The organism is Natronosalvus halobius, from assembly GCF_024138145.1.
Classification (GTDB): Archaea; Halobacteriota; Halobacteria; order Halobacteriales; family Natrialbaceae; genus Natronosalvus; species Natronosalvus halobius.
The window spans coordinates 1,472,381-1,525,789 of the sequence record NZ_CP099997.1 but is presented as its reverse complement, the minus strand read 5'-3'; the positions used below and the strand labels follow the sequence as shown (position 1 = coordinate 1,525,789).

Here is a 53,409-nt window from a genome sequence, read left to right as displayed (position 1 = left end):
TCTCGACGCCCCCGGCCACGCCCCGGACCATCTCGCGTTCGTCGAGCGGGAAACGGGGGCGGTAATAGTCGGCGACTGCGCCGTCGCCGAGGGGAGCGTCGCCGTCGGCGCCCCCGAGGGCGATATGCGCGCGTATCTGAGTACGCTTCGACGGCTCTACGCTCGAGCCCCATCGCGACTCTATCCAGGACACGGTCCTCCCGTAGCGAACCCGCGCGAACGACTGGCGGACCTCCTGGAACACCGGAAACAGCGCGAGCGACGCGTCCTCGCGGCCGTCGATGGAGGCGCTCGGACTGTCGACGTGATTCTCGAGGCGGCCTACGACAAACCGCTCGACGGTGTCCAGGATCTCGCTCGCGCGACGGTCGAGGCCCACCTCGAGAAACTCGCCGTCGAGGGGGCGGTGACCTGGGAGGGGATGCGGGCCGGTGTGGCGAACGGGGCTGGTGGAGGAGGGGAAAGAAGCGGGCGCGCCCGTGACGAGTGACTTATCCCCCGCTGGCGCCATCGACGACACGTATCCGTGAGCACCGAATCACCGTCGGCGTCGCTCGAGGACGAACTCGAACGCGCCCGTGCGCTGTCGGTCGACGACCTGGCGACGGCTATCGAGTCCATCGGTTTCGAGTGCACCCGCTGTGGCGCGTGCTGCCGGGGGCACGGGAAGGACGAGCACACCGCGACGGTGTTTCCTGACGAGGTGCGCGAGCTCGGCGGAGCGAGCGAGGCGGGCGATGAGGCAGTGGGCGAGGCGGGCGATAAGGCAGTGGGCGAGGCGGACGACGTGTCCCGAGACGCCTCGAGCGACGATAACAGCGACGACTCGAGCGAAGGCACCAGCTACGACTGGCGCGACGTCGCCCGCCCGATGCCCTACGGCCTCACCGAGGGCCCGAACGGACTCGAAGGCGAAACCTTCGAGTGGGCGCTCCAGACCGACGACTGCGGGGACTGCACGTTCTACACCGAAGACGGCGGCGTCGGCGCCTGTACCGTTCACGAGGATCGCCCGTTGATCTGTCGAACCTACCCGTTCAGCGTCGTCCTCACAGGCGAAGCGAGCGAGGGCTCGTCGGGGGAATCCGACGGTGCGCTCTCGGGAACCAGCCAACCGATGGGCGACGTCGTCGACGAGGCCGGTGTCGTCCGCGCCCACGAGTGCGAGGGGCTCGGTCGTGAAATTTCCAGGGGTGAGGCCGAGGATCTCGCTCGTGCGCTGAAAACGCGGGCCGTTCGCGAACTCGAGGAGGCGATTGCGGTCGTCGAGAACTACGTGCCTGCGGCCGGGGCTGGGGCCGGGGCCAGGGCCGCCGACCAGGCGGTCGTCGTTCACGATTCGGAAGGGGCGAAGCGGCCGGACGGGAGCCGACTCGAGGACGAGTAACCGGACCCGTGGTAGGACGTGCGTCGCTCGGTGCCGGGTGCAATCCGTCGACGGCAGGTCCTCGGCAATCGCTCGTCGATAGGTGTCGATTTCTATTGACTGATAGCTGGTAGTTGGTAACCGATCTTTGATAACTGATGGCTGATAGCCGATAGCTGGTACTGATAGCCGATAGCTAGTCGCCGCCGGAAACTACAGGGGCGGGATCTCGACAAAAGCGGTCAGAAAGTCTCTTCGATAATCTCGCCGACGGCGAAATTCGACTTGACTTCGCTGACCTCGATCTTCACGCGGTCACCAACGTCTGCACCGGGGACGATGATGACGTACCCGCGTTCGACGCGAGCGATCCCGTCACCTTGCTTGCCGATGTCTTCGATCTCGACGTAGCGGGTTTCGCCGACGTCGACCGGCGGTTGCGGTTCCGACGGCGATGTCGTCCGCGACGACGCCGTTCCCGAGCCGGTGGCTTCGGTTCCGGTCCCGCTCGCGCCGCTCGCGGTTCCAGCGTCGGTGTCGACGCTCGAGGCCGCACGTTCGCGCGAGATGAGCGCGACACGGAACACCTCCCCGGGTTCGACGTCCCCCGTTTCGATTTCCTGACGCGGTATTTCGATGACGTAGCGGTCGTCCTCTTCCGACACTTCTGTGCTAAACAGACACAGGAGTTTTTCAGATATTTCCACAGGTAGACCCTCGATTTCAGTCTGCATCGCATGTGTAATAGTACTACCGACCGATATTGCCCAATTACGGACTCGACCGGCCCGAAATGCCCCCCGATTCGGGCCGACCGTCAGTCCATCGCCGAGGGCTGAGAGAGGGTCGCGAACACCGAGACGTCGACCGCCGACTCGAGGTCGGGCATCGATTCGTGCGGTCGATCGACGATGATGTCGCCCGCGGTGCGGTCGCCGACGCCGGGGATCGCCGTCAGTTCGTCCATCGACGCCGCGTTGAGGTCGAGCGGGTACGGGACGCCCGTGACCGATCGGTAGCCGTGATCGACGACGGCCACGTCGATCGTCGAACCCAGCGGGCGTTCGCCGGGAACCCCGACCAGGAGGGGATAGGTTCCGAGCTGGCGACCGAACGTATGGCCGTCCTGGTGGTACTCGAGGTGGACGTCCGACAGCACGGTACCGGTCGGCGCGACGCGGTCGAGCATCGGGTTGTCGACGGTCTCGCGGACCTCACGCTTGTAGTGCTTGAACAGCTTCTTGTGCTCCCGGGCGATCGAAGCCCCCGTGTCGGACATCTCGGTGCCGTCGAACGCCATCACCTGCCTGATGTTCACGCGCCGGAGCAGCAGCCCCTCGTCGTAGACCCGTCTGAGGAACTCGAGGTTGTGCTCGTAGGTCTCCTCGCGTTCCTCGAGCAGGCCGTGGAGCAGGTTGATGCCGGGGAGGAGTTTCGGGAGGCGGGGCGGCTCGACGTCGAAGTCGGCCGGCAGCGAGGGACCGCTCCCCGGCTGCTCGCCGGGTCGCCAGCCGCCTTCCTCGTTGACGATGCGAACCGCCTCGAGACACTCCTCGGCAGTGACGTTGAGGTTGTTCGCCTCCTGGACCACCGGGTCCGCGGACTCGAGGCCGAACGCGGCCGTGTCGCCGGGCGTGTTGTGCTCGGCGATGATCCGGATCCCCTCCCTCGAGGCCTCGGGCCAGTTCGCGATGGTGATCGGGTTCATGTTGTCGAGGTGGAGGGTCTCGAGGTCCGGGGCCACCTCGCGGATGCCGCCGTAGAGCTCCCGGAGGGCGTCGGGGTTCGGAGCTTCCCCGTCGCCGCCGTAAGCGAGGATGTCAGCCTGGCGGCCGAGTCGGAAGTGCTTCACGCCGTAGTCGGAGAGTGCGTCGACCTCGTCGATCACGGACTCGGGCGGCCGGAACGAGGGGTTGCCGTACAGCGGTTCCGTGCAGAACGAACACCGGTAGGCACAGCCCCGCGATGTCTCTAGTTCGCAGATGAGGTAGTCGGGATGGTTCGGGTGCTGTTCGACGATGAACGCCCCTTTCCGGGCCCACCGCGTGGCTTCCGGGACGTCGCGCATCCGGTTGTTGAACCCCTCGAGGCCGCTCTCGAGGAGGTCGTAGACGGCGGCCTCGACGTCGCCTTTGGCCACGAAGTCGAAGTCCAGGTCCTGACGCTCGGTCTCGGTTGCCCCCTCGTTGGTGTCGCCGACGCCGAACTTAACGGGGCCGCCCATCAGGCTCGTACCGCCGGCCGTCCAGGCCAGCTTCCGGACCTCGTCGGGTTCGGCGGGCGTCCCGCCGACGTACTTGCCGGGGACGGTCATTCCGCCGAGGTAGATCAGCAGGTCGGCCTCGTCGACGTCTCGCCAGCGGTCGGGAATCTCGCGCAGGCCGTCGATCGTGTGGTAGGTGATGCGCTCGGGCGGAACGCCGGCGTCGACGAGCGCCCCGGCCGTGTAGCGCGGGTACGTCGACACGTACGGCGGGACCCCGAAGTGAGCCGGTTCGTCGACGTAGCCGTCGACGATGGTCACCGCGAGCGTTTCGGGGTCGGTCATGGCTCGAGGTAGCGCCCCGAGGCGTAAAACCGTGACTGTCCGTGAGTCGCGTTCGGCTGCGGCGACCGTGATCGCTTCTGCGTTCGTGATCGGCCTCGTATCCGTTATCGTCTCGACGACCGTAATCGTCCCGCCACGGCGCTGCCCCCTCCCCTCGACTTCGGTGCCGCGAACCGTGCTTTGATACCGCTGCCCGCGCTACCGTGGCGTATGCCACCGACGAAGGAGATAGCGTGCACGGACGAGGACTGCTTTCTCGACATGTTCGAGAATCATTACACCTACGACGTCCCGGAGGACCACGGCGTGAGCGACCTCTCGTGTCCGGTCTGTGGAGGAACCGACTGTCTCGAGGAGATCGAAGTATAATCCCTCTCAGAGTCGCTGGTCACGTCAACGCGTCGAACAGCGTCTGACGTTTATTTAGAAGATCCAAAAAGAATAACAAGGTGGACGTGGTATCGGTATACAGGGGAGCCCTCCCACCAGTACAGGCCGCCCATCCCACTCCCCGCGAGGTGACAACAAGTGAGTCTCAGATCGCTGCGCGAAACCGTCGGCGACACGCTTTACCGACAGGTCGGTCGCGCACGCAGCCACGTCCAGGAGCACCGTTCGCTACCCGTCGACGTCCTCGAGAGCGAGGATTCGTATCTCGTCGTCTTCGACGCTGCCGGCGCCGAACTCGGAGACCTGCAGGTCCGGTACATCGACGGGACCGTCAAGGTACGAGTCGAGCGCTATCGATCCTATCACGACGGCTTCGAGATGCGATTTCCTGGTCGTGGGATGACCCTCGACGGCGAAACGACGCTGCCCGACGACGCGCTCGTCAACCCCGATGCCGGCACTGCGACGCTCACCGACGTCGGGACTCTGCAGATCACGATTCCGAAGGAGGGCTCTATCGACAACGACGGGACCGACGAAGCCCCGGCGGTCGCCGAAGACGACCTGCTCGAGGGGAATCCCGACACCATGGCGCCGTCGGATCTCAAGCCGGGCGCCGAGCAAGTCGTCGTCGACGACTGACCCGGCCGCCAGCGGCCGTTCTCTCGCTCTCGTTCGTGCTCGCGCTCTCGAATGTCTCTTGCTAGTGCAATCGACCGGTCTCGAGTCTCGAGCGACGCGAATCGCTCGCCCTCGCGATCGAAGCGTGAACGGAGAGCGTGACCGGACACCTGCTACCGTGGCTCGTCCTGGATGGCCATTCCCTCGACGATGTCGAACGATTCGGTTCCCGAAAATCGGGTGGGGTCGAACGCATCGATTCCTTCGCCGCCAAGGATCTCGTCTGCAACTCTGGCGCCGATGGCCGGCGCACGCATGAAGCCGTGGCCCTGGAACCCCGTCGCCACGTACAGGCCGTCGTGGCGTTCGCCCACGAGCGGGTCCCCGTCGGGCGTCGCGGTGCAGACGCCGGCCCAGGCACGGGTGACCTCCGCTTCGCCGAGTTCGGCCTCGGGAAACCGGTGGGCGACGCGCTCGCACAACTTCTCGGCGAATCCGGGGTTCGCTTCCCGCTCGTAGTCGCCGGGGTCGATCTCGCGTTCCTCGGTGCCGTTGCCCGCGAGGAGTCCGTCCGAATGCGGGCGGGCGTAGAAGCCGTCCGTCGCGTCGTAACACATCGGCTCCGGAAGCGTCCCCGTCGCCGTCATCGCCTGGACGCGGTAGGGTTTCATTGCGATGGGGAGGCCCGCCGCCTCCAGGACGGCCTTCGTGTGCCCGCCGGCGGCGACCAGGACGGCGTCGAACTCGCGTTCCGTACCACTCCCCTCGGGAACCACGCGCGGCGGGTCGACGCGAACCTCGACCGGCGCATTCGTCTCGACGGTCGCACCGGCACCGCTGGCCGCGGCGGCGAGGCAGGCCGTGTACCGTGCGGGATCGGTGTAGCCCGCGGCCCCGGCGATGCCGGCGACGGCGACGTCGTCCGTTCGTAAGTGCGGGAACCGCTCGGCGAGTTCGTTGGAGTCGACCTCCAGGGCCACCACCCCTCGAGACTGCATCGCGTCGATCCCCTCCTGGATGTGTGCCGCTCGCCGCTCGTCGCCCTCGCGGGCGAGCCAGACGTACGGACACTCCACGAAGGGGAAGGTGTCGTCGCTCGAGAGCGACCGGAAGCGCTCGATCGCCGCCGAGCCAATTTCGGCGTCGAGGCTGTCGGCGAACGCGTTGTAACAGACGCCAGCGGCGCGGCCGCTCGAGCCGCTGGCGACCTGTCCCTTCTCGTAGAGCGTGACCTCGGCGCCCTCGCGGGCGAGGTCGTAAGCGGCCGTCGCGCCCACGGCGCCGGCACCGACGACGGCGACCTCGAGGCCGGCGCCGCGGTCGACGAAGGCGTCGGTGCCGACGGCGAGTTCGGGGTCCGTCGGGTGTCCACCGCCGTCGTCGGTCGCGTCGAGTCCGTTCCCGCTCATACGTGATCCGCGGGCCAGCAGTCCTGGAGCGGTCGCTCGGCCAGCCAGTCGATCAGCGCGTGGAGTTCGTCGCTGGCGGCTTCGAACAGCCGTTCACCCTTCTCGGGGTCGGCCCGGGTCGGCTTCCCGACCGCACCGCTCCCGGAGAAGTCGATGGTGTCGAAACCGACGTTCGCGCCGTGGACCGCCTCGCCCCAGCCCTCGCTAGCGCCCGATTCGGCCTCCTCGAGTCGATCCGGTTGGATCAGGTCCTCCCGGACGTGCCAGAGGACGCTCGACTCCATGGCGTCTGCGTGGCCGCCGTTCTCGTCGAAGAGGTCGTCGGCGAGGTCGCCCACGCCGTCCCACCAGTTCCACGGCGGTGCGAACGCCGTCTCCTGGTCTCGGAGCGTACGGGCGACCCGGTTCAGCGCCGCCGAGTTCCCGCCGTGGCCGTTGACCACGACGGCCTTCCGGACGCCGTGTTCGGCGAGGCTCGAGAGCGTTTCACGAACGTAGCGCTCGAATGTCTCCTCGGCGACGTAGAGCGTCCCGTCGAACTGGCGGTGATGGACGGAGACGCCGACCGGCACCGTCGGGAGTACGACGGCGTCCTCGCGGTCGGCGGCCGTCCGGGCGAACGCCCGCGCGGCCATGTGGTCCATGCCCAGCGGCAGGGCCGGGCCGTGCTGTTCGGTGCTCCCGGTCGGGAGGACGGCGACCTCGGCGGCCTCGAGCGCGTCGGTGGCCGCCGTGGTCGTCTGTTCAGCGAGCAGTGTCATGTGCCACCGTGGGCGTCGGGGGCACTTACCTGTAGGTGGTTTCTCGCTGAAACGTCGGCTCGTGTCGGATCGTCGAGAGTGGATTTGGGCCGAGAATTACTCGAGCAGCGACTCGAGTCCCTGGGCCGGGTAGCCGACGACCGTGGTCGCGCCCGCCTCCTGGAGCGCGTTCGTCCGGGCGGCGACCTCGCGTTCGGTTCCCACGAGGGCGTAGTCGTCGGCGGCGGCCAACAGCACCTCTCGCGCTCGGTCACTCGCCGTCGAATCGACGGGTGCGCCCTCGGGGAGCGCTCGCGAGACAGGCCGGCGCCTCGAGATGTAGGCGCCCACAGCGTCCAGGACGACGTCCTCGTCGTCGCTGAGGACCGTCGGTGCGTAGACGGCGACTTTGCCTGCAAAGCCGGCCGCGCGGATGGCCCGGAGCTCACGCTCGGTCGTCCGCGAGAGCAGGTCGTACTGGGTCGCGCCGGTCGCCATTGCGACGCGCTCGACGCTCTCGGTGCCGACCCAGGCGTCCGGCGCGGCCTCGAGGGCGGCTCCGAGACGCGGAGCGACCGACCGGGTTCGCTCGGTTTCGCTCAGGTAGGCCGGGTGGCCGGCGACGAAGACGCGACCGACGGTCTCGGGCAGTGCCGACAGCAGGGAATCGTCCCCCAGCGGGTCGAACCCGTTGGCACGGACCGGCGCCGTGACCCGGACGTCGGCCGTCCTGGCAAGCGTCTCGAGGGTTTCGGTGCTCGGCAGGTGGTCTCGTCCCTCGTAGTCGACGGCAATCGTGTCGACGGGGACGTCTCGGGCGTCCAGGACGTCACACTCGGCGGGTTTGACGGCGATGCCGTCGAGGCCCGCTCGCGCGACGGCGGCGGTGCTCGTCAGCATCGGTCGTCACCTCGAGCGTCGGCTAGACGGCTGTAACTAGAAAACACGCGGAACTCGATCCATCGTCTGTGCGACCATGTGCTCGACCCTGGGCGGTACGCGAGCAAAAAGGTGGCGCTCCGCGCAATTGCGACCGCGAACCGACGATCCGACGCGAGTGGACGCCGCAGAGGGTTTGGTACCGGACTCGAACCGCCTCGAGAGGCGGGCCGGACGGCAAACACGACACTATATAATATATAGTACAGTACGAGACCGACTTCGAGACCGACTTCGAGACCGATTACTGGAGCGATTGCCAGAGCGATGTCGTCAGACGTCGAGAACCGAGGGAAGCAGACGACTAACGGGAAAAGGGTAAGACAGATACGAAACGCGTCCAAACCTCCGACAATGGCCACCGCAACCGCGACCGCGAAACGGCGGATCAGGAACCACCCGCTCCGGGCGACGATACTCCTGACGGTCGTCGGCTACGGCCTCGTCCTCGGGACGTTCCTGCTCGACCTGCCCATCTACCCCGACCTGACGAACGCACAGGTGAACGTCTTCTCGAGCGCCATCGCGCTCATCAACGCGACGACGACCGTCTTCCTCGCCGCTGGCTGGTACTGGATTCGTAACGGCGAGGTCGAGAAACACCGTCTCGCGATGCTGACCGCATTTGCGCTCATCCTCCTGTTTCTCGTGGTCTACCTGATCCGGGTAGGCGGTGGCGGGACCAAGTCCTTCGTCGGGCCCGACCTCGTGCGGACCGCCTACCTGCTCATGCTCGCGATTCACATCCTGCTATCGATCGTCGCCGTCCCGCTGGTGCTCTACGCGCTGTTGCTCGGGTTGACGCACACCCCCGCGGAACTGCGCCGGACGGCCCACGCTCGAGTCGGGCGATTCGCCGCTGGATCGTGGCTCCTGAGCCTCGTCCTCGGCGTCGTCACCTACCTGTTGCTCGATCACGTCTACACTTACGAGTTCAGTTGGCTGGTCGTCGGTTGATCGCTGACTGACCGCTGACATCGGTTCGCGCACTCGAGTCGGTGCCTCTGGCAATCGTCGATTGGGATCGGGATCGAAATCGAAATCGAAACCGTGGGTTCGACAGTGGGCATTGTCACGCGATCCTTTGACGGATATCGGCGTCGTGAAACGAGGTATGCAATGGCTGTATCTCGGTCTCGGCGCCGCCCTCCTGGTCGCCGTGATCGTCGACATCATCTGGACGACCCTCTGGGTCGACGGCGGCGCCGGTCCGCTCTCGAGGCATCTGACGACGGGTACCTGGCGGATACTTCGCGCCGTGGGTCGGAGCCGACCACGAGCGCTCAGCACGGCCGGCCCGCTGATCCTCACCCTCACGCTCGCCATGTGGATCGGCCTCCTCTGGGCTGGCTGGACGTTCCTCTTTGCCGGTGGAGATGTCGCGCTCCGGAGCACCCAGACGAGCGCCCCGGCCGACTGGGCGGGGCGGCTCTACTACGTTGCCTACACGATGTTCACGAGCGGTAACGGCGACTACACGCCTACCTCGAGCACCTGGGAGATCGCGAGTTCGTTTACCACGGCGACGGGGATGGCGTTCGTCACGCTCGGCGTTTCCTACGTGATCACGGTTCTGGGTGCCGTCTCGTCGAAGCGATCGTTCGCCAGCGACGTCACGGGACTGGGGAACAGCAGCGAGGAATTCGTCAATACGGGGTGGGACGGCGACTCTTTCGAGGGTCTCGAGCGTCCCCTCGAGTCGGTCGCGACGCAGTTGAGCCTGCTGGCCGAACAGCACAAGTCCTACCCAATTTTGCACTACTACCACAGCGAGCAGGGAGGTCGGGCCTCCGCGATGGCGGTACCGATCCTGGACGAGGCGATCACGCTGCTTCGCCACGCCGTCGAGGCGGAGAACCGACCGAACGAGACGGTCCTTACCCACGCTCGTTCGAGCACGGACGACTACCTCGAAACCCTCGACGCGGCGTTCATCGAACCGGCTACGGAGGTGCCGCCGCCGCCGGATCTCGACCGCCTGCGCGAGGCCGGCATCGGCACGGTCTCGGACGACGACTTCGAGCGAACCCTCGAGGAATCCGAGACGCGGCGTCGGCACCTCCTGGGCGTGGTCAGGGCCGACGCCTGGTACTGGCCGCCGGTCGAGGAGGAGTGACTCGATATGCTCGGAAGTGCCGCCGCTCGCTTCGGGACGCAGACCCACACTGGGTGGCGGCTTTTTACCTCGACTCGTCGACGGGGACTCCATGAAGATTCGCGGCTCGCTCTCGAGGGCGGAAATCGACGACTATCTCGACGAGGCGACGGTTCCGATTCGCCTCGCCTGTCACACGCCTGCCGGTCGTCTCTGGATGCTCTCGCTATGGTTCCAGCACCGCGACGGCGTCTTTCGGTGTGCGACCGGCGCGGACGCCGACGTCGTCCGATACCTCGGGCACGATCCGAGCGTCGCGTTCGAGGTTTCGACCAACGAGCCACCGTACGCCGGCGTCCGTGGGTCGGGGACGGCGACGGTCGACCCGGATCCCGAGAAAGCGGTCCTGCGCGAACTGCTCGAGCGGTACCTCGGCGGGACGGACTCGAAACTCGCGCGCTCGTTGCTCGAAAAGGATCGTACCGAGGTGACGATCACCGTCGACCCCGGCGTCGTCTACGGGTGGGACTTCAGCGAGCGGATGGCCGACGCGGTCGAGTAGTTTTCACCTCCCGTCAGTCCGTCTGCGGAATCGATCGAGCCCCCAGTGCGAACGCCAGGACGGCGAGCGCGGCGAGGACCGTGAGGTTCCCGAGCGCCGGATCGACCCCAGCGACGCCCGCGGTGCCCGACGCCGCCTCGGGGTACGTGACCGCGCGAACGCCGCGGGCGAAGTACGTCAGGGGCGAGAGGGCCACGACTGGCTCGAACCAGCCGGGCAGTTGCTCGAGCGGGACGAACGTCTCGGAGAGAAAGAGCAGGGGAAGCCCGAGGGCGTTGCTCGCGGCGACGGCGCCGTCCTGGGAGTCGGTGTAGCTCCCGATCATCGCCCCGATGCCACAGAAGCAGACGACGCCGACGAACACGTAGGGAACGAGTAGCGGCGAGTAGACGATCTCGGCACCCGTGAGGACGACGACGAGCGCGAGGATGAGCAGGCTCGCCAGGCCGATGATCGCCGCGTTGACGACGGTCTGGGAGCCCAGCCACTCGGCGCGGGAGAGCGGGGTCGTCGCCAGTTTTTCGAAGCGGTTCCCCTCGCGGTGGCGGGCGACCTCGCTCCCGAGCCGCGAGAACGGCGTGAAGAGGACGACGACCGCGAGGTAGCCGGGGACGTAGTAGGCCGCCGGTTCGGCGAAGAGGCCGCCGCCCGTCGGGTCGGTGCGAACGAGGGCACCGAAGATGACGATCAGGATCACGGGGAAGAAGAACGTGAAGAAGACGGCGGTCCGTCGACGGGCGAACGATCGCCAATCGGCGTCGATCTGGGCCTGGAGGCGGCCGAGGCGGCTCATCGCGGGTCACCTCCTTGATCGAGGACCTCGGTAGTGCGCTCGTCGATGGCCTCGAGGCACTCGCCACCGTCGGTCGCCACCTCGTCACGCGCTCGTCCCTCCCGTCCCGGTTCGCCTCCGGCGCTCACCGAGCCACCCTCGAGGTCGCCCGCCAGCGACAGGTAGACGTCCTCGAGGCTCGGTTCGGCCCACTCGAGGCCGGTGTAGCTCACGCCCGCGGCCTCGAGGGCCTCGACCACGTCGCCGATGTCGGTTGGCGGGAGGTCGCGGACGACGAGTTCGTTCGGGCTCGAGTCGACGGGATAGGGAAGTGACTCGAAGGCGACGGTCGCTGTGGAGACGTCGCTATCGGTTCCGGTGTCGGCGGGCTGGCGATCGGCGCTGGTGTCGGCGTCCCGCCCGCTGGGCTCGTTGTCGCCGTCGACGCTGTCGTCGGCACCGTCGCCGGTCGACTCGAGCTCGATTCTCAAACGGCTCGAGCCGCCGTGCTCGGCGACGAGTTCGGCGGGCGCTCCCTGCGCGAGAAGCGACCCGTTCGCGAGCAGGCCGACCCGGTCGGCGAGACGCTCGGCCTCGGCCATGTCGTGGGTCGTCAGGACGATGGTCGTCCCGCCGGCTGCGAGGTCCTCGAGCAGCCCCCACACGGTTCGTCTACCCGCGGGGTCGATGCCGGTCGTCGGCTCGTCGAGAAAGAGCAGGTCGGGGTCGTTGACCAGGGCTGCGCCGACGCAGACCCGCCGTTGCTGGCCGCCGGAGAGGCTCTCGTACCACGTGTCGCCTGCGGCCTCGAGCCCGACGTCCTCGAGGACGGTTTCGGGGTCGCGCGCCTCGTCGTACAGGCCGGCGTAGTACGCGAGCAGTTCGCGCGCGGTGAGCCGATCCGGCGGCGAAAAGTCCTGTGGAAGCACCGCCAGCCGGTCTCGGTCGACGGCCGACGGCTCGGCGCCGAGGATCGTTGCGGAACCCGAGTCCGGTACGGTCGTGCCGGTCAGCGCCCGGACGAGCGTCGTCTTTCCGGCCCCGTTGGGCCCGATGAGGCCGACGACCTCGCCCGGACCGACGGTCAGGGAGACGCCCGAGAGCGCGACGGTCTCCCCGTAGGATTTCTCGAGAGCGTCGGCATTGACGTCGACATCGACGATCGGCTCTCTCCCATCGCTCTGGCTCCCGTCCGTCCTGGACCGTCTCATACGAGCGCGTAGCCAGCGGTCGGGGGTAAGCGGTTCGATTGCGGGATCGGTTGCGGTTCGATTGCGGGCTCGAGTACGTCTCGAGTTTGCCGTTCGACGCGCCGTCTACTCGCCGTCCTCGGTCGCTTCGGTCGCCGAAAACACCGAATCGAAGAACTTCTCCTCGGCCGCTCGCAGGTGCTGGGTGAACGTCGCCGGCGAGATGTCGAGGCGCTCGGCGACCTCCTCGCCCGTGCTCGTTCGCGGCCACTCGAAAAAGCCCGACAGGTAGGCCGTCTCGAGGGCCTCGTACTGTCGGTCGGTCAGCTTCGTCTCGAGCAGGCCTGGACTGGGAATCGACGGACTCGAACGATTGACCGTCCGTTGGGCGGCGTAATTCGCCCCCGGGCAGACCGATTCGACGGTCTCGATGACGCGCGCCGTCTCGCTCTGCTGGGAGAGTTCGATGACCAGTCGAAACGTCCCGTCGTCGATCCGGGCGGACTTGACGCGGCCGCCCCTGGACGCGACCGTCTCGAACAGTTCGATGTCGCCCGTCTTCGTGAGTTCGAAGTCGTACTCGTTTCGCCCGGGGGTGAGGACGCGAAACTCCTCCAGGTCGTCCGTGCGGTCGATCGCCGAACCCAGCTCCTCGTGGGCGATTCCCTCGGCGGAGCCGTACGCCAGAATGCGATCGCCGGATCGGATGAACTGCTCGATCGAAACTTCGGCCGACTCCCTGGCCGTCGCTTCGACGAGCGGTTCGATCGCGCCCTCGACCCGGAACTCGAGTTCGAGGACGGCGTCCGAGAGGAGCGCGTCCTTTCGCTCGAGCGCCGCGATCGCGTGCCCGATGACGTCGCCGAGCCGACCCAGGAGCGTCTGCTCGTACTCGGTAAACGCGTGTGGTCGGGACGAGTACACGTTCAGGATACCGTAGCGGACGTTGTCGTGGAGGATCGGGATCGCCGCCGACGATCGAAACGAGCGCTCCTGTGCCGACTCCCGCCAGGGTTCGTAGGACGAGTCGCGCTCGATGTTTCGAACGACCTGAATCTCCTCCGTCTCGATCGCGAGGGCGGTCGGTCCGCTGCCGTGTTCGCCGTCGTCGTCGGTGATCGTGATCTCGTCCAGGTAGCCGTCTTCGACACCGGCGGCTGCCCTGGGAACGACCTGGGGGCTGCCGGGGGTGACGTCGCCGATCCAGACGAATCGGTAGGCGTCGTCGTCGGCGAGCCGATCGCAGACCGCCTGCTCGAGCGCCTCACGGCTGCTGGTCGTGATCGCGTCGCGGGTAATCTCCTGGCCGATCCGGTTCAGCCGATTGAGCGCCTCGAGTTCCTCGCGTCGGCGCTCGCGCTCGATGAGTTGCTCGTGGCGCTTGATGGCGTGGGCAATCGTCCGGACGAGCATCGGGCTGGTTACCTCGTCTTTCACGAGGTACTCCTGGGCGCCCCGCGAGATGGCTTCGATTCCCGCGTCACTGTCCTGGAGTCCGGTCAGGACGATGACCGGGGCCGTCGCGTCGCTCTCGAGAACCGCCGTCAGCGTCTCGAGCCCGGCGCTGTCGGGGAGGTTCAGGTCGAGGAGGACGACGTTGATCGGGGCGGTCGATGCGGACTCTGATGCGGATGCGGATTCTGATGCGGATGCGGACTTGGACACGGATTCGGATTCGGGTTCGGATGCAGGGCCAGCCGGCAGCGTGGCATCGGAACCGTCGGTCGACAACGTAACGTCGGCGTCGGGGGAGTCGAGATACGCGAGGCCGTCCTCGAGTCGCGTCTCGTGGTGAACGACCGGCGACTCACCGTTCGAGGTGTCCGATCCGAGTCGGCGGTTCAACTCCTCGACGCCCGAGAGCATCTCCTCGATGAGACGGGCGTCTCCTGGATTGTCCTCGATGAGCAAAATTTCGAGAGGGCCGTCCCCGCTCATTGTTCCTCCGCTGGCGGTAGATTGACGACCGACAGCCAGAAGCTCTCGAACGACCGGACGATTTCGATGAACTCGTCCGGGTCGATCGGTTTCGTGAGGTAGGCGTTCGCGTACTTCTCGTAGGACCTGACCACGTCCTCTTCGGCCTCGGAACTCGTCAGGACGACCGTGGGAATGCGCCTGAGCGTGGGGTCGTCCTTGAGTTCCTCGAGTACCTCTTCGCCGTTCTTTCGGGGCAGGTTCAGATCGAGCAGGATCAGATCGGGACGGGGGGCGTCCTCGTAGCCGTCTCGCTGGTAGAGGAACGACAGCGCGTCGACGCCGTTGCGGGCGACGTGAATCGTGTTATCGATTCGCCCCTCCTTGAACGCTTCCTTGGTGAGTCGGACATCGCCGGGGTTGTCCTCGACGAGCAGTATGTCGATCGGGTCAGAGTGCATGAGTAGTGTCCTCGTGTGTATCGTCGTTCTCGTGGTCCTGTTCTCGTGGTCCTGTTCTCGTTCCCGTTCCCGTTCGTCGTGGTCGGCGGCTAGGAGCGTGAATGGACCGTCGATTCCGTCTCGAGCGTCGTCTCGATTCCGTTATCGCTCACCGAAATCGTCCACACGTGTCCGTTCCGCGTCGCGTCACAATGAACTCTCGGTGTCTCGGTTTCGACGGACGTGATCGCGGTGTCGATCGGGTTCGCCAGGAGACATCGCGGCCGGCGTTGGTCACTGGCCACCGTCGGCCGTAACGTGACCGTCACCGCCCCATCGCGCTCCCCGGTCATCACTTCTGGTTCGACGACGGTCTCCTGTTGGCCCACGTGAGCGCACCGGTCGCCGGATGCCTGGTCCCTGCTCGCCATCGCTAGCGTCGAAAAGGTGATCTGCTCGGGTAAATGTAGCGGTCGAGACAGTCTACTCGTCGCTCATCGGGAAAATACCGACAGCGAAACCGTCCGATCGTCATCGAGGGTGCGCCGGAGCCGCGATCGATCCCAGCCCAGGGCGCTGGTGACGCTCTCGGCCGCGCGGATCAGCAGCGTCGCGTAGTAGTCGACGTCGTATCGTTCCTCTCCGTCGGAGTCCGCTACCGTACACTCACGGCGTGCATCCGCACGCTCGAAGGCGAGGCGTACGCGCTCCTCGGTTCGGGTCGCACCGTCGTCGACGACGACGTACTCGACGGCCTGCCCCGGCCGGCGAGAGACGTCGTGGCGTTCGTACCGGCGCAATGCCCCCACGACGTGCGTCTCCTGGCTGTACGCCTCGAGCGGTCTCGAGACGCGTTTTGCGATCACCAGGTCGTCGCGGTCGACCGCGCCGCGGCGGAGGTCGCCCAGTCGACGGGCGAGGTGGTCACAGACGGCGGCCGGGTCGCGGGTCTCGTCGAGCACCTCGAGAAACTCGCGCTGGCAGTCGGCCACGAACGCCGGCGTGTGGCGCTGCCGGCACTCGAGGCCGCGGACTTTGAACTCGCCGGTCGTCCGTTTACCGACGTACTTCGTGAGTGCACCAGCGCCAGCGCCAGCGCCAGCACCACCGCCGGCGTCAGCACCGATCGCGGATCCTGAACCACTCCCGCTTCCGCTTCCACTTCCACTTCCACTTCCGCGCTCGCGCTCGCCGCCGCTCGACCCCCGCAACGGCACGAAACACACCCACTCGTAGCGCCCGTCGTGTTCGATGTCGATACCGACGTCGCGGCTGATTTCGGCGATCACGCCCTCGAGCGAATCGGGATCGTCGACTCGCGGCGTCACCCAGAGACTGTCGACGATGCCGTGGACGATCCGCCAGCCAGCGTCCTCGAGGCGTTTCTTGGCTCGGAGGGCGATCTCGCGGGCGTGGGCGTTGATCGTCTCGTGGCATTCGATGCGCCCGAACTTCGCGTTACGATAGCCCTGATACCCGAAACAGGAGACGAGCACCCACTTGATCGCGCCGGATTCGGCCCGCAGCCGAGCGGCCTCGTCTTCACCTGGGTCGTCGTGTAGGCGGCGTTTGCAGGCCGCCCGGCGGTCGAGCAGGGGGCGCAACACCGTCGGAAGGAAGCCGTCGGTCCCGCAGACGTCGTACTCGAGTCCAGGGACCGACTCGTCCTCTCGGCCGGTTCCGAGGGTCGGACGGATGTCCCGGCAGGCGCCGTCGCAGCCGACGGTCTCCGGACTCACGTTGTGTCGGCAGATGATCCGCGGGTACAGCGACGCGAAGTCGAGTTCGTGGACGTCCTCGTGGAGGCCGACCTCGGGGGCAAACGTGAACCCGCCGCGGTCGGCCGCGTGGAGCGTCGAAACGTCCTTGAACGCCTCGGGCTCCCACTTGTTGAGCGGTGCCGGGACGCCCCACACCCGTGCCTCGCGAATCTGGATCGCGGTCAGCACTGACCCGATACTCGCCCAGGCAGCTTCCTGGAGGGGCTTTCGCGAGCGACGAACCAGGTACTCGAGGCCGGCGAGCCCCGACTGGTGCCACAGGAAGCTGTTCGATCGGTCGACGAGCGCCCGGCCCGGGACCCGGTAGCGCGCCGGGGAGTGCCCAACCTGGCCGTAACTCGTGTACGTGCTCTCGCCCGCCAACTTCGTCCAGCCGGGGAGTCGCCCGAGGTGGACGCCCTCGAGGCCCGCGCCGGCCGCCGCTCGCTCGACGGCCGGTACGAGGTCGCCGTGGCTCACCACGAGCACGTCGGGGTCGCGGCGTTCGAGTCGCCGCCCGAGCGACCAGAGGACGTCCGCCGGATCGCCGGTCACCGACTCGCCGTCGATCTCGAGGCTCGAGAGGTCGCCCGACGCGAGCGCCCGGTCGTCGATTCCGATCTCGAGGGTCCGGAGGGGCCGGTTCGGCGCGGGGTCGATTCCCTCGTCGAGACAGTACCGAAAGCCGGGCGTGAGATCGACGTCAAACAGGCGGAGGGTCCCGGGGGCGTGGTGTTCGCGACCGTAGACGCCTCGAATTTCCGCGGCCAGCGTCCGAGCCTCGTCGACGCGCTCGAGGCCGACGCGGAGCATTCTCGAGGGGTTGTCGGCGTGATGGGCGTGCAGACTCGGGTAGCGATCCTCGAACGCCGTCTCACACACTTTGGGATCCGAGGCGAGGGCGTCTCGAAGGGCCTCGAGAGCCTCGAGCGGCCCGTCGACGAATAGCGCGGGAACGTAGTCGGTGCGTTCCTCGAAGGTCGCGCCCGGGCGGTCCTCGTCGTCCGAATTGCCGTTCCCGTCGTCCAACTCGAGCGTCCACTCCCTGACGAGGCCGTCCTCGAACTCGAGGGTGAAGGTCACGGCCGGTCGCCCCCTCCGGTGTCGGCTCTCGATTCGGCGTCCATGTCGGTGTCGGTGTCGGCGTCCATGTCGGTGTCGGCGTCGGTGTCGGTGTCGGTGTCGGTGTCGGTGTCGGTGTCGGTGCCGATGTCGATGTTGCTGTCAACCTCGGCCTCGAGTGCATCCGACGCCGACTCGAGCGTCGCCACCCGCGCCTCGAGTCGCCGGATCGCCGTCTCGTGGGCCACCAGCAGCGACAGCACCAGCGCCCGCTCCGGGTCCGTCGGATTCGCGTATCCCGCCGCATCGGCCACGTTCCGCGCCCGCTCGAAGAGCCGATCGAAGTCAGCCTGGCGCTCCCGACGCAACGCGCGCCGCATCGGTTTCCAGTCGTCCTCCAGCCGCCGGAGCGCGTCGCGGTAGGTGGGGTTGGTTCGCCCCATCAGGCGAGCACCCCCTCGAGCGGATCGATCGACGGGTGGTTCGCCCCCATCTCCGTCCCCGTCCCCGACTCCCACGGCCGCTCGGGATCGACGGCCCCGAAGAGGTCGACCCAGTAAGGAATCGTCGTCTGCCAGACGGGACCGTGCCAGTAGCCCATCGTCTCGAACCCCTCCCCTTCGAACCGCAGTCCCTCGCGGGTTCGCGTACACTCGATGGTCGAGTCCGCCGCGACCTCGAGGCGCTCGACGGTCGCCGCCGAAACGTCCGGCCCCGCCGTGATCACGACGGGACACTCGAGTCCGCGACCGAGTTCGTCCAGGACGGCGAGCGTCGACGCGAGCAAGTCCGTCCGCTCCCACTCGCGGAGGTCGCCGTCCTGGTAGAGCGAGGCGACGTTCGGCGCGACCACGAGCGGGGTGTCGGCGTCGGCTCGTCGTACGACCGCTCCGACCAGCGAGTGGTGCTGGTAGGCGGTGAACGCTCGGGCGATCCGCAGTCGCTCGAGCGCCTGGCAACCGGACCCCGGCGCGCACTCGTAGAGGGCGTGGGTCGAGGCGACGTTTCCGGCGTCGATCCAGTAGGCTCGGCCGTCCGTGGTCGCCGATTTCTCGGCCCGACGGTCCGGCCGCTCGGGAGATGCACGGATATCGGCCAGATACTCACAGACGAGTCGGTGAACCGCGGCCGACCGTCGTGACGGCGTTCGAAGCAGCGTGAGTCCGGGATCGAGCGTCGAATCGTGTGTGATTACCGTCATGGCTATCCGATCGGTCGAGACCGGCCGGGATAACCATCGGGGGGCCGTTTCCGATATTTCCGATAACTGTCGAAGTGCCTATATCGACACTTCCGAGGCTTCAAATGCGGAAAATGGTCTTTCCGAAACCGTTTCCGAAACTCGAGGGTGGCCGTCGACGAACCGCCGAACCGGGGCTACGGTGACGAACTCGAGGGCTCTGGGGAAGTGACGATCCGGGAACTGGGGCTCGGCGCTCCGGCGAACCGCCGTCCGTCGGCCGCCCGTCGGCCGCCGAGTCCGGCGCCGTTTTGTGACCGCAGGGACTACCTCCGACCATGGGAGACGAGGCTGACCCCGAACCCGCGGTGAACATCAGCGGCGGCGCCGACGGCGGCGGTACGGCGACCACCTTCGACCCCGCGACCGCGGACACGCGGGCCGAACTCGTCGTCGACCGCCTGGGCGAACGCTACTGGCAGAAGACCTACGGTGGACAGGACGCCTTCGAGTGTCTCGTCCGGACGATCCTGAGCCAGAACACGAGCGACGTGGCGAGCCAGCCCGCCCACGACGCCCTGCTCGAGCGCTACGACGGCCCGGAGACCGACCTGGCGGCCGCGCTCGCCGACGCCGAGCGCTCGAGGCTCGCGGAAACCATCCAGTCGGCCGGCCTGTACAATCAAAAATCCGAGGTCATCCAGGTCGCCGCCGACTGGGTCCTCGAACGCTGGGGCTCGGCCGCCGCCTTCGACGCGTTCGTTCGCGAGAGCGACCCCGCTGAGGTCCGGCAGACGCTGCTTTCTGTCTCGGGCGTCGGACCCAAGACGGCCGACTGCGTGCTCCTATTCGCCGGCGGCCGGAACGGCGTCTTCCCCGTGGACACGCACGTTCACCGCATCTACCGCCGGCTGGGCATCGCCCCCGCCGACGCCGACCACGAGGGGGTTCGCGAGGTGCTCGAGCGGGACGTTCCAGCAGAGAAGTGCGGCTTCGGCCACACCGCCAGCATCCAGTTTGGCCGGGAGTTCTGCACGGCGCGCAAGCCGGCGTGTCTCGAGGGCCCCGAGGCGTGCCCGATGGCCGACGTCTGCGACCAGGTCGGCGTCTATCCCGAGACGGGCGATGTCGTCGACCCGGCGGACGCCCCGGAGGCAGCGGACGAGGAACCCTGACGTCCGACCGTTGCGCGAGTCCGCGGTGTAATTCGTACATTCCTGCCGATTTTGACGAGATAATAATTGGATGTCGCTCACTTCAGTATGTGAATCGAGAGAGGGGACGCCGTAAGACAACGTCCCCGGGGCCGTCGCCCGCACGCCCCCCGTTCGGACTTTATTTTGTAGGACAAATTCGTGTAACGCGTCTCACAAGCCTTTATTGTCTATTCCAGCATAGCAACTGGTCCGTCACACGATGTGACTGTCTCCACAGCTGATACACATGACCGCACCATCATCAACCCACCCCGGTACGCCCGTTGCAACCGTTCCACGAACGACCTCGTTCACCCACGACTGGGCGGACGGCGACGACGACCTTGCGACCAGGATCGTCGAGGCCGTCGCCGAGATCACCGACCAGGACGAAACCCACGTCGAGCGCCTCTACGACCGACTCGATCCGGACTCGCTCAACAGCCTCTTTTCCCGGACCGACACGAATCGGTACGCTGCGGACAGCCTGGTGATGTTCACGCTCGAGGGATGTACCGTCACCGTCTATGGCTCCGGGCTGGTCGTCGTCCAGCGGATCTGAGAGGTGGGCGATTCGTCGCTCTCGTCACGAGAATGAGCAGCCGCTCGAGGAAATCGCGAACAGCCCGCTCGAGGCGAGGGGGCGTCAGTTCGCGAGCAAGACGACGGCGAGAACGGCGAATCCGATTCCGGCCACGTTCTGGATCGTCAGTGATTCGTCCAGGACGACGATGCCGACGATCGTCGCGACGACGAAGTACAGTGCCGAGATGGTGGCGACGACGCCGACCCGTCCGGCGCTCAGGCCCGCGTAGAACGCGACGGCGCCGACTCCGGCGAAGACGCCGGCCGCGAGCGCGTAGGTGACGCCCGTTCGCTCGAGCGCCAGCGGTTCGTTCTGCATAGCGACGTAGCCGAGAGCGATGAGCACGCTCGCGGCGTAGGAGAGGATCATCGCGAGTTTCGGGTCTATCGTCCGGGTGGCTTCGTTCGCGAGGACGGTCCAGAGGCCCCAAGCGCACATGGCGAGGACGGCGAGGGCGATCGCGTGCTGGCTCATACTGGAAGGGCATCGGGAGGGGACCAGTAATTTCCGTCTTCCGTCGCTCGGGCGGTCCCGGTTCGTCGACACTCGAGTACATCTGCAAACGACGTCACCACGACGTTCGGGCCGGTTCCCAGCCGCTGGGAATCTGCCATTCGTTCATGGGTCGCTCCGGAATAGCGCTAGACAACCACAGACGGCCGACGGTTCGCCGACCGTTGACCGCCAATCGTCACCGATCCACCGATGAACGAGACACTCGCCACCCAGACCGACGAGGAAGCGACCGGCCGGACCGACCAGCGCGACCGGACCGGCGACCGAACTGAGCAGAGGAACCGGACGACCAACGACGCTCGAGTTCGGACGTGTCCGGAGTGTGACGGGCGAATCGCGCACGACGCGGAGCACGGCGAACGCGCGTGCGCCGAATGCGGGCTGGTCCTCGACGACGACCAGATCGACCGCGGCCCCGAGTGGCGGTCGTTCTCCGACGCGGAGTCGAACGCGCGAAGCCGCGTCGGCGCGCCGACTAGCGATCTCGTACACGACAAGGGGCTCAGCACCGTCATCGACTGGCGTAACAAGGACGCCTACGGCAATCGCCTCTCGTCCCAGAAGCGAGCACAGTTCCAGCGGCTACGAACTTGGGACGAACGCTTCCGGACGAAGAGCGCCCAGGAGCGAAACCTCAAACAGGCGTTCGGGGAACTCGAGCGCATGGCGTCGGCGCTCGGATTGCCGGAGCCGTGTCGCGAGACGGCTGGCGTCCTCTACCGACGAGCCGTCCAGGAGGAGTTACTCCCCGGACGATCGATCGAGGCGATGACGACCGCGTGCCTGTACGCCGCCGCCCGACGCCACGACACCCCGCGCACGCTGGTCGAATTCGAGACGGTCAGCCGGGTCGAGAAACTGCCGGTCCAGCGAGCCTATCGGTACGTCTCTCAGGAGCTCGGGCTCGCGATGGAGCCGGCCGATCCGGTTCACTACCTCCGCCAATACGCCTCGGATCTCGAGGTCAGCAGCGACGCCGAGCGTCTCGCCCGCGAGTTGCTCGAGACGGCGAAGGAACGCGGCGTCCACAGCGGGAAGAGCCCGGCGGGGCTCGCGGCCGCGGCTGTCTACTCCGCGTCGCGTCTGGCGAACGAGACGGTCACCCAGTCGACCGTCAGCGACGCCGCGAACGTGAGCGAGGTCACCATTCGGAACCGGTACCAGGAACTGCTCGAGGTCTACGGCGAGCACGGTGACGGGTAGATGCACCAGGCACACCTCGAGCGACCGATCCTGCGTGCCCTCGAGGCGGGGCCGTCGATGCGCGTGATCGACCTCGCCGAGCGTCTCGACGCACATCCGGTGACGGTTGACCTGGCGTGTAATCGCCTCTACGAGGAGGGCTGCCTGGCTCCGTCCAGGCAGGGTACGTACGCGGTTACCGACCGCGGACGGCGGCGGCTCGAGGCGAGCGTCGATCGGTGAAACGGCGTTCGAGGGAGTACAGATCGTTCGCTCGAATCACTTCTATCGGTCCGTGAGACGAACAGGGGGTTCAGGCGAGTCGCTTATACTCTTTCGCCGGCAGATGCAACTATGGGTAGCCGCCCCTCGCCCCCCACCGAAGCGCAACTATTACTGGTCGAAGACAACCCCGGAGACGTACGTCTCATCGAGGAAGCCTTCCGCGACGGCCACATCGCCAATAACCTCCACACGGTCACCGACGGCCAGGCAGCGCTAGACTTCATCCACCGCCGCGGCGAGTACGAGAATGCACCCCGTCCGGACATCATCTTGCTGGACCTCCATCTGCCGCGAGTGGACGGCGAAGACGTGCTTCACGAAATCAAACACCACGAAGAGCTGGAAGATGTCCCGGTCATTATTCTGTCGGGGATGGACGAAGACCTCATCAAGTCGCGTGATCTCGACCACGATTCGGACGAGGATGCGGTCCTCGAAAAGCCGGTCGATCCCGGGGAGTTCGTCGACGTGATTCGCGAATTCGACGGCTTTCGTCTGTCCGTCGTTCGCACCGGTGAGACCTGAGACGGCATCGTCGAACGCTCGAACGCTCGAGCGGGCGTCAGCCGCTCCTATTGCTCGCGTCGTGCGTAAACCCGGCGAATCCGCCGAAGGCGTACGCGTATCCCAGCGCCTTCTCGAGAGTGACGGGTCTCGTCCCCCGAGCGCCGTCATTCCCTGAGCGATCGAACCGAGTCCGGCGCGTCGTCGACGGTCGCCGTCATGCGCTCTTCGACGTTCGAGAGCCCGTACCGGTCGACGTACTCGACCAGCGCGGGGTGGCATCGGCCGTGAACGTCGACGACGCGGTCTGGCTCGAGCGGGTCGAACAGTTGGTGCTCGAACGCGAACGCCGGTGCCGCCACGGTGTACGTCGTCGTCGAATCGATGGAGCCACCGTCGACCGTCACCGACTCGACCTCGAGGTCGCGTTCGGTTCGACGCCAGCGAACGCGCCCGCCACTGAGGTGGCCGAACACCTCGAGGTCGGGACCGGGCCTCGCCAGGCTCTCGAGCAGAGTCCCGACCTCGGACCCGTCCAGGCGGGCGGTTCGGATCTCGTTGTCGAAGGGGACGGTCGACCGGAGGTCGCCGACCGTGACGGCGCCCGACAGCGGCGGGCCGCTTCGAAGCGACATCGCGTTGTAGACCGCGAGGTCGGCGTCGGCGGCCCAGCGGATGGCGTCGCCGACGGTGTTGCCGACTACGCTTTCGGGGTAGCACTCGGCGACGGTCCGGGGAATCGGCGTCTGTGCCTCGGCGATCGGTTGCTCGAGGCCGAGATCGGCCCGCAGGTCGCGGTAGGCGTCGGCCACGTCGGTCGCGACTACGGCGGGAGGCACGTCGTGGATGTCGGCTGTCGGGCCTTCGGGAGCCAGCCGAACCTCGGCCAGCAGGCCCCCGCGCTGCCCCGGATGGACCACGAGCGTCCCGTCGACGCACTCGGCTCGAACGTCGTGGACGTGCCCGCCGAGCACGAGGTCGACGCCCTCGAATCGAGCGATATCGTCGTCGACGTGGCCGGCGTGTGAGAGGACGACGACGGTCTCGGCACCCCTGTCCGTCAGCACGTCGACCGCCCGCTCAACCGCCGAAACCGGGTCCTGGACGGCCAGTGACTGGGCGCACGGGTGCGTCCGAACGGTTTCGGGGTCGGTGACGCCGACGAAGCCGATTCGGGTTCCCCCGACGGATCGAATGGCGGTCCGCTCGACGCCGAGATCCGCGGCGAATCGCTCGCCAGTCGTCGACTCCACGAGGTTCGCCGTGAGCCAGGTCTGTGGAGAGTTCGCGACGATGGACTCGAGGGCGTCCCGGCCGTTGTCGAAGTCGTGGTTACCGAAGGTCGCCAGGTCGGGTTCGACGGCCCGGTAGAATCGTTCGACGTGGCGACCGCGCGTCTCCATCGAGAGCAGCCCCGGTGCGGTGGTGTCGCCGGTGTCACAGAGCAGGGTCTTGTCGTCCCGACGCTCGCGAATCAGGTGGGCGAGTCGGCCGAGGCGGGCGGGGTCGTCGTAGGCGTTCTCTAGGTCGGAGTAGTGGAGCAGTCGAGGAGCCATCGCTTCGGAGTCGCTCGAGGTTTTGCGTTCAAAAACGGTAATTCTACCGGCACGTTCGCGTTCGTCGACGGGCCTCGACCGCAACCGCAACCACGATCGCGACGGTCTAGCCGCTCCAGCGCGCGTCCGCAAGCGTCCGCTGGACCACGTCGTTGCCGACCGCCTCACCCAGCGTCTCGAACCCGGCCCGCTCGCTCCGGTCCTCGGCGTTGGCCACCAGCCGCGAGACGATGAACTCCGGCGTCGAGCGCCCAACGGTCCCGAACCGGGGCTGGTAGTCGACCAGCAACTCGAGGTCGGGGTTCAGCCCCTCGGCGAAGATGCCGTCCACCCTGGCCTCGGGCGGCAGGGGCTCGAGGTCGTCCGCGAGGTGGGTGACGAAGACGCCCAGGGCGTCGCGCTCGACGGTCAACCGGACGAGTCCGTGGAGCAAGTCGGCGGCGCTTCCGGGTTCGGTGATCGCCTCGAACTCGTCGACGAGCATGAGCGTTCGGCCGCCACTCGAGAGCGGCGGGACGATCGATCGCAGCGTCGACTCGAGGACGCCGGCGTTGAAACTGGCGTGGCGGCGGTGGAAGACGAGCGCGTCGACGGGGGTCACCTCCGCGCGGTCGGCCGGGACGGGCAGGCCCATCGTCGCCAGCAGGACCACCTGGCACAGCGTCTCGAGCAGCGTCGTCTTCCCGCCGCTGTTGGCGCCGGTGAGGACGGCGACGCGTTCGTCGCCTGGCAGTTCCTCCGCCGTGATCGGGTCGCTCCTGGCCTCGAGTTCGATCCGGGTTGAGACGTCGGTATCGCCGTCGGCATCGAGTTGCTCGACCCCCTTCGCCCCGAGCGCGTCGCCCGTCACGCCGTGCTCGCCCAGCGCGTACGTCACCGGCTGTACCGACTCGCCTCGAGCGGCCAGCGCGACGTTCGTCGCTCGGACGACGGAAACCGCGGCCTCGTCGCCCGTCCGGAACGCTGGTCGGGTGCAGTCGTACGCCAGCGCGAACCGGGCCAGCGAGAGGTGGAAGGCGATGTCGTCGACGGCCCCGACCGCCCGGTCGATTGCCTCACGAGCGTCCTCGAGCGTGGCCTCCAGGTCGCTTCGAACGGTCGCCTCGCGCTCGTCGACGGCGCTCGTGAGAGCCGACCGCAGGCTCCGGAGGGTGCCGCCGACGAAGTCGGTCGCGTCCGTCGCCTCGGTCGGCATGGCCTCGCGAACCTGGTCGATCGTGACCTGGGTCTCAGAGAGCAGTCGATCCTCGAAGGCGTCCTGGAAGGCGGTCACGTCGCCGACGCCGTCCGAGCGCAGGTCCTCGATCACCTGGAGGGCGTTGGCGTCCATGTCCTCGACGGCGCCGAGCGCCGAGCGCAGCCGATCGAGTTCCTCGTCCGCCCCCTCCTGGACGCGGTTGTCCTCCCCTTCGAGCGCGCCCAGCGCCGCGGCCGCGGCCTCGAGCGCGTCGGTCTCGAGGTCGGCGATGGCTTCGAAGGGGCCGGTCTCGACCCCGGAGTCACATAGCGCAAGCGCGGCCTCGACGGCGGCGCGTTCGCTCCCGTCGCGGTCGTCGTAGCGGGCGTAGGCGTCGAGGACGGTCTCGCGGTCGTCGTCCGCGAGCGATTCCCAGGCGTCCCGGGCCGCGAGCACGTCGTCGAGTCGTGTCTCCATCGCGTCGACGCTCGTCAGGGGGGTGAGCACGCGGATGCGGTCGGCCGCCCGGTCGGTCACGGCGTGATCGACTGCCAGGTCGAGGAGTTCCTTGTACGCCGCCCGGGCGTCGCTCGTCGCGAGGGTGTCCATGCCCTCTCCACCGGTCGCTCGTCGGAGGATTCCCGTCGCTCGCCCTCTGGAGAGGCCGGCGTCGGTCAGCGCCCGCACGTCGCCGCCCTCGATCGCCCTGATGGCCCGCTCGGTCCCTAGCGTGTCGGTGAGGGCTTCGCGGGTCTTCGGCCCGACGCCCCAGTACGCCTCGAGTCGCATACCTCTCGGTTCGAAGCGAGGACCGTAAAGACTGCGCTCGCCGGCGGGTATCCAACCAACGATCGCCGGCGAGTATCGAAACGGGTGCTCACCACCGGCTATCGCAATCGCCGCTCACCACCGGCTATCGCAATCGCCGCTCACCACCGGCTATCGCAATCGCCGCTCACCACCGGCTATCGCAATCGCCGCTCACCACCGGCTATCGCAATCGCCGCTCACCACCGGCTATCGCAACCGGCGGGATCGACCGTTGGGACAAAGTATACAACCGCCATCCCGCTAGCCCTACTGTGGAGTCCCCGTTCGACGTCCTGCGAATCGAACCCGGCGCGGACGACGCGACAATCGAACGCGCGTTCCGCCAGCGGGTGAAGGAAGCCCACCCCGACCACGGCGGGTCGATCGTCGAGTTCAGGAAAGTCCACGCGGCGCGGGAGCAACTGCTCGTGGGCGATACCGGGCCGCTCGAGCGACGCGATTTCGACGTGGACCCCGGGACGAACGGCGCGGCGGAATCCGATCACACCTCGAACACCGCTGAGGTCACCTACCTCAACTACGACGCCCTCACCGACCACGGCTGGACCCTCGAGGACGACGCCCTCCTGGAGAAGGCGGCCGAGGCCGACCTCGCGTCGAGCGACTACGGACGCGTCCAGGTCGACCCTGGCGAGACGCTTCTCGAGGCCGCCGAAGACGAGGGGTTCGACTGGCCCTACGCCTGCCGGGGCGGTGCCTGCGCGAACTGCGCCGTGGCGATGCTCGGGGGTGACCTGTCGACGCCGGTCGATCACATCCTGCCCGAGGAGATGGTCGACCGCGGCATCCGCCTCTCGTGTGTCGGACGACCGCTCACCGACGACGCGGCCGTCGTCTTCAACGTCAAGCACCTCCCCGAACTCGACGAACTCAGGTTGCCGCCGCGACCGTTCGAGTGAGGTGGGCCTCGGGGTTCGTTTCGCCGACGCGGGCGACGCCCCCTCGCCTTCGCACTCGATAGGGCAGGTCCCTTTCGCTACTCGGTACACCAGGTCCCTTTCGCTACTCGGTACACCAGGTCCCTTTCGCTACTCGGTACACCAGGTCCCTTTCGCTACTCGGTACACCAGCTTGCCTTCTCCACACGATTGGACGAATCACCTTCGCACCCGATCGGCAAGAGGGAACGCTACGGACCGGCGCCGTTCACTGCAGGGAGCGTGAACGAGAACGTCGCCCCCTCTTCGGGCGCCGATTCGACCCGGATCTCGCCGCCGTGACGCTCGACGATTCGCTGACAGAGCGCGAGCCCAATCCCCGTTCCAGCGTGCTCGTCGTAGCTGTGGAGGCGCTGGAACACCTCGAACACCTGATCGGTCTCGTCGGGGTCGATACCGATCCCTTCGTCACGAACCGACACCTCCCACTCGTCCCCGGCTCGCTCGGCCCAGACGCGAATCCGCGGGGGGTCGTCGCCGCTGTACTCGATTGCGTTGCTCAGGAGGTTCTGGAAGACCTGCTGGAGCTGGTGTTCGTCGCCCCGTACGCGAGGGAGCGAGTCGGCCGTGAGCTCGGCCCCGCTCTCCTCAATTCTCACGCGCAGGTTGTCGACGGAGGCGTCGAGGACGGCGTCCAGCTCGAGCGGCTCGAGCGGCTCTCCCTGGGTGTCGATTCGCGAGTACGCGAGCAGCCCGTCGATCATCGCGCGCATCCGATCGGCGCCGTCGACGGCGAATTTCAGGAACTCCTCGCCGTCCTCGTCGAGTTCGCCGTCGTAGCGCTTCTGGAGCAGCGTGAGGTAGCTCGAGATCATCCGCAGGGGCTCTTTGAGGTCGTGGGAAGCGGCGTAAGCGAACTGCTCGAGGCGCTCGTTCGACGCCTCGAGCTGTCGACGGTACTCCGTCCGCTCGGTGATGTCCTGGATCATCAACATCCCCGCGTAGATTTCGTCGGCGCCGTTTCGAACGGGAAGGGTGTGCGCCAGCAGGTGGCGGTCGTGGTACTCGACCTCGAACGTATTCGACTCGCCCTCGAACGCGGCGCGGAAGTGCGGCTTGATCTCCTCGACGAGGTCGTCGGGGTAGCGCTCGTAGATCGAGACGCCGACGATCTCGTCCGGTGGGATATCCAGTACGTTCAACATCTCGCCGCCGGCAACCGTGTAAGTGAGGTCCTCGTCGTAGAGGCCGACGGCGCCGTCCGGGAAGTTCTCGACGAGCGTCCGGTATCGACGCTCGCTCTCTTCGAGGGCCCGCTCGCGTTCCTCGCGGTCGGTGATGTCTCGGACCACGCCGACGCGGTTCTCCTCGCCATCGGCGGTAAACGACGCGAACGTCACTTCCACGGGGACGTTGGTGCCGTCTGCCGTCTCGACGGTCGTTTCCTGCGTCGGATTGGCCGTCTCGTCGGTGGCCATCACCGCACGCATTTCCGCGGCCTCCTCGATGGTTGCCTCGTCGATGACACGTGTGGCGTGGGCCCCCTGAAGATTCTCGCGGGTGTAGCCGGTCAACGCGGCGAACGCGTCGTTGACCATCGTGTATCGCAGGTCGTCGTCGGCCACGTAGATGCCGTCGTTGATCGTTTCGACGATGCGCTCGTACCTGATGAGCTCCCGGGTCCGTTCCTTTCGTGCCGTGACGTCGCGGCCGATCCCGGCCAGGACCGGCGTTCCGTCGGGCGCCTCGAGTCTGGTCGCGACGAACTCGTAGGGGATGCGGTCACCGTCTTTCGTCAGAATGTCGGCCTCGACTCGAGCACGTCCGGTTTCGAAGGCTTCCGAGATCTCGGCTGCGATCGAGTCGCGATCCTCCTCGTCGAAGAACGCCACCGGGTGCATCGACTCGACCTCCGTGTCCGAATAGCCTGTCACCGCGGTCAGGGATTCGTTCCAGCGCTGGAACGTGCCCGATTCGTCGATGACATAGAACACGTCGTCGACGGCGGCGAGGATGCCGTCGGTGTACTCCCTATATCGCTCGAGCCGTCGTTCGCGCTCGCGCAACCGGCGTTCCGTCTCGGCGCGATCGATCGCCGCGGCGAGAACGTTCGTGAGATTTGTGACGAACGCAGCGGCGTCCTCGGCGAATTCGCGACGGTCGGTGGTGTGAACGCCGAAGACGCCCCAGGGATCGCCCGGCCCGCCGATGGCGACGCTGATCCCGCTCACGACGTCGTGGTCTGAAAACAGCGCGGGGACAGAAAACCGCTCTTCGGCCCGCAAATCGTCGACGACGACCGGCTCTTCGGTGAGCAACGTATAGCCCCCCTGCGAGTGTGGATCGGCGGGGACGGTCGCCGACCCGACGATCCCGTCGTTCCAGCCGACGCCCTGTCTGAGCGAGAGGGTGTCTTCGTCGGAACGCCGCTCGAGCACCGCCGCGTACTCGACCTCGAGCGTCTCGGCGGCGGTGACCGCGGCGTCGCGCATCAACCCATCGAGATCATCACTCTGGAGGGCTTGTTGCCCGAGTTGGGCGACGACTTCCTGCTGGCGGGCCCGCGGATCGGGTCCCGTGTCGGTCTCGGAAGTCGGGTCCATTCTGTCCCTGATAGGTGCTTACCACAGGTAAAACCTCGTATCGAACGAAACGAGGGGCGAGACCGTTTGCTGAACGAACGTCGTCCCAGGAACGAGCACCCGTTCGGCGGTCGAGAAGCGTGGATCGCCGCTCGACGAATCGTCGGTGATACGTCGGGTATCGACGAAACCACTTCAAAGATATAGAATGTATAGTAAGAATCCGTGCAAGTGTACCAATCCGTCGAGCACCCGAGAACGAATCCGAACCCCGCCCCACCGCATCCGACGACTCCGTGTGCGAACGGTCGATCCCCTTCCCCGGCGTCACGTCACCGCAGCTGGTCCTGGAGCCGATTCTTGGCTTCCGTTCGGCGCTTCTGCGAGAACTGTGGACGCTCGGAGGAGAAATCGACCTCGATCTCGTCGAGCGTTCGCCGGTAGATGTTCGTCCGGCGCCCCTCGTTCGAGAGCGTTCGCCCCTCACACTCGAGCAGGCCGGCGTCGACGAGTTCCTCGATCCGACGATAACAGGTCGCGATTGGGACCTCGATGTCCTCGCTCAGGGCCTGTGCGGATTTGGGGGTGCCCGCCGCACAGAGAATTTCCGCACTGTACTTGCTGCCGAGGGCCGACAGGAGCGCATCTGATTCGCTGTTCCGTTGTTCCGTCCAGCCACCACGTGTCATCATTGTCTGTGCTATGTGAATTATAAGAATTGAATCTTGTGGCTGTCTCTACCCGTGTATTTATATACCTGGGCACGAGGTGACGAGAGACCTTTCCACCAGCGGTCCCAACCACGGGTATGAACGTCGCGGTCGTCACGGTCGGAGACGAACTGCTCGCCGGACGGACGGAGAACACGAACGCCACCTGGCTCTGTGCCCGGTTCGACGAACGGGGGATCGACGTCGAGCGCGTGACGACGCTTCCGGATCGCATCGGCGACATCGCCCGCGTCGTCAACGAGTACCGGGCCGAGTACGACGCGGTTGTCGTCACCGGCGGCCTCGGCCCAACCCACGACGACCGCACGATGGAGGGCGTCGCCGCCGCCTTCGGCCGGTCGCTCGAGCGCAACGACGAGGCGCTCGCCTGGCTGGAGTCCGAGGGCGGGTACGCGCGCGAGGACCTGACCGCGGGAACGGCCGACCTGCCGCGCGGTGCCCGTCCCCTCCACAACGTCGAAGGGGTCGCGCCCGGGTGCGTCGTCGAATCGGTGTACGTGGTTCCAGGCGTACCCGCGGAGATGGAGGCGATGTTCGCAGCCGTCCTCGACGAGTTCGACGGGGCGCCCCGACACCGCGAGGTCGTCGTCGCCGACGAACCGGAGAGTGCACTCGTCAGCCGGCTCGAGGCGGTCCGGGAGGAGTTCGACGTGAGCGTCGGCAGTTACCCGGGCGAGTCCGTTCGGATCACCGTCCAGAGCCCCGACCCGGCGGAAGTCGAGGCGGCGACGGCGTGGCTCCGCGAGCGCGTCCAGGAACGCGAGGAGTGATCAGCGATACGAGGAGTGATCAGCGATACAGGTACAGGGTCCAGAACGCCGTGACCAGGAGGCCGATGAGGAGGACGGCCCAGCCGGCGATTTCGATCGGAAAGTCACTCGAGGCGAGTACGACGTGCGTGAGGTCGACCATGCGCACACCTGTGTCGTCGCCCTTCTTAACTGTTCAGAAAGCGCTCGGCTCTCGAGCGTACGGCGTATGGAACGACGTCGCCAACGGCCGAGTCGCACGCCTTTTTTGCCACGCGGTCGATGACCGACCATGGAAACGCTCGGGGTCGTCGTCAATCCGATCGCCGGCATGGGCGGGCGCGTCGGACTCAAGGGAACCGACGGGAAGGTCGCGGAAGCGCGTCGTCGCGGGGCCGAACCTCGTGCGCCAGAGCGGGCAGTCGAAGCCCTCGAGGCGCTCGCACGGCGCCGGCCCGAGCTGGCCGTCTACACCGCCGCGGGCCCCATGGGCGAGGACGCGGCTCGAGCGGCGGGGTACGACCCGGAGGTGGTCTACGAGCCGTCGGGCGTTGTCGATGGGGGCAGTGAGAGCGATGAAGACGATAGGGGCAACGAGGACAGCGAGACGAACGACCACGGCGATTCGCCGGAGACGTCGGCCGACGACACGAAAGCCGCCGTCCGCGCGTTCCTCGAGCGCGACGTCGACCTCGTGCTGTTCGTCGGCGGCGACGGGACGGCCGTCGATGTGGCCGAGGTGCTCTCCGGGGTCGACGGCGAGAGGGAGACGCCCATGCTCGGCGTCCCCGCGGGCGTGAAGATCTACTCCTCCGTCTTCGGCGTCACGCCGGCCGACGCGGGTCGGGTCGCCGCCGAGTTCGACCGCGTCGAGGACTGCGAGGTCAACGACATCGACGAGGACGCCTACCGCGAGGGCGAGGTCCGGGCCGAACTCCGGGCGGTCGTCCCCGTCCCCGTCGCGAGCGGCGTCCAGTCGAGCAAACAGCTCTCGAGCGGGAGCGTCGACGCGCTCGCGGAGGGGTTCGCCGACGAGGTCGACCCGGGAACGACCTACGTCTTCGGGCCCGGGAGCACCGTCGGCGCGATCGAATCTGCCCTCGGGATCGACCCCTCGCCGCTGGGCGTCGACGTCTGGCGCGACGGCGAGGTACTGGCCCGCGACGCGAGCGAGTCTGAGATCCTGGCCGTGCTCGAAGCGCCCGCGGTGATCGTCGTCTCGCCTATTGGCGGCCAGGGATTCGTCTTCGGGCGGGGCAACCACCAGATCTCCCCCACAGTAATCGAACGGGCGGAAGTCGAGGTAGTCGCCAGCGACGACAAACTCGACGGCGTCGGCCAGCTACGGGTCGATACGGGCGACGAGGCGGTCGATGAGTCCCTCCGCGGGTGGATGCACGTTCGAACTGGCCGGTTCACGACGCGGTTGCTGAAGGTGGTCTGAGCGGGCGGCAGGTCCGAGCCTCTCGGCTCGACGAGGCGTATAAGGTCGCTCTCGAACGGACCGAGTAACACTAGTACACATGGACAATCTGCAACGAATAATGGCTGTATAGTCAGGACTAAGGTGTGACAGCGCCTATCTCGCGCTATGGAGACGCGGAAAGTTCAGCGACTCGGGCCGTCGACCCTGGCGATGACCCTCCCGGCGGAGTGGGCCAGCGAGCACGGCGTCGAGAAAGGCGACGAGGTCTCGCTACGGATGGGCGGTAAGGGAACGCTGACGGTGATGCCTGAATCGGCGAACTTCGAGGAGACCGAGGCCACCATCAGAACCGACAACCTGGACGCCGACGCGGTCGAGCGTGCCATCGTCGCCCAGTACGTCCTGGGCCGACGGGTCATTCGCATCGAGTGTACCGATGGCGCCCTCGAGTCCGCCCACATCAACGCGGTCTACCGGGCGGAGACCCAGCTCATGGGCCTGGGCGTCATCGAAGAAACGCCCGAGAGCATCTCGATCCGGTGTTCGGTCGATCCCGAGGACTTCACCCTCGACAACCTCTTAGAGCGCCTCGAGCGAACCGGCCGGACGATGCGCGGAGAGGCGATCAAGGCGCTCGCTCACGGCAACCCCGACCTGGCCCAGCGGGCGCTCAACCGGGAACGCCAGGCCAACAAGATCTTCGTTCTCCTCTTGCGCCTGATCTTCACGGCCTACCAGAATCCCACGCTCGCTCGTGCCGTCGGCCTCGAGTCGGGCTTTCCCCTGATCGGCTACCGATCGATCGCGAAGAACCTCGAGTTGACAGCGGACAACGCCGAGGACATCGCCGACATCGTGATGGAAGCGGAGGGCCACACCCTCAACGTCGAGAAATCGGTGATGCGCGAAATTCGGGAACTCACGGAGGCCGTCGACGAGATCACGGCTCTTGCCGTCGAGTCGGCCGTCGAGCGCAACTACGACAAGACGATCGAGGCCCGCAAACTGTTTCACGACATTTCCGACCGCGAGCGGGAGATCCTCGCGGACCTGCCGGAGATGCAAAACGAGGACCTCCTCCAGGTCAGGGAGGTGCTGGTCAGCCTCCAGCAGACGGCCCAGTACGCGATTCGAAACGTCGAGATTGCGGCGAACCTGGCGCTGAACGAGGAGTCCGAGCACACCACCATCAAGTAGGATCCTCGAGTCCCCGTCGTGCTCGAGCCTCGCGAGCACTCGAGCGATGGCTACCGTTTCACCGTTTCACCGTTTCACCGTTTTACCACCTCGAGCGGCCGCCGACTCACGAGTCGACAGTCGAACGCCGGATGCTCGACGAAGTGGCGTATCAGCATGTGCCGCCTCGAGCCCGTGATCTTCGTCCCCTGGCATCCAACCGCATCGGCGTCGAACCGGTTCGGGAGGTCGGCGTACAGGGACTCGAGCGCCTCGAACGAGTCGAACACCTGCTGGTTCCCCGTCGAGTCGGCGCTGCGGCGGGAGACCACGTAGGAGCCGTCCTCGCGACGGGTGCCGACGGTGTGGACGTACTCGCGGCGATCGGTCAACGCGTCGCCGATTGCCGACTGGACCGCCAGGGCCTCCTGGCGAGTGAGTGTACGAGTAGTTTCCTCGAACTGGAGGGTGATTCCGTCGCCGTCGGGGCGAACGACGATCGAGTCGTCGGCAGATTCGTGGGACTCGTCCTGGTCGTCGTCAGTAGCGAGGCTATGCGAGAAGAACGCGATCAGGAGCGGTCTGACTCCGTTGCATGAGAAGGGGTACAGGCGCCGGTGACAAAATACTGTCGCTGATCAGAGGCCGAGCAGGGAGTCGTCGTCTTCCTCGTCGTTTTCTCCGTCGTCCGTACTACTCGTGTCGTCATCGTTGCTCCCGTCGCCATCGTCGTTCCCGCCACCACCGTCGTCACCGGTACTGTCCGTATCCTCGTCGGTCCCGCCATCGGTATCTTCCTGGGCTCCGCCGTCTGTCTCGTCGTCTGTCTCGGCTCCCTCGACATCCGACTCCGTCTCGTCGGTCGCGTTCGCCTCTCCGTCGCTCGAGTTCGACTCACCGGCCTCGTCGTTCCCCCAGATGTCCGTCTCGACCGTCTCCTCGTAAGTGAGTGCCTCGAGGGGGACGGTGATCGTCGTCCCGGAAGCCAGTTCGAAGGTGGCATCGAACTCGATTCGAAGATCCGAGACCTCGTCATTTTCGACGTGGGTGACCCACCAGTCGTCGAGATTCCCGTTGTCGATGCGGGTCGTCGTCACGATCGTCGTCTCCTCGCCGGGCTGGAGGACGTACTCGCGGTCGCTCTCCCCGAGACCGACGGTCACGCCGTTCATCGTAATCTCGTAGCCGAGTTGGCTCGTCGGGATCGCGTAGCTCTTGGGGTTGTAGACGTCGAACTCGAGCCGAAGTTCCGTGTGTTGCTGGTCGACGCCGGCCCACTCGCCTCGCGTGGCGTTGACGTAGAGGATTGGATCCTCGACGAGCGCCCGGTCGGCGTTGATCGGTCTGGTCTCCTCGGAGTTGAACGCCGAGAGAATGTCCGTCTCGACGGTCTGCTCGTTCGTCACCTCGGTCGATCGATCGAGGAGGCCGCTCGAGACGGTCGCATCGATCTCGACGTGGGTCTCCTCACCGTTTTCGATGTGGGTCACCCACCAGTCGGGAATGCGCTCGTTTCGCATCTCCGTCCGGAGCGATTCAGTCGACGTGCCCGGCTCGACGGTGATGTCCTGGCCGCTCCCGTTGGCCATCTCGACGCCGTTCATCGAGACGTCGTAGGTCGCGTCGACATCGGCGGAACCCAGGCCGATCGGGTTCGGATTGTGAATCGTCAGGTCAGTCAGGATCTCGGTTCGTTCGTCGTCGACGTCCCCGAACTCGTTGTCCATCGACTCGAGCGTGAGGACGCCGAGTACCCCCGCACCGAACGCGCCGGCGATGGTGACGGCAACAGCGAGCACGAGGGTTCCCGCGATTCGAAAGGCGCTCCCGAGAAAGAGTGATCGGAGTGTCTGAAGTACCATGCGTTCGTCGTGAGATCCGTTGGAACCTCGAGACTGTAAACGTGCGGGATCGTCAGGGATCGGTATCGGCGACTCCACCGTCGATCGAGGTGCCTGCGAAGGGGCTCCTGGATCGGCTGGAAGACGACAATCTTGACGCGAACGAATAGAGTCGTTGCCACGAATGACCGGAATCGTTGACGCGAATGAATGCAATTAAGGAGGCCCCCACAAAACGCGCCAGCATGGCAGATCACACGCAGACGACCGACAAGGGGGTCGGAGTGGGGCTGGTGTTCGGCGCCGTTGCGATCCTCAGCGCACTCGTGATGCTCACGACGGCACCGGAGATCCATGCGGCCTGGGGCTTCGCCGCCGCCGTCACGTTCAGCGCGCTGGCGATCGTCGGCATGCACTTCTACTGGCACTGACCGCACCCGCTCGAGACAGACGATAGAGAGCGGACGACTGACGACTGACGACTGACGACTGACGACTGACGACTGACGACTGACGACTGACGACTGACGACTGACGACTGACGACTGACGACTGACGGCTGACGGCAGTTCTCTTCGACCGCCATCGGCTGAAACCCCTCTCAAGAGTTAAGGCCACAGACGACCTATCTCATATACGGACGATGACGGACTACTCCGACGAAGAGCAGCGGATAATCTCGTACCTCCGTGAGAGCGCCGCCCGCGGCGAGCAGTACTTCCGTGCGAAAAACATCGCCAAGGCGATCGGCCTCTCTTCGAAACAGGTCGGCGTCCGCCTCCCCCACCTCGCCGAGAAGACCGAGGACATCGACATCGAGAAGTGGGGCCGCGCGCGCTCGACGACCTGGAAGGTCACGATGAGCTAACCGCTCGGTCTCGAACCGAACGGCGGCACGGCCGCACGGCCGAACCGTTCGAGAGTGTGGCCCCGGCAGCGGCCGACCTGTCGATAGCGTGTGAACGGCGGTTCGCTCAATTCACCGTCTTTTTACCGTTCACCCACCGAGAAAGGCGTATGACTGTTCGGATCGATCGGTCGTTCGAGTTACAGGCACCACCCGAGCGCGTCTGGGCGTTCATCGCCGATCCGGAAAAGCGCGCTCGAGCGATTAGCGTCGTCAAAGACTTCACGACGGACGACCCCGACGGCCGACGGGCGACCTGGCACGTCGAGATCCCGCTTCCGCTGGTGACGCGAACGGTCAGCGTCGACACCGAGGACGTCATCAGGCGCCCGCCCGAGTACGTCAAGTTCGTCGGCCGGTCGAAACTGCTCGACGTCACGGGCGAACACGAGATCACCGAGACGAGCGGGGGAAGCCGCCTCAACAATACCTTCGTCGTCGACGGACACCTGCCGGGCGTCGAACGCTTCTTCAAGCGCAACCTGGACGGTGAACTCGAGAACCTGCAGCGCGAACTCGAACGCGAGGTCGAGTGACCGGGACGCTGACGGGCGGGTCACGAGTACGGTAGACGAGACACGCACGACGGACTCACACACCACCATGACCGAAAATACCGACGCGGCGACGGAGGCGACGACAGACGAGCACGGAACGGCCGGGCGCAAGGGTGAGAACGGGGAGGTAGACGAGAACGAGGACGAACACGAACACGAGGACGTGGACGAGAGCGAAAACATCTCCCTCGCACTCGCTCAACTGGCCGTCCAGGCAGGCGACCTCGAGGGCAACCGCGACCGGGCCGTCGAGGCAATCGAGCGAGCGTCCGCTCGCGGCGCCGACCTCGTCGCACTGCCCGAACTCTTCACGGTGGGGTACTTCGAGTTCGACCTGTACGCGCGCAGCGCCGAACCGCTCGAGGGAGAGACCCTGCACCGACTTCGCGACGCTGCCATCGAGAACGACGTCGCCGTGCTCACGGGCAGCTTCGTCGAGGACCTCGCGGCAACCGAGTCGGTGGAGACACCCGCCGACGAGGGATACGCGAACACCACGGCACTGCTCTCCTCGTCGGGCGACATCGAGTTGGTCTACCGGAAACACCACCTGTTCGGGTACGAGTCCGCCGAAACCGAACTCCTCGTCCCCGGGGAGGCCATCGATACGGCAACAGTCTGTGGGCTCACTGTCGGCGTGAGCACGTGTTACGACCTGCGATTCCCGGAACTGTACCGACGGCTGGTCGACCAGGGCGTCGAGTTGATTCTCGTCCCGAGCGCATGGCCGTACCCACGTCTCGAGCACTGGCAGACGCTGTCTCGAGCGCGAGCGATCGAGAACCAGTGTTACGTGGCGACGATCAACGGGTCGGGGTCGTTCGAGGAGGCCACGCTGCTCGGACGGTCGACCGTCTACGACCCCTGGGGGACGGTACTGGCCTCGAGCGGGGACGATTCGGCCCTGGTGATGGCCGACGTCGACGCGGGGGCCGTTTCGAACGTCCGGTCGCGGTTTCCGGCCCTGCGAGATCGGCGACTGTAACCCGTACTGCCGAGACCATTGACTTTTTATTCGTTCGCCTACCACCTACTGATGCCGGTTACAAGACGCTTTTCACGTCACGACCGGCACTGCGCGTCGTCTCGGCCCGTCGCGCCTCGTTCCCGGGAAACGAGGCCAACTCACCGCCTCGCCCACTCCTTTCGCCACTCGATTTGTCCTGTGCCTTCGAAACTGCTGTCGTCACACACTCGTGGGCAATGACGACGAACTCACCAGCAATACAGTGTTGTGACTAGCTACCACACCCTGGGTAGTGCTTTTTACCCTCCGTCCGTCTCGGTCGGTATGACTGCACTCTTTCCCAAGGCGATCGAAACCGACCGCCTCCGTCTCGAGGCGCTCCACGTCGACGAGACCGACGCCGGCCAGCTGTTCGACCTCTACGAGATCTGCTCGTCGGATCCGGGAATCGAGGACGTCACCGAATACGTCACCTGGGATCCGCACCGAACGCCGAAGGAGACCCTCGAGTTCCTCGAGTACGTCAGCGAGAAGTGGGACGACTCGAGCGGCGGCTCCTACGCCGTCTATTTGCGAGATGGAGAGGACGGCGCGGGCGAGTTCGCCGGCGACGCTGGCTTCAGCATCGACTGGGAGAAACGAACCATGACGCTCGGCGTCTGGTTCCGCAAGCGCTTCTGGGGGCGCGGGTACTCCGGGGAGCGTGCAGCCGCGTTTATGGAACTCGCGTTCGAGCGCCTAGACCTCGAGTTGGTGGCCGTCACAGCGCTGGTCGACAACGAGAACTCCAACCGTGCAATCGAGCGCTACACCGAGGCCCACGGCGGCGGTCGCGACGGCCTCCTTCGCAACTGGCGCATCCAGGACGGTGAGCCGATCGACCTGTATCGTTACAGCGTCTCCCAGGAGGAGTACCGCGAGTGCGAGAATCGGCCGGACGTGGGCGTCTCGTTTTCGGACGAGGCTCGAGGGCGACTCGACGCGGGGGTACGGGAAGAACGAACGGACGACGATGCAGGCCGGGGCCGATGAGCCACCTCTTTCCCGACGCCATTGAAACCGACCGCCTCCTCCTGGAGCGCCTCTCGGGCGGGACGGTCGACCCCCTCGCGTACTACCGGATCTGTGGGTTGGATCCGGCCATCGGCGACGTGACGAGGTACACGCCCTGGGATCCACACGAGACGCCGGGCGAGACTCTCGAGTTCCTCGCGAGCCGTGAGGGTGCCTGGAACGAATCGCGGTCGGCGGACTACGTGATACGCCCGCGAGTGGACGAGGACGAGGAGGGGACCAGCGACATCGCCGGCACCTGCGGCCTCGGCGTCGACTGGACGAAACGAACCGGTGACCTGGGAATCTGGCTCCGCGAACGCTTCTGGGGCCGGGGCTACTCGGGCGAACGAGCCGACGCGCTCGTAACCCTCGCGTTCGAGCACCTCGACCTGGAGGTTGTCTCGGTGCTCGTCCAGGCGGACAACGAGCGCTCGCTGCGAGCCTGCGACCGGTACGTCGAGCGCCTCGGCGGGACCCGGAACTGTCGGCTCCGAAACTGGTGGACGATGGCCGTCGACGAACCGACCGACGCGATTCGGTACACGATTACGCGAGCGAGTTACGATCCCTCGAGCAGACGCTCGATGGTGTCACTCGAAGCAAGTCGGTGAAGGGTTACCGCGCCCTCAGCCCATTGCTCTCACGCCATCGACTCAGAGAACCGACGAGATCAGGTAGACGTTGAGTACCACGGCCATCACCCACGGCAGCGCCAGCGCCGCCGGGATGATCGGTCGGTAGGCTCGTTCGAGGACGGTCCGGCAGGCGAGTGCGATGGCGACGGCGCCCGCCTTGAGCGCGAGCATCCCGAGGAGCCCCCAGTTGTCGATCACCCCGCGGGCGACGGGGTTCGACTCCGCGAGGCCGAGCTGGAGGCCGACGAACGTCGTGACGACGTCGCCGACGAGCGAGACGGCGACGACTAGCCAGAGGATGGTCTCGAGGCGGTCCATTCGGGCCGTCTCGAGTCGAAGGCGACGAGACTGCTGGACCCGGGCGCGAAGGCCGTCCGTGGACATACGCTCCCTGCCGGAATCGAACCGGCATGAGCCAGCGAGAGCGTCTCCCGTTACCGCGGAGCCGGCTATTGTTATGGAGTCTCGAGGCAGGCGTACGTTCGAGTTACTGGCGAGTAAGCGGATGCTACAGGCTCGAGAAATCGTAGTCGGTCGTACTCGCAGGTAATCGGCATTGACTCTATTCGCAAACGATCGGTGTCGGCCACACTCGGAGGTCGATATCGGCCACACTCGTAGGCGATCAACATCGCCCACACTCGTTCAGCAGCGCGTCGAAATACGCATCGAGTGATCAGTGACCGACTACCGGATCACAGAACGCACCTCCCGGATCACAGAATCGTGCCGTGTTTCTTGCTCGGCAGATCTTTCTCGAGGCCCTCGTAGAACGCGAAGCGGTTGGCCAGTTCCTCACGGAGCGAACTCGGCGGGACGATTTCGTCGACGACGACCTCGCTGGCCATGCGGTGGATGTCGATGTCCTCGCGGTACTCCTCGCGGAGGCGTGCCTCCTCCTCGGCGCGCTCGTCCTCGTCGTCGATCTCTGCCAGTTTCCGGGCGTAGACGGCGTTGATCGCCGCCTCGGGGCCCATGATGGCGATTTCGCCAGACGGAAGGCCAATGATGCTCTCGGGGTCGTAGGCCGGGCCACCCATCGCGTAGATACCCGCACCGTAGGCCTTCCGGACGATGACCGTCTGTTTCGGGACCGTCGCCGACGAGGTGGCGTAGATGAACTTCTTCCCCTTCTCGAGGATGGCGTCCTTCTCGACTTGCGAACCGGCCATGAAGCCGGGCGTGTCACACAGGTACAACAGCGGAATGTTGAACGCGTCGGACTTCCAGATGAACTCGGCGGCCTTCTCGGCGGCGTCGGGGAAGATGGCTCCCGCGCGGTGGGCTGGCTGGTTGGCGACGATGCCGACGGGGCGGCCGTCGATCCGGGCGTAGGCGGTGATGATCTCCTTGCCGTAGTCGGGTTTCAGCTCGAAGTAGCTCCCCGCGTCGACGACACGCTCGATGACGTCGACCATGTCGTAGCCACGGTTCGGGTGCTGTGGGATGATCGAGTCGATCCCCTCTGGACTCTGCAACGGGGATCGAGGCTCCATCTGCGGCGGCTGTTCGTCGGCGTTGTCGGGCAGATAGGTGATCAGTTGGGCAACGAGTTCCCGGGCGTGTTCCTCGTCGGTCGCCACGAGGTCGGCCGACCCGGATTCGCTGGCGTGAACCTGTGCGCCGCCGAGCTCTTGCATGCTGATCTCCTCACCGGTGACCATCTGAACCATCCGTGGGGAGGCAATCGCCATCGCGGACATCCCCTCGACCATGATGGTGAAGTCGGCGAAGACCGGGGTGTAGGCCGCTCCAGCGATGCAGGGGCCGTACAGGACGCAGATCTGCGGCACCCGCCCCGAGAGCATCGAGTGGTTGTAGTAGTACTTGCCGATCCCCTCGCGGTTGGCGAAGAAGCCGGTTTGCTGGTCGATTCGCCCCCCAGAGGAGTCCATCAGGTAGAGTACCGGCTGACCGGTCTTCAGGGCGCGCTGTTGCATACGCAGGAACTTCTCGACACCCTTAGCGGCCATCGATCCACGCTTGACGGTGTAGTCGTTGGCCATGAAGTGCAGGTCCCGGCCCTCGAAAGTGGCCGCGCCCGTAATCAGGGCGTCTGCCGGGAGGCGGTCGTCCGCGTCGAACTCTGCGAACTTCCCGTCTTCGAAGAGGAACTTGCTGTTCTCGCCGTCGAACCAGAGGTCGATTCGATCGCGGACGAACAGTTTCCCTTCCTCGGGTAACTGTTCCTTGTACTTTTCGTGGCCTCCCTCCAGGATCTTCTCGATTTCTGCGAGGAGTTTCTCCTCGCGTTCGGTCGGGCCGAGGTCGTCCGCCGCGGCGGACGCCGTGGCGACAGCCTGATTGGTGGCTGCAGCGCCGTCGCCGTCGCTCGAACTCGAGTTCGAATCCGGCGGCGAGACGACGACGGCTGGTTCCTCCCCGTCCCCGACGTACACTTCGACTTCGTTTCCGACGTACTCGGCCAGCGCCGTCCCGATCGCCGACACCTCCTCGTCGGACGCACCCGGTCCGATACGAACGTTCATGGCAAATGCTGCGAGGAGGGGGGAAAAACCGTTTTCCCTTTCGCTCGGTTGCGGAATTCGTGATACCGTATTGCATCCCTCGGAGTAGTCTCGCTGCGCGTCGTCGAGTAGGGTAAGCCGAACGATCCGGTGACCCGCGAAGTGACGGCGAGACGAGGGCGAGACAGGGGTCGGTTCCGGAGATCGACCCTCGTGACCACCGCCACAGTTGCACACGTTCGACGCGTGTCCCCGGAATCACGCAAGTACACCAATTTAGTGGGTAAGTGTGGATTGTTCGATCTGTGCACTCGACCTGTCGCTGTACGGGAGAATTAGCTTTCCCCGTTGGAGGGCCATCTACGCTCGTCTCTCGAGGCACGATGAATCCTGATACCGACGGGTCGACCGAACAGCGACTGGCGTCTCTCCGCGAGCGGGTCGCTCGCGGCATGGACCGGCGGGAGTTCATCCGGACGCTCGTCGCGGCGGGGTACAGCCTCGGCCTGGCTCGCGTCCTCGGCGTCGACGACTTCCTCGCCGCGGCAGACGGCGAGGTTCCCGTCGTCACGGCCCTCGTTCGAACGGATCCCGACGACCCGTGGTCCGTCGACACCCGAACGCGATCGGTGCCGGCGTCGTGGTACGCGAGCGTCGCTAAAGCGTTCGAACTCAACGAACTCCTCGCGGAGTCGACGGTCACCGGCTACCTCGGGAGCGCCGTCGTCCCGGGAACGTACGACGACGGTGGTGCGACGATCACGGTCGAGGTATCCGTCGAAGCCGACACCGTTCGCGAGGTACTCGATCGGGCGGTCGACGGCGTGTCGATCAACGTCGATACCATTCGAAATCTGGACGGCCTCGAGGACGACGTCAAGCGCGAGCCCCGTCGAGCCCGCGACCCGGCGTCGACGCTCGTTCCGGCCGGCATCTCCTGTGAGACCGATACGAGCATCGCCACGCTCGGGCCGGCACTGTACGAGCCCGGGTCCAATACCCGCTACTTTTCGACCGCTCACCACGCGTTCGACGGTGTCAAGGACGCGCGTGGGGCGACCGTCTCGCTTCCATTCGAGAACGGCCAACGAACGAAACTCGGGACGGTCACCGAGAGCTATCCGGTTGCGGACGTCGTAACCATCGAACCGACGGGTCCGTATCGGCCGAGCAGCACGATCGAAGGAGACCGCCGGTACGACATTCAGGGGCAATTCACCCGATACGGCCTGGCCGACCTGGTCGCCCGTGACGAACCCCTCGAAAAGGTCGGCGCGCTCACCGGCCAGACGAGTGGCGAGATCCAGGGGATCGACGCCGTCTCCTGTCTCACCGGCTCGGTGTGTCGGCGCGGCCAGCTGCGATGGGGCGACGAGACGGACATGGCCGACGGCGACAGCGGGTCGGTGAGCTTTCACGCCGACCCGGTCGGTGACGACGGAAGCGTCCTCGTCGCGGGCTTCAACAACGCCCGAACCTGGTGGCCAGGTCAGAGTTACGTCTGGGGTATCGCGGCCTATCAGTTGACCGAACAGCATGGGTTTCACTTCTGAACGCACGTCAAAGCCAACACCAACACCATACCAGCCCACGAGAGCAGCCACTACCAATGACCACCACATCACGACGACATGACTCGACCGACGGCGCGCGAACGTATCGGACGCTCGTCCTCGGCTGGATCCGCCTTCTCGCGGATCTCGCCATTCTCACCCTCTGGACGGTCTTCCTGGCGCTCCTCTTCCTCGAGACGGCCTGGCCAAGGTGGGCGTTCTACGTGCTCCTCGTCGGCGGGGCGGCTGGGTACGTCGCCATCACTGCTCCCTGGATCCGCGCCGGTTCGGTGACTCGGCAGGCGGACGAGTAGAACCGGACTCACCGCGCTGACTCGTCGAGCAGATGGAGAGGACGGGGGTCACCGTCACTCGTCGAGCAGTCGGAGAGGACGGGAACCGCCGTCACTCGCCAGGATAGTTCTCGGCGTACTTGAGTTTGTGCCTGAACGCCCGGTACGCGTTTTCGCCCTGATCGGTGAGCGTGATCACGCGGCGACGACCCACCGCTTCGATCTCGACGTAGCCGTCGGTTTCGAGGGGATCCAGGACGTGCGTGTCGAGGACGCGAAAGGCGCCCTTGTCCTCGCCGCCAGGGTGGGACTCCGGCGGGGCGCGGTCGGCCATGAACGAGAGGCCGACGTCCCGGGCGAACTCGATGCAGTCTTTCTTCTTCGGTGGCGTCGTCCGTTCCTCGTGATAGCCGTTCCAGGACGCGGGATCGGCGAGAAAGCCCATGATCGCGATCTGGTCGCGGGTGGGCGATTCGATTGGATAGGTCGGGAGACCGTAGACGTCCGCGGTCCCGTTCGAGATCGGGATCGTCGTCGGATCGTGTGCGTAGTCCTCGGGCTCGACGTAGTAGGCGGTCGCGTCGGTCGAGACGTCCATGCAGGCCATGGTCGCGCCGATGGCCGCGATGGTGCCGCCGCCGGAGACGTTCACGGAGACGGAATCGGTCGCGTGCTCGTCGGCCAGGGTCGTCACCTCCCCGAGGACGGCGTAGACGTCCGTCAGATCGCACTCGCGGCGACGAACCGTGGCTGCGGCCGACTCGATGTCCGAAACGAGTTCCTCGCGGTAGTCGGGGACGACCCGGTCCGGATCGTCCGTCGGGTGCTCGAGGAGGTAGACGAGGTCGGCCCGCTGGTCGCAAATCGGCTCGAGGACGCGGTCGAACTCGTAGCCGAGGGGCACGATGTGTACGCGCTTGACGACGTCCATACGACGACCGCCCACGGCAAGTAAATAACTGTACGGGATTCCCTCCTGGTCCGCCGTCTGTCGAATATCGAACGCCGAGGATCGGGATCGATTTTCCTATTATCAGTCGTCGCCGAGGGCCCCCCTTTTCTCGCTACCAATCGTCGCCGAGTGCGGCCTTTGCGCCGCCGTACTCGCTCGCGGTCGTCCAGCGGCGACCGCTCTCGGCGTGCTCGACGGCGTAGTCGCTCCCGCAGTTCCCACAGCGGTACCGTTCGGGCGTCGTCACGGGGGCCGACGCGCGGTGGCGACGTGCCCGCCAGTCGCAACCGTCGTTCAGACAGCGCAGGACGTACCGCGGTTCCGCGAACGAGGGGCAGTGACGTGGGGCCTCGAGTTCGGCGGCAACGCGACGAAATCGCTCGCCGTGACCCGACTCGCCGAAGCGCTGGTACTCCCAGGCGTGGACCAGTTCGTGGCGGACGACCGCGGCGAAGGTCTCCCAGTCATAGGCCTCGTAGGCCCGGCGCGAGAGCACGATGGTCGCCACCCCCCGGTCCGCGTGCCAGCGACAGGCTCCCGCCCGACGCTTCGCTCGTGCCGAGACGTCCCACTCGAGACGGTCCCAGTCGACGTCGATGTCGACGTCTCGCGCGTGGATCCGGGCGCGGGCGAGGAGTTCGTCGTCGATGGTGGGTGACGGATCGGTGTCGTTCGAGTCGGCGTCGGACACGGGTTACCGACCGCGACGAATTCTCGAGACGTAGTCGTTACGGTCGTGATCGCGTCGGTCGAGGCTGTTACCGGTGGTCGGCGACTGGGTGTGTCACGGCCTGGTATCGCCGTTGCCGTTGCCGTTGCCGTCCCCGTTGCCGTTGCCGTTGCCGTCCCCGTTGCCGTTGCCGTTGCCGTCCCCGTTGCCATTGCCGTCGCTGTCGCTGGTTGCGCGATAGTGCGAAGGAACGAGACGGTCAGTTCGTGACGCCGTAATCGACGTGAACCGTCGGGACGCTCGTTGATTCGGGGGCAGTGTTTCCGTTCCAGTCAACGACGCGCACGTTCGCCATCTCCCCGGAGAATCGGAACCGCCTGACACCGGTGTCGACCGCACCTTCGGCGCCGCTTCCCGAGACGACGGTCGCCGACTCAGTGGGTTCGTCGTCGACCATCTCTAGGTCGCCGTCGACCGTAATCTCGAAATTCGAGGGGACCCCGCGACCGACGATGGTCACGAGGTGTGGGAGGGTGGAGTGGTGCTGTACGTCGTCTGCTGCCGGAGTGTCACGTGCCATACCCGATAACCCGAGTAGCGCGTCATAAGCTTTCCTGTCGAAATATTGGTAGAACAGGTAGACTGTGACGGAGACGATAGTTTTCAGCCTGCTGAATCGTGTTCGCGAGCAGTGAGAACGAACCCAGGCGGAGTCAGACGAGATCGAGCGTCCTGGCGTACCAGACGGCGGCAGCGGGAATCACGGCCGAAATCGCAGTCGTGAGCCAGCGATGGTAGACGAACCAGTCGGCGCCGGGCTCGAAGACGACGCTTTCGGGGACTGAAACGGCCCAGAGGGCCGTCACGGCTAACAGGACCAGTCCCAGGACGAGCGTCACGCCGGCGACCAGGTCCGGTTCGGTCCTGGTTTGTCTCCCTGCCGCGAAGAGGACGACGGCGACGAGCGCGAACAGCGAGAGCAGGTTCGGGCCAGCGAGCCCGGCGGCGTAGTACACCTCCAGGACACTCGTCTCGACCTCCAGGAGGACGTAGGGCGCGAGCGCGGCGAGCACGTACGTGAGCGCCGCGACGACCCCGAGCGTGGGCGGTCGCTGGTGTGCGTGCATGCTCGAGGGGTCGAAGGCAGATCGTTTAACTGCGGCGATTGTCGAAGCCTCACGCGAACCGAGAGACGAGGGCAAGCGGGTACGCGCCGCGAGACGGAAGACAACACTCAACCCGCTGGCGCTCGCATCGGCTGGTATGGGACTCGGCAGTACGGCCAAGAAGATCCAGAGCCTCTCGGATCGCGCGGAAGCCATGTATCGGCAGGTGCAGGAACTCCAGCAGCGAATCATCCACCTCGAGGAGGAAGTCGACCACACCCACGACACGGTGACGAAACTCGACCACAACGTCACCGAACAGCGGGCGCTCCTCCTCGCAATCGCCGACGAGCACGGGATCGACGGCGAACAGATTCTCGCCGACGCGGCGATCGACGACCCGGAGGGAACGGACGACGAGGATGAATCGGCCCAGACGGAAGGGGATGCGAAAGGAGACGCAGACACCGACGCGCCGACCCAGGTGGGCGAGTAACGACCCGCTTCGATTCGGAGTCGGTATCGACCACCACTGGAGTCAGGCGTTTCGTCCAGTACGGCTTTTTCTGGCGGTTCGCCCTCCAAACTGACGCTTGCGCCGGTGGTGATGAGAAGACCTAACAACAGGGGTAACATTTGCCAGCACGATGACGACCTACGAGCGACCGTTGGATTCGGTGCTCGAGACGATCGGTGAGACGCCGCTCGTGCGGATCCACGAGGGACCGACCGACGTCCCGATCTACGCGAAACTCGAGACGTTCAATCCGGGGGGAAGCGTCAAGGACCGTATCGGCCGCTACATGCTCGAACGGATGCTCGAGCGTGGCGACGTCGCACCCGGTGGAACGATCATCGAACCGACCGCCGGCAACACCGGCATCGGCATCGCCGTCGCCGCCGGCCAGCTGGGGCTGGACGCGATTTTCGTCGTCCCCGAGCGCTTCAGCGTCGAGAAACAGCAGCTGATGGATGCACTCGGCGCCGAGATCATCAACACGCCGAGTTCAGACGGGATGGACGGGGCGATCGAACGCGCCCATCTGCTGGCCGAAGAACTCGACGACGCCGTCGTTCCCCAGCAGTTCTCGAACCCGCTCAACACCGAAGCACACTACGAAACGACCGCCCCCGAAATCTACGAGGCGCTCGACGGATCCGTCGGCGCCGTCGTCGCCGGCTGTGGGACGGCCGGGACGCTCATGGGTCTCGCTCGCTACGCCCGCGAACAAAATTCCGAAACCTACGTCGCCGCCGTCGAACCAGAGGGTTCCCTCTATGGCGAGTTCCTCGGCGAGGATCGCGAGGAGGGCGAGTACAAGATCGAGGGAATCGGCACGCACAACGTCGAGACGAACGAACTGTTCGACCCCGACCTCGTCGACGACGTCTTCGCGGTCGGCGACCGGGCAGCCCACGACGAACTCACGCGTCTCGCCGCCGAGGAGGGTCACCTCGTCGCCTCGAGCGCCGGCGCGGCCAGCGTCGCTGCGCGACACGTCGCCGAGGGAATCGACAGCGACGAGATCGACGCCCCCCATGAATCGGTCGTCACGGTGTTTCCCGACTCGAGCGAGCGCTACCTCTCGAAGGGGATCTATCGCTCGTTCGAGGAGTGGGAAGGGTAACGGAAAACGGATTCGTTCGCTAGTCTCTAATACTGCCCAAAACTACGCCACCAGCCGGCGGTGCTCGACCTTCATACACCGATCCTGGACGACCGTCCGACCCGCGTCCTCGGCCCGCTCGGTGGCGTCCTCGTCGACGATTCCCAGTTGCGTCCAGATGACGTCGGCGTCCGCCCGCTCGAGGGCCGCGTCGACGATTTCCGAAACCTCCTCGCTGGGTCGAAACACGCTGACGACATCGATTTCCTCGTCGACGTCGGCGAGTTCGCCGACCGCCTCTCGACCGAGGAGTTCGTCGGCGTGCGGGTTGACCGGGATCACGTCGTAGCCGTGCTGGTGTAAGTACGTCGGCACGTCGTGTGCCGCCTTTCCGGGCGTCCCCGAACAGCCGACGACAGCGATCGTCTCTCGTTCGAGAATCTCCCGCAGCGTGGTATCGTCGGTAACTGGCATGGTTCGAGCTTCGTGCTGGAAGCGGGTCAACGTATCTATTTTCTGGCGGACGGGTACCAGATAGGGTCGTGTGGGAGACTCTACGGGGATTGGATGGGCACTTAACGGAGACTCGACGGGCACTTGACGGGGATTGAATGGCACTTGACCGGGATTCGAGTCGGAGGCACCCCTCAGGGCAGTCTGTAGCCGAACGACGAGACTGCCGCCAACGAACTCGAGACGTACCCTCGAACTCAGGACAACCCGGCCGTTCGAATCGTCTGCTCGCCATCGCCTCCCTCGTCGATCTCGACGACGCCGTCGAAGAGCTGTTTGAGCGTGTTCATCGTCTGGTCGTCGTGGGCCGTCGAGTCGATGACGTAGACGCCCAGGGCGTCGGCGCTCTGGATTCGGCCGGTAAAGACGTGGAGAAATCGAAAGACTGTCTGGAGGTCCGAGTACATGAGTAGCGTCGAAATCGAGTGCAGGAGGATGCGATTTTCGGTCAATCCGCGAACCTCGTAGAAGTCCTGGAGGTACTCAGAGAGTTTGATCCCGATTCCGGTCATGTCGACCGGCGAGGACGCGTACTTGATCCGCGGGTCGTCGTCGGCCGTGCCGATCCCCCGCTGTTTGGTCACGCAGTCGACGACCCCCACGTCGGGATCGTCGTTCACCGTCCGCGTCGTAAACTCGGTGAGAACTTTTTCGGCGCTGTCTTTCGTCGTAACGATTATCGTCCCCTCTCCCCCGTCGGCGCCGCTCGCGAGCACGTCGAGCGCGAGATTGCGCTTTCCCGTGAGCGGCGGCCCAGCAATCAGCACGTTCGTCCCCGGAGCAATTGACTCCTCCGGGCGGACGTCTGCGAGATCGTACATACCAGATACCCCGTTCGTCGGCAGCCACGGTCGACGGCACTCCCCGGTGACTGCACTGACGTATGGTATGTAGATGCAGCAACCGGGATATAGTACTTTTGATTATACAGTTGTGTGCGTGTATTTCGCGTCGGAAACGAGGCTATTGACTGGCGAGTAGGATCGGCAACGCTGCACGCTCGCGGCCAGGTCTCGAGGTGGCGTGACCGGTGGACTTACGCGAGGAGCAGCGCTCCGCGACCGACGATGAACGCCAGCGCTGCGAGGAACATGCCGTACTTGAGGTGTGATTGCCCCGCCGTCGGGTTCCGGTAACTCTCGACGGCCGCGTACAGCATGACGAGGTCCGCGGGGACGACGACGAGTAGGTAGGCGACGCCGAAATAGCCGTCCAGGTACGGAAACGGACTCGCCACCACTGCGACGACGAGCAGGACCGTCGCCACGTGGAGGGCGGACCGTTCGCCGATCGCGATTGGCAACGTGTTGAGTCCCTCTTCGCGGTCGCCGTCGACGTCCTCGACGTCCTTGATGATCTCCCGCGTCAGCGTCGACACGCCAGCGAGCAGAAACAGGACGACCGTCGCCTGGATGTCGCCGACGGCGGCCGCACCGAACAGGAACGTACTTCCGACGAGGTAGGCTACGAGCGCGTTCCCGATTCCGGGCAGCCCCTTGAAGTACTCCGTGTACGTGATCAGCGCGAGGAGATTGACCACTGCGATGGCGATCGCGGTCGGTGGCAAGGTGACGGCGAACGCCACGGCCGCGAGGAACGCCGCCAGACTGAACGCGAGCGCCCCCCGCGGGGACACCGCTTCCCGAGGAATCGGGCGCTGTGGCTGATTGATCCGGTCGATCTCCCGATCGAAGTAGTCGTTGATCGCGTTGCCCGCACCGACGGCGAACGCCGTCGCCCCGACTGCCGCGCTCAGTTGTAGCGGCGCCTCACCGACTCCACCGGCGACGAACGCGCCGATGAACGTCAGCACCGAGGCCGCGACGACGTTCATCGGTCTCGTCAGTTCGATTAGCCCACGGACCGTCTCTCCCGTCGCCATGCTCTGGAGTGATCAGCGACTGCGTATAAACGGACCGATACGTTCACCCGCGGTGCTCCAGGACGCTCGAGGATGCTCGGAGTCGCTCGGGATTGGGGTCGGCCGAGTTCGTCCAGGACGCTCGAGGGCGCTAGAGACTCCACCGTCGCCAAGGAAAATGCAGAGTGGGCCGTGAAAGGCCCAGGTCCACGGAAACTGCTATCGTCTCCGATGGTCAGCGCATCTCCTCGAGGTCACACAGCACGGCGCTATCGACGGAAATCCACTGGGTCATTCGCTCGTCACCGGTCGCACTCATGGGGACCATCGTCCAGGTGCCTGCCTCGTCAGTGAGCAACTCGAGTACGTCGGCTGATCGGTCGGTCGGTGACTCGACCGGGGTTTCGGAGACAGTCATGCTTACTTACGAGTTGGCTTCCGTTACTGGTATCTATGCTGGTGATTATCACCACCTGGGAACAGGGGTGGGGGCGGCCTCGAGAGTGAGATCACGTGACTCGGACGACCCGAATCGAGTGACTTATACCGGGTCGACGAAAAGCAGGGAGTGAGGGCGCTTAGCTCAGTCTGGACAGAGTGCTTGGCTTCGGACCAAGTTGTCACGGGTTCAAATCCTGTAGCGCCCATGATTCTGTGACGAACGGAGGTGAGGAGCGAATCATGTCCACGAAGGATTTGAATCAGGGAGCGGCTTTGCTGCGACCGTGGTTCAAATCCCGTAACAACCCTTCGCAGAAGGCCTAATTTCGACTGTCTCCACTTCCCACGTAGCGGCGACCGTTCCTGACTGTGAATGGGGAGCTACGGCCGCCGTCCTGGACGGATCGATGAATTTCGAACTCGTAGCTGAACCCGCGGAGGCTTCGAGGAGCTGACTCGTCGGAAATTGCGAGTGCGAGTGATGTGAGGAGTTCGTCGACGGGTCTTCGCTGACTCTGACGCGGATGCACTCGAGAGGTTCACTGCGCTCGAGGGAGGCCGCTGTGAGCGTCGATAATCCGATCGAGCGGTCCAGTCTCCGCTCAGGTTTCGCCTCATTCTTCCGGTTCTTCCACTAACTTTGCGATCGTGAGGAGGGCATCGAATTCCTCAGGTGACCCCTGGACCTGGATCACCTCCTGTTCCTTGTCGTACTGAACGAAATCTACTTCGGCAGACTTTGGAAGATGGTGGTGTTTCAATTCGAGCGCAATTTCTTCGAACCGATCTAACCGACCACTCGTTTTCGGTGGATCTGCTTCCCATTTCTCTATTGCTTTGACGAGTTCAGAAACTGCAACTGGTCCATCCTTCTCGTAGAGATAGTACAGCGCGTATCGTCGTCTCTGGTCTTTCAACAACTCAAAGACTTCGTCCAGCGCGACCATACACAATATTTGCCGCGTTAGCATTTAACACTCCCTACCACCTCTTACCCACGTAATTCTCGCACAATTGTATGCGAAGAATCGTGTTGGAACGACTGGTCTTCAGGCGTCGAGCGGTCAAAGAGAATCAACAGGTGTTCTATTCGCCGCTGACCAGTATCTCGTTTCCCTCAATCTGGACGTCATAATCGTCGACAGAGAAGGCGACCGAAACGTAATCAGAACCGGTGACGAGTGTGTCGAGAGCGTCCGGATCAATCTGCCCATACAGCGTTGTATCGAGGGCGGACGAAACGTCGGTTATTTCGACGTCTTCAGCGTGCGCAACGGCGTCGATTACGGCGATGCTCGGTCGCGTAGCCGACCAGTCGTATTCCTCTCGTACCGAATCGCCATCTTCATCGTTACCCCCCATACACCTCCTTGCAACTTGAGAGGGAAATATTTGCCGTCAAACGACAACGAACGATACTCTCAGGCCATGTAGTACACAATTCCTCTACAGCACAATCGCCAGAACCAGTCTCCTTGTTTAAGTTCTCATTGTTGCTCCGGTTATAGGTTCCGCGGTAGCACTCGAGGATCGTCTCGAGTTTGCTCCACCCGTCCCAGTCGGTCACCAGGAGCGGACCGACGTCGATAGCCACGAGTCACGGGGGCCTGGTCGGG

Annotated in this window: 61 protein-coding genes and 1 tRNA gene (1 of these 62 running past the window's edge); 29 read left to right on the top strand and 33 right to left on the bottom strand. The window is 65.5% G+C overall.

All coding sequences use genetic code 11. The features are described 5' to 3' along the window. Positions 1-490, top strand: the 3' portion of a protein-coding gene (locus NGM15_RS07450; protein WP_253437301.1) for an MBL fold metallo-hydrolase. 341 nt of this gene lie to the left of the window's left edge; only the last 490 of its 831 coding nucleotides appear in the window; its start codon lies beyond the left edge, outside the window; the stop codon is at positions 488-490. Between the two features lie 36 nt (positions 491-526). Then, on the top strand, positions 527-1,387 hold the full coding sequence (locus tag NGM15_RS07445) for a YkgJ family cysteine cluster protein (RefSeq protein WP_253437298.1): 861 nt from the start codon (positions 527-529) through the stop codon (positions 1,385-1,387). Between the two features lie 221 nt (positions 1,388-1,608). Here NGM15_RS07445 and NGM15_RS07440 read toward each other — a convergent pair whose 3' ends face one another. Together NGM15_RS07440 and NGM15_RS07435 are read right to left on the bottom strand one after the other, a co-directional pair. After that, positions 1,609-2,073 carry a TRAM domain-containing protein gene (locus NGM15_RS07440; protein ID WP_253437295.1) on the bottom strand — a complete coding sequence of 155 codons (465 nt, stop codon included), beginning with the start codon at positions 2,071-2,073 and terminating at the stop codon, positions 1,609-1,611. 110 nt (positions 2,074-2,183) lie between these two features. Beyond that, entirely contained in the window at positions 2,184-3,914 is a 1,731-nt protein-coding gene (locus NGM15_RS07435; RefSeq protein WP_253437292.1) for a radical SAM protein, read from the bottom strand. A gap of 210 nt (positions 3,915-4,124) precedes the next feature. Between NGM15_RS07435 and NGM15_RS07430 the strand changes: the two genes are divergently transcribed. Together NGM15_RS07430 and NGM15_RS07425 are read left to right on the top strand one after the other, a co-directional pair. Continuing rightward, positions 4,125-4,283: a DUF7559 family protein gene (locus NGM15_RS07430; RefSeq protein WP_253437289.1), complete on the top strand. Its 159-nt coding sequence runs from the start codon at positions 4,125-4,127 to the stop codon at positions 4,281-4,283. A 159-nt stretch (positions 4,284-4,442) separates the two neighbouring features. Continuing rightward, complete coding sequence (locus NGM15_RS07425; RefSeq protein WP_253437286.1) at positions 4,443-4,946, top strand: Hsp20/alpha crystallin family protein; 504 nt, start codon at positions 4,443-4,445, stop codon at positions 4,944-4,946. Between the two features lie 152 nt (positions 4,947-5,098). Here NGM15_RS07425 and NGM15_RS07420 read toward each other — a convergent pair whose 3' ends face one another. The 3 genes from NGM15_RS07420 to NGM15_RS07410 form a co-directional block, all read right to left on the bottom strand. Then, entirely contained in the window at positions 5,099-6,334 is a 1,236-nt protein-coding gene (locus tag NGM15_RS07420; protein ID WP_253437283.1) for an NAD(P)/FAD-dependent oxidoreductase, read from the bottom strand. Beyond that, positions 6,331-7,095 carry a creatininase family protein gene (locus tag NGM15_RS07415; RefSeq protein ID WP_253437280.1) on the bottom strand — a complete coding sequence of 255 codons (765 nt, stop codon included), beginning with the start codon at positions 7,093-7,095 and terminating at the stop codon, positions 6,331-6,333. Before NGM15_RS07415 ends, NGM15_RS07420 begins: the two co-directional genes overlap by 4 nt. 96 nt (positions 7,096-7,191) lie before the next feature. Further along, positions 7,192-7,974 (bottom strand): DUF7388 family protein, encoded by a 783-nt coding sequence (locus NGM15_RS07410; RefSeq protein WP_253437277.1) that lies wholly within the window; start codon positions 7,972-7,974, stop codon positions 7,192-7,194. A 393-nt stretch (positions 7,975-8,367) separates the two neighbouring features. Here NGM15_RS07410 and NGM15_RS07405 point away from each other — a divergent pair, with 393 nt between their 5' ends. From NGM15_RS07405 to NGM15_RS07395, 3 genes are all read left to right on the top strand, one after another. Next, on the top strand, positions 8,368-8,970 hold the full coding sequence (locus tag NGM15_RS07405; RefSeq protein WP_253437274.1) for a DUF420 domain-containing protein: 603 nt from the start codon (positions 8,368-8,370) through the stop codon (positions 8,968-8,970). Positions 8,971-9,127: 157 nt separating this feature from the next. After that, complete coding sequence (locus NGM15_RS07400) at positions 9,128-10,129, top strand: potassium channel family protein (protein ID WP_253437271.1); 1,002 nt, start codon at positions 9,128-9,130, stop codon at positions 10,127-10,129. 91 nt (positions 10,130-10,220) lie between these two features. Beyond that, positions 10,221-10,670, top strand: a complete 450-nt coding sequence (locus NGM15_RS07395) for a pyridoxamine 5'-phosphate oxidase family protein (RefSeq protein WP_253437268.1) — start codon at positions 10,221-10,223, stop codon at positions 10,668-10,670. Positions 10,671-10,683: 13 nt separating this feature from the next. Here the strand turns inward: NGM15_RS07395 and NGM15_RS07390 are convergent, their stop codons facing one another. The 8 genes from NGM15_RS07390 to NGM15_RS07350 form a co-directional block, all read right to left on the bottom strand. Further along, positions 10,684-11,463, bottom strand: coding sequence for an ABC transporter permease (locus tag NGM15_RS07390; RefSeq protein WP_253437264.1), 780 nt, complete (start codon positions 11,461-11,463; stop codon positions 10,684-10,686). Further along, complete coding sequence (locus tag NGM15_RS07385; RefSeq protein WP_253437261.1) at positions 11,460-12,653, bottom strand: ABC transporter ATP-binding protein; 1,194 nt, start codon at positions 12,651-12,653, stop codon at positions 11,460-11,462. The genes NGM15_RS07390 and NGM15_RS07385 overlap by 4 nt, the downstream gene beginning before the upstream one ends. A gap of 105 nt (positions 12,654-12,758) precedes the next feature. Beyond that, entirely contained in the window at positions 12,759-14,570 is a 1,812-nt protein-coding gene (locus tag NGM15_RS07380) for a bacterio-opsin activator domain-containing protein (protein ID WP_305882005.1), read from the bottom strand. Continuing rightward, positions 14,567-15,010, bottom strand: coding sequence for a response regulator (locus NGM15_RS07370; protein WP_253437258.1), 444 nt, complete (start codon positions 15,008-15,010; stop codon positions 14,567-14,569). Before NGM15_RS07370 ends, NGM15_RS07380 begins: the two co-directional genes overlap by 4 nt. Before the next feature lie 89 nt (positions 15,011-15,099). Further along, positions 15,100-15,420: a hypothetical protein gene (locus NGM15_RS07365; RefSeq protein WP_253437256.1), complete on the bottom strand. Its 321-nt coding sequence runs from the start codon at positions 15,418-15,420 to the stop codon at positions 15,100-15,102. A 63-nt stretch (positions 15,421-15,483) separates the two neighbouring features. Then, entirely contained in the window at positions 15,484-17,832 is a 2,349-nt protein-coding gene (locus NGM15_RS07360; protein WP_253437253.1) for a DNA polymerase domain-containing protein, read from the bottom strand. Further along, the gene (locus NGM15_RS18905; RefSeq protein ID WP_425494474.1) at positions 17,829-18,254 is read right to left on the bottom strand and encodes a DUF8156 family protein; all 426 of its coding nucleotides are present in this window, start codon (positions 18,252-18,254) and stop codon (positions 17,829-17,831) included. Before NGM15_RS18905 ends, NGM15_RS07360 begins: the two co-directional genes overlap by 4 nt. Next, positions 18,254-19,012, bottom strand: coding sequence for a hypothetical protein (locus NGM15_RS07350; protein WP_253437250.1), 759 nt, complete (start codon positions 19,010-19,012; stop codon positions 18,254-18,256). The genes NGM15_RS18905 and NGM15_RS07350 overlap by 1 nt, the downstream gene beginning before the upstream one ends. Positions 19,013-19,159: 147 nt before the next feature. Here NGM15_RS07350 and NGM15_RS07345 point away from each other — a divergent pair, with 147 nt between their 5' ends. From NGM15_RS07345 to NGM15_RS07335, 3 genes are all read left to right on the top strand, one after another. Then, positions 19,160-19,363: a hypothetical protein gene (locus NGM15_RS07345; RefSeq protein WP_253437248.1), complete on the top strand. Its 204-nt coding sequence runs from the start codon at positions 19,160-19,162 to the stop codon at positions 19,361-19,363. Then, positions 19,330-20,166, top strand: a complete 837-nt coding sequence (locus tag NGM15_RS07340; protein ID WP_253437246.1) for an endonuclease III domain-containing protein — start codon at positions 19,330-19,332, stop codon at positions 20,164-20,166. The genes NGM15_RS07345 and NGM15_RS07340 overlap by 34 nt, the downstream gene beginning before the upstream one ends. Positions 20,167-20,434: 268 nt before the next feature. Continuing rightward, positions 20,435-20,749, top strand: coding sequence for a HalOD1 output domain-containing protein (locus NGM15_RS07335; RefSeq protein WP_253437243.1), 315 nt, complete (start codon positions 20,435-20,437; stop codon positions 20,747-20,749). Positions 20,750-20,833: 84 nt separating this feature from the next. Here the strand turns inward: NGM15_RS07335 and NGM15_RS07330 are convergent, their stop codons facing one another. Further along, positions 20,834-21,247, bottom strand: a complete 414-nt coding sequence (locus NGM15_RS07330; protein ID WP_253437240.1) for an EamA family transporter — start codon at positions 21,245-21,247, stop codon at positions 20,834-20,836. Positions 21,248-21,478: 231 nt separating this feature from the next. On the opposite strand from NGM15_RS07330, the gene NGM15_RS07325 reads away from it, so the two are divergent. The 3 genes from NGM15_RS07325 to NGM15_RS07315 all read left to right on the top strand — a co-directional run bounded on the left by NGM15_RS07325 (position 21,479) and on the right by NGM15_RS07315 (position 23,281). After that, positions 21,479-22,492, top strand: a complete 1,014-nt coding sequence (locus NGM15_RS07325) for a transcription initiation factor IIB (RefSeq protein WP_253437237.1) — start codon at positions 21,479-21,481, stop codon at positions 22,490-22,492. After that, complete coding sequence (locus tag NGM15_RS07320; protein WP_253437234.1) at positions 22,493-22,714, top strand: helix-turn-helix domain-containing protein; 222 nt, start codon at positions 22,493-22,495, stop codon at positions 22,712-22,714. Between the two features lie 111 nt (positions 22,715-22,825). After that, a complete protein-coding gene (locus tag NGM15_RS07315; protein ID WP_253437231.1) occupies positions 22,826-23,281 on the top strand; it encodes a response regulator in 456 nt (151 codons plus the stop codon). Between the two features lie 146 nt (positions 23,282-23,427). On the opposite strand, the gene NGM15_RS07310 is transcribed toward NGM15_RS07315, so the two are convergent. Next, on the bottom strand, positions 23,428-24,816 hold the full coding sequence (locus NGM15_RS07310; protein ID WP_253437228.1) for a bifunctional metallophosphatase/5'-nucleotidase: 1,389 nt from the start codon (positions 24,814-24,816) through the stop codon (positions 23,428-23,430). A gap of 106 nt (positions 24,817-24,922) precedes the next feature. Then, positions 24,923-26,782 carry a MutS-related protein gene (locus NGM15_RS07305; RefSeq protein WP_253437225.1) on the bottom strand — a complete coding sequence of 620 codons (1,860 nt, stop codon included), beginning with the start codon at positions 26,780-26,782 and terminating at the stop codon, positions 24,923-24,925. 293 nt (positions 26,783-27,075) lie between these two features. Between NGM15_RS07305 and fer the strand changes: the two genes are divergently transcribed. Then, positions 27,076-27,723 carry a ferredoxin Fer gene (fer, locus tag NGM15_RS07300; RefSeq protein WP_253437223.1) on the top strand — a complete coding sequence of 216 codons (648 nt, stop codon included), beginning with the start codon at positions 27,076-27,078 and terminating at the stop codon, positions 27,721-27,723. Between the two features lie 230 nt (positions 27,724-27,953). Here fer and NGM15_RS07295 read toward each other — a convergent pair whose 3' ends face one another. Both NGM15_RS07295 and NGM15_RS07290 read right to left on the bottom strand, forming a co-directional pair. Further along, positions 27,954-30,305 (bottom strand): PAS domain S-box protein, encoded by a 2,352-nt coding sequence (locus NGM15_RS07295; protein ID WP_253437221.1) that lies wholly within the window; start codon positions 30,303-30,305, stop codon positions 27,954-27,956. A 311-nt stretch (positions 30,306-30,616) separates the two neighbouring features. Next, positions 30,617-30,973: a winged helix-turn-helix domain-containing protein gene (locus tag NGM15_RS07290; RefSeq protein WP_253437953.1), complete on the bottom strand. Its 357-nt coding sequence runs from the start codon at positions 30,971-30,973 to the stop codon at positions 30,617-30,619. A 119-nt stretch (positions 30,974-31,092) separates the two neighbouring features. Here NGM15_RS07290 and NGM15_RS07285 point away from each other — a divergent pair, with 119 nt between their 5' ends. Next, positions 31,093-31,785 carry a competence/damage-inducible protein A gene (locus NGM15_RS07285; protein WP_253437218.1) on the top strand — a complete coding sequence of 231 codons (693 nt, stop codon included), beginning with the start codon at positions 31,093-31,095 and terminating at the stop codon, positions 31,783-31,785. A gap of 19 nt (positions 31,786-31,804) precedes the next feature. Here NGM15_RS07285 and NGM15_RS18690 read toward each other — a convergent pair whose 3' ends face one another. Continuing rightward, positions 31,805-31,927, bottom strand: a complete 123-nt coding sequence (locus tag NGM15_RS18690) for a hypothetical protein (protein WP_256499270.1) — start codon at positions 31,925-31,927, stop codon at positions 31,805-31,807. A gap of 129 nt (positions 31,928-32,056) precedes the next feature. Here NGM15_RS18690 and NGM15_RS07280 point away from each other — a divergent pair, with 129 nt between their 5' ends. After that, a complete protein-coding gene (locus NGM15_RS07280; protein WP_253437216.1) occupies positions 32,057-33,208 on the top strand; it encodes an ATP-NAD kinase family protein in 1,152 nt (383 codons plus the stop codon). Between the two features lie 147 nt (positions 33,209-33,355). Next, positions 33,356-34,387: a phosphate signaling complex PhoU family protein gene (locus NGM15_RS07275; RefSeq protein WP_253437213.1), complete on the top strand. Its 1,032-nt coding sequence runs from the start codon at positions 33,356-33,358 to the stop codon at positions 34,385-34,387. Between the two features lie 74 nt (positions 34,388-34,461). Here NGM15_RS07275 and NGM15_RS07270 read toward each other — a convergent pair whose 3' ends face one another. Further along, complete coding sequence (locus NGM15_RS07270) at positions 34,462-34,758, bottom strand: DUF7528 family protein (protein ID WP_253437210.1); 297 nt, start codon at positions 34,756-34,758, stop codon at positions 34,462-34,464. On the opposite strand from NGM15_RS07270, the gene NGM15_RS07265 reads away from it, so the two are divergent. After that, on the top strand, positions 34,732-34,965 hold the full coding sequence (locus NGM15_RS07265; RefSeq protein WP_253437208.1) for a hypothetical protein: 234 nt from the start codon (positions 34,732-34,734) through the stop codon (positions 34,963-34,965). The two genes, NGM15_RS07270 and NGM15_RS07265, sit on opposite strands and share 27 nt — an antisense overlap. Before the next feature lie 39 nt (positions 34,966-35,004). Here the strand turns inward: NGM15_RS07265 and NGM15_RS07260 are convergent, their stop codons facing one another. Next, positions 35,005-36,228 (bottom strand): LEA/WHy family protein, encoded by a 1,224-nt coding sequence (locus NGM15_RS07260; RefSeq protein ID WP_253437205.1) that lies wholly within the window; start codon positions 36,226-36,228, stop codon positions 35,005-35,007. Positions 36,229-36,452: 224 nt separating this feature from the next. On the opposite strand from NGM15_RS07260, the gene NGM15_RS07255 reads away from it, so the two are divergent. The 6 genes from NGM15_RS07255 (at position 36,453) to NGM15_RS07230 (ending at position 40,305) form a co-directional block, all read left to right on the top strand. Beyond that, positions 36,453-36,638, top strand: a complete 186-nt coding sequence (locus NGM15_RS07255; RefSeq protein ID WP_253437202.1) for a DUF7525 family protein — start codon at positions 36,453-36,455, stop codon at positions 36,636-36,638. 212 nt (positions 36,639-36,850) lie between these two features. Beyond that, the gene (locus NGM15_RS07250; protein ID WP_253437200.1) at positions 36,851-37,075 is read left to right on the top strand and encodes a DUF7123 family protein; all 225 of its coding nucleotides are present in this window, start codon (positions 36,851-36,853) and stop codon (positions 37,073-37,075) included. Positions 37,076-37,224: 149 nt separating this feature from the next. Then, complete coding sequence (locus tag NGM15_RS07245) at positions 37,225-37,650, top strand: SRPBCC family protein (RefSeq protein ID WP_253437197.1); 426 nt, start codon at positions 37,225-37,227, stop codon at positions 37,648-37,650. Between the two features lie 67 nt (positions 37,651-37,717). Beyond that, positions 37,718-38,656: a carbon-nitrogen family hydrolase gene (locus NGM15_RS07240; RefSeq protein WP_253437194.1), complete on the top strand. Its 939-nt coding sequence runs from the start codon at positions 37,718-37,720 to the stop codon at positions 38,654-38,656. 306 nt (positions 38,657-38,962) lie between these two features. Further along, a complete protein-coding gene (locus NGM15_RS07235) occupies positions 38,963-39,670 on the top strand; it encodes a GNAT family N-acetyltransferase (protein ID WP_311136459.1) in 708 nt (235 codons plus the stop codon). Next, positions 39,667-40,305 carry a GNAT family N-acetyltransferase gene (locus NGM15_RS07230; protein ID WP_253437192.1) on the top strand — a complete coding sequence of 213 codons (639 nt, stop codon included), beginning with the start codon at positions 39,667-39,669 and terminating at the stop codon, positions 40,303-40,305. Before NGM15_RS07235 ends, NGM15_RS07230 begins: the two co-directional genes overlap by 4 nt. Positions 40,306-40,347: 42 nt before the next feature. On the opposite strand, the gene NGM15_RS07225 is transcribed toward NGM15_RS07230, so the two are convergent. Both NGM15_RS07225 and NGM15_RS07220 read right to left on the bottom strand, forming a co-directional pair. Further along, positions 40,348-40,647 (bottom strand): DUF5658 family protein, encoded by a 300-nt coding sequence (locus NGM15_RS07225; RefSeq protein WP_253437950.1) that lies wholly within the window; start codon positions 40,645-40,647, stop codon positions 40,348-40,350. Positions 40,648-41,045: 398 nt separating this feature from the next. Then, the gene (locus NGM15_RS07220) at positions 41,046-42,818 is read right to left on the bottom strand and encodes an acyl-CoA carboxylase subunit beta (protein WP_253437189.1); all 1,773 of its coding nucleotides are present in this window, start codon (positions 42,816-42,818) and stop codon (positions 41,046-41,048) included. Between the two features lie 362 nt (positions 42,819-43,180). Between NGM15_RS07220 and NGM15_RS07215 the strand changes: the two genes are divergently transcribed. Then, on the top strand, positions 43,181-44,350 hold the full coding sequence (locus tag NGM15_RS07215; RefSeq protein ID WP_253437186.1) for a hypothetical protein: 1,170 nt from the start codon (positions 43,181-43,183) through the stop codon (positions 44,348-44,350). Positions 44,351-44,406: 56 nt separating this feature from the next. Then, positions 44,407-44,664 (top strand): DUF8119 family protein, encoded by a 258-nt coding sequence (locus tag NGM15_RS07210; RefSeq protein ID WP_253437183.1) that lies wholly within the window; start codon positions 44,407-44,409, stop codon positions 44,662-44,664. A 91-nt stretch (positions 44,665-44,755) separates the two neighbouring features. On the opposite strand, the gene NGM15_RS07205 is transcribed toward NGM15_RS07210, so the two are convergent. The 4 genes from NGM15_RS07205 to NGM15_RS07190 all read right to left on the bottom strand — a co-directional run bounded on the left by NGM15_RS07205 (position 44,756) and on the right by NGM15_RS07190 (position 47,392). Continuing rightward, complete coding sequence (locus NGM15_RS07205) at positions 44,756-45,574, bottom strand: HFX_2341 family transcriptional regulator domain-containing protein (protein ID WP_253437180.1); 819 nt, start codon at positions 45,572-45,574, stop codon at positions 44,756-44,758. Between the two features lie 133 nt (positions 45,575-45,707). Then, positions 45,708-46,286, bottom strand: coding sequence for a SprT family zinc-dependent metalloprotease (locus tag NGM15_RS07200; RefSeq protein ID WP_253437177.1), 579 nt, complete (start codon positions 46,284-46,286; stop codon positions 45,708-45,710). Positions 46,287-46,524: 238 nt separating this feature from the next. Then, complete coding sequence (locus NGM15_RS07195) at positions 46,525-46,845, bottom strand: hypothetical protein (protein ID WP_253437174.1); 321 nt, start codon at positions 46,843-46,845, stop codon at positions 46,525-46,527. 133 nt (positions 46,846-46,978) lie between these two features. Continuing rightward, complete coding sequence (locus NGM15_RS07190; RefSeq protein WP_253437172.1) at positions 46,979-47,392, bottom strand: DUF7548 family protein; 414 nt, start codon at positions 47,390-47,392, stop codon at positions 46,979-46,981. A 136-nt stretch (positions 47,393-47,528) separates the two neighbouring features. On the opposite strand from NGM15_RS07190, the gene NGM15_RS07185 reads away from it, so the two are divergent. Continuing rightward, positions 47,529-47,867 carry a DUF5798 family protein gene (locus NGM15_RS07185; protein ID WP_253437169.1) on the top strand — a complete coding sequence of 113 codons (339 nt, stop codon included), beginning with the start codon at positions 47,529-47,531 and terminating at the stop codon, positions 47,865-47,867. A gap of 151 nt (positions 47,868-48,018) precedes the next feature. Continuing rightward, positions 48,019-48,999 carry a PLP-dependent cysteine synthase family protein gene (locus tag NGM15_RS07180; protein ID WP_253437168.1) on the top strand — a complete coding sequence of 327 codons (981 nt, stop codon included), beginning with the start codon at positions 48,019-48,021 and terminating at the stop codon, positions 48,997-48,999. A gap of 42 nt (positions 49,000-49,041) precedes the next feature. Here the strand turns inward: NGM15_RS07180 and NGM15_RS07175 are convergent, their stop codons facing one another. The 4 genes from NGM15_RS07175 to NGM15_RS07160 all read right to left on the bottom strand — a co-directional run bounded on the left by NGM15_RS07175 (position 49,042) and on the right by NGM15_RS07160 (position 51,770). Then, positions 49,042-49,452: a CoA-binding protein gene (locus NGM15_RS07175; protein WP_253437165.1), complete on the bottom strand. Its 411-nt coding sequence runs from the start codon at positions 49,450-49,452 to the stop codon at positions 49,042-49,044. Between the two features lie 236 nt (positions 49,453-49,688). Continuing rightward, complete coding sequence (locus NGM15_RS07170; RefSeq protein ID WP_253437163.1) at positions 49,689-50,312, bottom strand: RAD55 family ATPase; 624 nt, start codon at positions 50,310-50,312, stop codon at positions 49,689-49,691. 215 nt (positions 50,313-50,527) lie between these two features. After that, positions 50,528-51,373: a geranylgeranylglycerol-phosphate geranylgeranyltransferase gene (locus NGM15_RS07165; RefSeq protein ID WP_253437160.1), complete on the bottom strand. Its 846-nt coding sequence runs from the start codon at positions 51,371-51,373 to the stop codon at positions 50,528-50,530. Between the two features lie 214 nt (positions 51,374-51,587). Continuing rightward, on the bottom strand, positions 51,588-51,770 hold the full coding sequence (locus NGM15_RS07160) for a DUF7511 domain-containing protein (protein WP_253437157.1): 183 nt from the start codon (positions 51,768-51,770) through the stop codon (positions 51,588-51,590). 154 nt (positions 51,771-51,924) lie between these two features. Here NGM15_RS07160 and NGM15_RS07155 point away from each other — a divergent pair. Then, positions 51,925-51,999 (top strand) — tRNA-Arg (locus NGM15_RS07155). Positions 52,000-52,407: 408 nt separating this feature from the next. Here NGM15_RS07155 and NGM15_RS07150 read toward each other — a convergent pair. Together NGM15_RS07150 and NGM15_RS07145 are read right to left on the bottom strand one after the other, a co-directional pair. Continuing rightward, the gene (locus NGM15_RS07150; protein WP_253437155.1) at positions 52,408-52,740 is read right to left on the bottom strand and encodes a DUF7344 domain-containing protein; all 333 of its coding nucleotides are present in this window, start codon (positions 52,738-52,740) and stop codon (positions 52,408-52,410) included. Between the two features lie 139 nt (positions 52,741-52,879). Further along, positions 52,880-53,155: a HalOD1 output domain-containing protein gene (locus NGM15_RS07145; RefSeq protein WP_253437152.1), complete on the bottom strand. Its 276-nt coding sequence runs from the start codon at positions 53,153-53,155 to the stop codon at positions 52,880-52,882. Positions 53,156-53,409 lie beyond the last annotated feature (254 nt).

What these genes read in the sequence shown, in the direction of transcription:
- NGM15_RS07435 (WP_253437292.1), bottom strand. Translation starts at nt 3,914, where the DNA reads ATGACCGACCCCGAAACGCTCGCGGTGACCATCGTCGACGGCTACGTC.
- NGM15_RS07430 (WP_253437289.1), top strand. Translation starts at nt 4,125, where the DNA reads ATGCCACCGACGAAGGAGATAGCGTGCACGGACGAGGACTGCTTTCTC.
- NGM15_RS07420 (WP_253437283.1), bottom strand. Translation starts at nt 6,334, where the DNA reads ATGAGCGGGAACGGACTCGACGCGACCGACGACGGCGGTGGACACCCG.
- NGM15_RS07415 (WP_253437280.1), bottom strand. Translation starts at nt 7,095, where the DNA reads ATGACACTGCTCGCTGAACAGACGACCACGGCGGCCACCGACGCGCTC.
- NGM15_RS07410 (WP_253437277.1), bottom strand. Translation starts at nt 7,974, where the DNA reads ATGCTGACGAGCACCGCCGCCGTCGCGCGAGCGGGCCTCGACGGCATC.
- NGM15_RS07405 (WP_253437274.1), top strand. Translation starts at nt 8,368, where the DNA reads ATGGCCACCGCAACCGCGACCGCGAAACGGCGGATCAGGAACCACCCG.
- NGM15_RS07400 (WP_253437271.1), top strand. Translation starts at nt 9,128, where the DNA reads ATGCAATGGCTGTATCTCGGTCTCGGCGCCGCCCTCCTGGTCGCCGTG.
- NGM15_RS07395 (WP_253437268.1), top strand. Translation starts at nt 10,221, where the DNA reads ATGAAGATTCGCGGCTCGCTCTCGAGGGCGGAAATCGACGACTATCTC.
- NGM15_RS07390 (WP_253437264.1), bottom strand. Translation starts at nt 11,463, where the DNA reads ATGAGCCGCCTCGGCCGCCTCCAGGCCCAGATCGACGCCGATTGGCGA.
- NGM15_RS07385 (WP_253437261.1), bottom strand. Translation starts at nt 12,653, where the DNA reads ATGAGACGGTCCAGGACGGACGGGAGCCAGAGCGATGGGAGAGAGCCG.
- NGM15_RS07380 (WP_305882005.1), bottom strand. Translation starts at nt 14,570, where the DNA reads ATGAGCGGGGACGGCCCTCTCGAAATTTTGCTCATCGAGGACAATCCA.
- NGM15_RS07370 (WP_253437258.1), bottom strand. Translation starts at nt 15,010, where the DNA reads ATGCACTCTGACCCGATCGACATACTGCTCGTCGAGGACAACCCCGGC.
- NGM15_RS07365 (WP_253437256.1), bottom strand. Translation starts at nt 15,420, where the DNA reads ATGGCGAGCAGGGACCAGGCATCCGGCGACCGGTGCGCTCACGTGGGC.
- NGM15_RS18905 (WP_425494474.1), bottom strand. Translation starts at nt 18,254, where the DNA reads ATGGGGCGAACCAACCCCACCTACCGCGACGCGCTCCGGCGGCTGGAG.
- NGM15_RS07350 (WP_253437250.1), bottom strand. Translation starts at nt 19,012, where the DNA reads ATGACGGTAATCACACACGATTCGACGCTCGATCCCGGACTCACGCTG.
- NGM15_RS07340 (WP_253437246.1), top strand. Translation starts at nt 19,330, where the DNA reads ATGGGAGACGAGGCTGACCCCGAACCCGCGGTGAACATCAGCGGCGGC.
- NGM15_RS07335 (WP_253437243.1), top strand. Translation starts at nt 20,435, where the DNA reads ATGACCGCACCATCATCAACCCACCCCGGTACGCCCGTTGCAACCGTT.
- NGM15_RS07330 (WP_253437240.1), bottom strand. Translation starts at nt 21,247, where the DNA reads ATGAGCCAGCACGCGATCGCCCTCGCCGTCCTCGCCATGTGCGCTTGG.
- NGM15_RS07325 (WP_253437237.1), top strand. Translation starts at nt 21,479, where the DNA reads ATGAACGAGACACTCGCCACCCAGACCGACGAGGAAGCGACCGGCCGG.
- NGM15_RS07320 (WP_253437234.1), top strand. Translation starts at nt 22,493, where the DNA reads ATGCACCAGGCACACCTCGAGCGACCGATCCTGCGTGCCCTCGAGGCG.
- NGM15_RS07315 (WP_253437231.1), top strand. Translation starts at nt 22,826, where the DNA reads ATGGGTAGCCGCCCCTCGCCCCCCACCGAAGCGCAACTATTACTGGTC.
- NGM15_RS07310 (WP_253437228.1), bottom strand. Translation starts at nt 24,816, where the DNA reads ATGGCTCCTCGACTGCTCCACTACTCCGACCTAGAGAACGCCTACGAC.
- NGM15_RS07305 (WP_253437225.1), bottom strand. Translation starts at nt 26,782, where the DNA reads ATGCGACTCGAGGCGTACTGGGGCGTCGGGCCGAAGACCCGCGAAGCC.
- NGM15_RS07295 (WP_253437221.1), bottom strand. Translation starts at nt 30,305, where the DNA reads ATGGACCCGACTTCCGAGACCGACACGGGACCCGATCCGCGGGCCCGC.
- NGM15_RS07290 (WP_253437953.1), bottom strand. Translation starts at nt 30,973, where the DNA reads ATGACACGTGGTGGCTGGACGGAACAACGGAACAGCGAATCAGATGCG.
- NGM15_RS07285 (WP_253437218.1), top strand. Translation starts at nt 31,093, where the DNA reads ATGAACGTCGCGGTCGTCACGGTCGGAGACGAACTGCTCGCCGGACGG.
- NGM15_RS18690 (WP_256499270.1), bottom strand. Translation starts at nt 31,927, where the DNA reads ATGGTCGACCTCACGCACGTCGTACTCGCCTCGAGTGACTTTCCGATC.
- NGM15_RS07280 (WP_253437216.1), top strand. Translation starts at nt 32,057, where the DNA reads ATGGAAACGCTCGGGGTCGTCGTCAATCCGATCGCCGGCATGGGCGGG.
- NGM15_RS07275 (WP_253437213.1), top strand. Translation starts at nt 33,356, where the DNA reads ATGGAGACGCGGAAAGTTCAGCGACTCGGGCCGTCGACCCTGGCGATG.
- NGM15_RS07260 (WP_253437205.1), bottom strand. Translation starts at nt 36,228, where the DNA reads ATGGTACTTCAGACACTCCGATCACTCTTTCTCGGGAGCGCCTTTCGA.
- NGM15_RS07255 (WP_253437202.1), top strand. Translation starts at nt 36,453, where the DNA reads ATGGCAGATCACACGCAGACGACCGACAAGGGGGTCGGAGTGGGGCTG.
- NGM15_RS07250 (WP_253437200.1), top strand. Translation starts at nt 36,851, where the DNA reads ATGACGGACTACTCCGACGAAGAGCAGCGGATAATCTCGTACCTCCGT.
- NGM15_RS07245 (WP_253437197.1), top strand. Translation starts at nt 37,225, where the DNA reads ATGACTGTTCGGATCGATCGGTCGTTCGAGTTACAGGCACCACCCGAG.
- NGM15_RS07240 (WP_253437194.1), top strand. Translation starts at nt 37,718, where the DNA reads ATGACCGAAAATACCGACGCGGCGACGGAGGCGACGACAGACGAGCAC.
- NGM15_RS07235 (WP_311136459.1), top strand. Translation starts at nt 38,963, where the DNA reads ATGACTGCACTCTTTCCCAAGGCGATCGAAACCGACCGCCTCCGTCTC.
- NGM15_RS07230 (WP_253437192.1), top strand. Translation starts at nt 39,667, where the DNA reads ATGAGCCACCTCTTTCCCGACGCCATTGAAACCGACCGCCTCCTCCTG.
- NGM15_RS07225 (WP_253437950.1), bottom strand. Translation starts at nt 40,647, where the DNA reads ATGGACCGCCTCGAGACCATCCTCTGGCTAGTCGTCGCCGTCTCGCTC.
- NGM15_RS07220 (WP_253437189.1), bottom strand. Translation starts at nt 42,818, where the DNA reads ATGAACGTTCGTATCGGACCGGGTGCGTCCGACGAGGAGGTGTCGGCG.
- NGM15_RS07215 (WP_253437186.1), top strand. Translation starts at nt 43,181, where the DNA reads ATGAATCCTGATACCGACGGGTCGACCGAACAGCGACTGGCGTCTCTC.
- NGM15_RS07210 (WP_253437183.1), top strand. Translation starts at nt 44,407, where the DNA reads ATGACCACCACATCACGACGACATGACTCGACCGACGGCGCGCGAACG.
- NGM15_RS07205 (WP_253437180.1), bottom strand. Translation starts at nt 45,574, where the DNA reads ATGGACGTCGTCAAGCGCGTACACATCGTGCCCCTCGGCTACGAGTTC.
- NGM15_RS07195 (WP_253437174.1), bottom strand. Translation starts at nt 46,845, where the DNA reads ATGGCACGTGACACTCCGGCAGCAGACGACGTACAGCACCACTCCACC.
- NGM15_RS07190 (WP_253437172.1), bottom strand. Translation starts at nt 47,392, where the DNA reads ATGCACGCACACCAGCGACCGCCCACGCTCGGGGTCGTCGCGGCGCTC.
- NGM15_RS07185 (WP_253437169.1), top strand. Translation starts at nt 47,529, where the DNA reads ATGGGACTCGGCAGTACGGCCAAGAAGATCCAGAGCCTCTCGGATCGC.
- NGM15_RS07180 (WP_253437168.1), top strand. Translation starts at nt 48,019, where the DNA reads ATGACGACCTACGAGCGACCGTTGGATTCGGTGCTCGAGACGATCGGT.
- NGM15_RS07175 (WP_253437165.1), bottom strand. Translation starts at nt 49,452, where the DNA reads ATGCCAGTTACCGACGATACCACGCTGCGGGAGATTCTCGAACGAGAG.
- NGM15_RS07170 (WP_253437163.1), bottom strand. Translation starts at nt 50,312, where the DNA reads ATGTACGATCTCGCAGACGTCCGCCCGGAGGAGTCAATTGCTCCGGGG.
- NGM15_RS07165 (WP_253437160.1), bottom strand. Translation starts at nt 51,373, where the DNA reads ATGGCGACGGGAGAGACGGTCCGTGGGCTAATCGAACTGACGAGACCG.
- NGM15_RS07160 (WP_253437157.1), bottom strand. Translation starts at nt 51,770, where the DNA reads ATGACTGTCTCCGAAACCCCGGTCGAGTCACCGACCGACCGATCAGCC.
- NGM15_RS07150 (WP_253437155.1), bottom strand. Translation starts at nt 52,740, where the DNA reads ATGGTCGCGCTGGACGAAGTCTTTGAGTTGTTGAAAGACCAGAGACGA.
- NGM15_RS07145 (WP_253437152.1), bottom strand. Translation starts at nt 53,155, where the DNA reads ATGGGGGGTAACGATGAAGATGGCGATTCGGTACGAGAGGAATACGAC.